This window comes from Streptomyces sp. NPDC004788, from assembly GCF_053601115.1.
In genome coordinates, this window is sequence record NZ_JBSGBF010000054.1 from 1 (window position 1) to 52,435 (window position 52,435).

At 71.7% G+C, this 52,435-nt stretch carries 40 protein-coding genes and 1 pseudogene; 25 read left to right on the top strand and 16 right to left on the bottom strand.

Annotation, left to right across the window (positions count from 1 at the left end; translation table 11 throughout):
* Window positions 1–117: 117 nt before the first annotated feature.
* The 8 genes from ACWEJX_RS22850 to ACWEJX_RS22885 form a co-directional block, all read right to left on the bottom strand.
* Window positions 118–732 carry an antibiotic biosynthesis monooxygenase gene (locus tag ACWEJX_RS22850; protein WP_451609263.1) on the bottom strand — a complete coding sequence of 205 codons (615 nt, stop codon included), beginning with the start codon at window positions 730–732 and terminating at the stop codon, window positions 118–120.
* 210 nt (window positions 733–942) lie between these two features.
* A complete protein-coding gene (locus ACWEJX_RS22855; protein WP_451609264.1) occupies window positions 943–1,560 on the bottom strand; it encodes a biotin transporter BioY in 618 nt (205 codons plus the stop codon).
* Window positions 1,561–1,605: 45 nt separating this feature from the next.
* Window positions 1,606–2,466, bottom strand: a complete 861-nt coding sequence (locus ACWEJX_RS22860) for a 3-hydroxybutyryl-CoA dehydrogenase (RefSeq protein WP_451609265.1) — start codon at window positions 2,464–2,466, stop codon at window positions 1,606–1,608.
* Between the two features lie 8 nt (window positions 2,467–2,474).
* Window positions 2,475–4,457 (bottom strand): acetyl/propionyl/methylcrotonyl-CoA carboxylase subunit alpha, encoded by a 1,983-nt coding sequence (locus ACWEJX_RS22865; RefSeq protein WP_451609266.1) that lies wholly within the window; start codon window positions 4,455–4,457, stop codon window positions 2,475–2,477.
* Window positions 4,458–4,466: 9 nt separating this feature from the next.
* Entirely contained in the window at window positions 4,467–6,071 is a 1,605-nt protein-coding gene (locus ACWEJX_RS22870) for a carboxyl transferase domain-containing protein (RefSeq protein WP_451609267.1), read from the bottom strand.
* A 1-nt stretch (window position 6,072) separates the two neighbouring features.
* Window positions 6,073–7,326, bottom strand: a complete 1,254-nt coding sequence (locus ACWEJX_RS22875; protein WP_451609268.1) for an MFS transporter — start codon at window positions 7,324–7,326, stop codon at window positions 6,073–6,075.
* Between the two features lie 7 nt (window positions 7,327–7,333).
* Window positions 7,334–8,533, bottom strand: a complete 1,200-nt coding sequence (locus tag ACWEJX_RS22880; protein WP_451609269.1) for an 8-amino-7-oxononanoate synthase family protein — start codon at window positions 8,531–8,533, stop codon at window positions 7,334–7,336.
* A 323-nt stretch (window positions 8,534–8,856) separates the two neighbouring features.
* Entirely contained in the window at window positions 8,857–9,663 is an 807-nt protein-coding gene (locus tag ACWEJX_RS22885) for a helix-turn-helix transcriptional regulator (RefSeq protein WP_451609270.1), read from the bottom strand.
* Window positions 9,664–9,974: 311 nt separating this feature from the next.
* Between ACWEJX_RS22885 and ACWEJX_RS22890 the strand changes: the two genes are divergently transcribed.
* Window positions 9,975–10,727, top strand: a complete 753-nt coding sequence (locus ACWEJX_RS22890) for a DUF4232 domain-containing protein (RefSeq protein ID WP_451609271.1) — start codon at window positions 9,975–9,977, stop codon at window positions 10,725–10,727.
* On the opposite strand, the gene ACWEJX_RS22895 is transcribed toward ACWEJX_RS22890, so the two are convergent.
* On the bottom strand, window positions 10,685–11,839 hold the full coding sequence (locus ACWEJX_RS22895; protein WP_451609272.1) for a threonine synthase: 1,155 nt from the start codon (window positions 11,837–11,839) through the stop codon (window positions 10,685–10,687). The genes ACWEJX_RS22890 and ACWEJX_RS22895 overlap by 43 nt on opposite strands.
* Window positions 11,840–12,110: 271 nt before the next feature.
* On the opposite strand from ACWEJX_RS22895, the gene ACWEJX_RS22900 reads away from it, so the two are divergent.
* The gene (locus ACWEJX_RS22900; protein ID WP_451609273.1) at window positions 12,111–13,688 is read left to right on the top strand and encodes a S8 family peptidase; all 1,578 of its coding nucleotides are present in this window, start codon (window positions 12,111–12,113) and stop codon (window positions 13,686–13,688) included.
* Window positions 13,689–13,748: 60 nt separating this feature from the next.
* Here ACWEJX_RS22900 and ACWEJX_RS22905 read toward each other — a convergent pair whose 3' ends face one another.
* Window positions 13,749–14,987 (bottom strand): serpin family protein, encoded by a 1,239-nt coding sequence (locus ACWEJX_RS22905; protein ID WP_451609274.1) that lies wholly within the window; start codon window positions 14,985–14,987, stop codon window positions 13,749–13,751.
* 302 nt (window positions 14,988–15,289) lie between these two features.
* Between ACWEJX_RS22905 and ACWEJX_RS22910 the strand changes: the two genes are divergently transcribed.
* From ACWEJX_RS22910 to ACWEJX_RS22935, 6 genes and pseudogenes are all read left to right on the top strand, one after another.
* Window positions 15,290–16,495: a DUF4190 domain-containing protein gene (locus ACWEJX_RS22910; RefSeq protein WP_451609275.1), complete on the top strand. Its 1,206-nt coding sequence runs from the start codon at window positions 15,290–15,292 to the stop codon at window positions 16,493–16,495.
* A 167-nt stretch (window positions 16,496–16,662) separates the two neighbouring features.
* Window positions 16,663–17,415, top strand: a complete 753-nt coding sequence (locus ACWEJX_RS22915; protein ID WP_451609276.1) for a GntR family transcriptional regulator — start codon at window positions 16,663–16,665, stop codon at window positions 17,413–17,415.
* A gap of 194 nt (window positions 17,416–17,609) precedes the next feature.
* Window positions 17,610–17,786 carry an SPOR domain-containing protein gene (locus ACWEJX_RS22920; protein WP_451609277.1) on the top strand — a complete coding sequence of 59 codons (177 nt, stop codon included), beginning with the start codon at window positions 17,610–17,612 and terminating at the stop codon, window positions 17,784–17,786.
* A gap of 40 nt (window positions 17,787–17,826) precedes the next feature.
* A pseudogene (locus ACWEJX_RS22925) lies at window positions 17,827–18,237 on the top strand ((deoxy)nucleoside triphosphate pyrophosphohydrolase); the annotation flags it as partial.
* A 265-nt stretch (window positions 18,238–18,502) separates the two neighbouring features.
* Entirely contained in the window at window positions 18,503–18,934 is a 432-nt protein-coding gene (locus ACWEJX_RS22930; protein ID WP_451609278.1) for an ATP-binding protein, read from the top strand.
* 177 nt (window positions 18,935–19,111) lie between these two features.
* Window positions 19,112–21,865 carry a SpoIIE family protein phosphatase gene (locus tag ACWEJX_RS22935; protein WP_451609300.1) on the top strand — a complete coding sequence of 918 codons (2,754 nt, stop codon included), beginning with the start codon at window positions 19,112–19,114 and terminating at the stop codon, window positions 21,863–21,865.
* 13 nt (window positions 21,866–21,878) lie between these two features.
* Here the strand turns inward: ACWEJX_RS22935 and ACWEJX_RS22940 are convergent, their stop codons facing one another.
* The 5 genes from ACWEJX_RS22940 to ACWEJX_RS22960 form a co-directional block, all read right to left on the bottom strand.
* The gene (locus ACWEJX_RS22940) at window positions 21,879–23,828 is read right to left on the bottom strand and encodes a TPM domain-containing protein (RefSeq protein WP_451609279.1); all 1,950 of its coding nucleotides are present in this window, start codon (window positions 23,826–23,828) and stop codon (window positions 21,879–21,881) included.
* Window positions 23,829–23,891: 63 nt separating this feature from the next.
* A complete protein-coding gene (locus ACWEJX_RS22945; protein ID WP_451609280.1) occupies window positions 23,892–24,665 on the bottom strand; it encodes a succinate dehydrogenase/fumarate reductase iron-sulfur subunit in 774 nt (257 codons plus the stop codon).
* Window positions 24,662–26,563, bottom strand: a complete 1,902-nt coding sequence (locus tag ACWEJX_RS22950) for a fumarate reductase/succinate dehydrogenase flavoprotein subunit (protein WP_451609281.1) — start codon at window positions 26,561–26,563, stop codon at window positions 24,662–24,664. Before ACWEJX_RS22950 ends, ACWEJX_RS22945 begins: the two co-directional genes overlap by 4 nt.
* A gap of 1 nt (window position 26,564) precedes the next feature.
* Window positions 26,565–27,392, bottom strand: a complete 828-nt coding sequence (locus ACWEJX_RS22955) for a hypothetical protein (protein WP_451609282.1) — start codon at window positions 27,390–27,392, stop codon at window positions 26,565–26,567.
* Window positions 27,393–27,430: 38 nt separating this feature from the next.
* The gene (locus ACWEJX_RS22960) at window positions 27,431–27,658 is read right to left on the bottom strand and encodes a hypothetical protein (RefSeq protein WP_451609283.1); all 228 of its coding nucleotides are present in this window, start codon (window positions 27,656–27,658) and stop codon (window positions 27,431–27,433) included.
* 262 nt (window positions 27,659–27,920) lie between these two features.
* On the opposite strand from ACWEJX_RS22960, the gene ACWEJX_RS22965 reads away from it, so the two are divergent.
* The 13 genes from ACWEJX_RS22965 (at window position 27,921) to ACWEJX_RS23025 (ending at window position 46,000) form a co-directional block, all read left to right on the top strand.
* The gene (locus ACWEJX_RS22965) at window positions 27,921–30,371 is read left to right on the top strand and encodes an ABC transporter family substrate-binding protein (RefSeq protein ID WP_451609284.1); all 2,451 of its coding nucleotides are present in this window, start codon (window positions 27,921–27,923) and stop codon (window positions 30,369–30,371) included.
* 304 nt (window positions 30,372–30,675) lie between these two features.
* Window positions 30,676–32,577 (top strand): translational GTPase TypA, encoded by a 1,902-nt coding sequence (gene typA, locus ACWEJX_RS22970; protein ID WP_451609285.1) that lies wholly within the window; start codon window positions 30,676–30,678, stop codon window positions 32,575–32,577.
* A 428-nt stretch (window positions 32,578–33,005) separates the two neighbouring features.
* Window positions 33,006–34,649 (top strand): peptide ABC transporter substrate-binding protein, encoded by a 1,644-nt coding sequence (locus ACWEJX_RS22975; protein ID WP_451609286.1) that lies wholly within the window; start codon window positions 33,006–33,008, stop codon window positions 34,647–34,649.
* 195 nt (window positions 34,650–34,844) lie between these two features.
* On the top strand, window positions 34,845–35,777 hold the full coding sequence (locus tag ACWEJX_RS22980) for an ABC transporter permease (RefSeq protein WP_451609301.1): 933 nt from the start codon (window positions 34,845–34,847) through the stop codon (window positions 35,775–35,777).
* On the top strand, window positions 35,770–36,723 hold the full coding sequence (locus ACWEJX_RS22985; protein ID WP_451609287.1) for an ABC transporter permease: 954 nt from the start codon (window positions 35,770–35,772) through the stop codon (window positions 36,721–36,723). The genes ACWEJX_RS22980 and ACWEJX_RS22985 overlap by 8 nt, the downstream gene beginning before the upstream one ends.
* Before the next feature lie 13 nt (window positions 36,724–36,736).
* On the top strand, window positions 36,737–37,795 hold the full coding sequence (locus ACWEJX_RS22990) for an ABC transporter ATP-binding protein (protein WP_451609288.1): 1,059 nt from the start codon (window positions 36,737–36,739) through the stop codon (window positions 37,793–37,795).
* On the top strand, window positions 37,788–38,894 hold the full coding sequence (locus ACWEJX_RS22995; protein ID WP_451609289.1) for an ABC transporter ATP-binding protein: 1,107 nt from the start codon (window positions 37,788–37,790) through the stop codon (window positions 38,892–38,894). Before ACWEJX_RS22990 ends, ACWEJX_RS22995 begins: the two co-directional genes overlap by 8 nt.
* Window positions 38,895–39,112: 218 nt before the next feature.
* Entirely contained in the window at window positions 39,113–40,741 is a 1,629-nt protein-coding gene (locus ACWEJX_RS23000; protein ID WP_451609290.1) for a peptide ABC transporter substrate-binding protein, read from the top strand.
* Window positions 40,742–40,852: 111 nt separating this feature from the next.
* A complete protein-coding gene (locus ACWEJX_RS23005; protein ID WP_451609291.1) occupies window positions 40,853–41,776 on the top strand; it encodes an ABC transporter permease in 924 nt (307 codons plus the stop codon).
* A complete protein-coding gene (locus ACWEJX_RS23010; protein WP_451609292.1) occupies window positions 41,769–42,791 on the top strand; it encodes an ABC transporter permease in 1,023 nt (340 codons plus the stop codon). Before ACWEJX_RS23005 ends, ACWEJX_RS23010 begins: the two co-directional genes overlap by 8 nt.
* 6 nt (window positions 42,792–42,797) lie before the next feature.
* The gene (locus tag ACWEJX_RS23015) at window positions 42,798–43,781 is read left to right on the top strand and encodes an ABC transporter ATP-binding protein (RefSeq protein WP_451609293.1); all 984 of its coding nucleotides are present in this window, start codon (window positions 42,798–42,800) and stop codon (window positions 43,779–43,781) included.
* Window positions 43,774–44,817, top strand: a complete 1,044-nt coding sequence (locus ACWEJX_RS23020) for an ABC transporter ATP-binding protein (RefSeq protein ID WP_451609294.1) — start codon at window positions 43,774–43,776, stop codon at window positions 44,815–44,817. Before ACWEJX_RS23015 ends, ACWEJX_RS23020 begins: the two co-directional genes overlap by 8 nt.
* A gap of 202 nt (window positions 44,818–45,019) precedes the next feature.
* Window positions 45,020–46,000 (top strand): hypothetical protein, encoded by a 981-nt coding sequence (locus tag ACWEJX_RS23025; protein ID WP_451609295.1) that lies wholly within the window; start codon window positions 45,020–45,022, stop codon window positions 45,998–46,000.
* 45 nt (window positions 46,001–46,045) lie between these two features.
* Here the strand turns inward: ACWEJX_RS23025 and ACWEJX_RS23030 are convergent, their stop codons facing one another.
* Window positions 46,046–48,220, bottom strand: coding sequence for a prolyl oligopeptidase family serine peptidase (locus ACWEJX_RS23030; protein WP_451609296.1), 2,175 nt, complete (start codon window positions 48,218–48,220; stop codon window positions 46,046–46,048).
* A 168-nt stretch (window positions 48,221–48,388) separates the two neighbouring features.
* Here ACWEJX_RS23030 and ACWEJX_RS23035 point away from each other — a divergent pair, with 168 nt between their 5' ends.
* From ACWEJX_RS23035 to ACWEJX_RS23050, 4 genes are all read left to right on the top strand, one after another.
* Complete coding sequence (locus ACWEJX_RS23035) at window positions 48,389–48,583, top strand: hypothetical protein (protein WP_345485825.1); 195 nt, start codon at window positions 48,389–48,391, stop codon at window positions 48,581–48,583.
* A 41-nt stretch (window positions 48,584–48,624) separates the two neighbouring features.
* Window positions 48,625–49,548: an N-acetyl-1-D-myo-inositol-2-amino-2-deoxy-alpha-D-glucopyranoside deacetylase gene (mshB, locus tag ACWEJX_RS23040; protein WP_451609297.1), complete on the top strand. Its 924-nt coding sequence runs from the start codon at window positions 48,625–48,627 to the stop codon at window positions 49,546–49,548.
* Window positions 49,545–49,916 carry a DUF6113 family protein gene (locus tag ACWEJX_RS23045; RefSeq protein ID WP_451609298.1) on the top strand — a complete coding sequence of 124 codons (372 nt, stop codon included), beginning with the start codon at window positions 49,545–49,547 and terminating at the stop codon, window positions 49,914–49,916. The genes mshB and ACWEJX_RS23045 overlap by 4 nt, the downstream gene beginning before the upstream one ends.
* A gap of 213 nt (window positions 49,917–50,129) precedes the next feature.
* Window positions 50,130–52,328, top strand: coding sequence for a hypothetical protein (locus ACWEJX_RS23050; protein ID WP_451609299.1), 2,199 nt, complete (start codon window positions 50,130–50,132; stop codon window positions 52,326–52,328).
* The last annotated feature ends 107 nt before the right edge of the window (window positions 52,329–52,435 follow it).

The following is a 52,435-nucleotide window of genomic DNA, read 5'->3' on the forward strand; positions in this document are numbered from 1 at the left end:
GGTACTGCAGGGGGGACCCTGTGGGAGAGTAGGACGCCGCCGAACAATCATTGTGGGAAAGCCCCGCACCGTATGGTGCGGGGCTTTTCTGCGTTTACGGGCCGGGTGTCGTACCGGTCAGGTGTGGGGCACCGCCGTCGCGACGAGAACGTCGAACTCCTCCAGGCTGCGCGTGGTGACGCCGGCCTTCGACGTGGCCTCGCCGCGGATTCCCGCGACGGCGGCACGGGAGGACACCAGGGCGCCCTTGTCGGCGTACAGGGCGCCGACCGCGGCCCGGCCGTTGGTGCGGTCGACGAGGAGCGAGACGCCCTTCCAGCCGGGGATCTTCTCGATCTTGGGCAGCGCGGTCTCGCGGAACGTCGTCACCAGCTTGTCGACGGCGGCGGCGTCCACGTCCATCCGGACCAGCCGGAACGTCGCGCCGGGCCCGAGGTCCTCGCTGCGGCGGGCGACGGCGGCCTCCCAGTTGTCGACCGTCATGGTCCCGGCGAAGGGCGCGAACATCTCGGTGCGCCGCTCGCGCAGGGCTTCGAAGCTGGCCTCCCGGGAGGCCTCGTCCTCCCACCACGACCCCACCAGGAGCTTGCCGACCTCCCGGTCGACGAACAGCCCCATGCCGCGGTAGCCCTGCTGCCCCGACAGAAGTTCGCGTCCCTCGGTCCGGACCGACTCGGCGACGTCGTCGAGCTGAGCCGGATCACCCGTCATGTAGATGGTGCGCACGTACATAGCGGCCTTCCTGCCTTCCCGTTCCCTCGGTCCCCCCGGTGTGAGCTCGTTCTTCCCCACCCTCCATACGGGGACCGGGGCGGGCCGGGGGCAACGCGGCAGGGGCGTTCGGGTGAAGCGGGTGATCGAACCTCGTGCCTCCGGTCACGGCGAAGGGCGGCTCCGCCCCTGCGGAACCGCCCTCGGCCGGTCAGGATTCTCCGTGCGCTTCTAGTGGTTCTTCTCGCGCAGGAGCCGCCATGCCAGCGGCAGCACCCCCATCGCCAGGGCCGCCTTCAGGGCGTCGCCCGGCAGGTACGGCACGGCGCCCAGGGCGAGTGCCCGGGACAGCGAGAGGTGCAGGGACAGCGCGAGGTAGGGGACGCCGACGGCGTAGACGCAGAGGGTGCCGAGCGCCATGACTCCTGCCGTGCGCAGCGGACCGCGATCGCCACCACGGCGGGCCAGGGCGCCGGTCACGGCGGCGGCGAGGACGAGACCGACGAGGTAGCCGAAGGTGGGCATGGCCGCGCCGGACGTCCCGCCGGCGAACCACGGCATGCCGCACACGCCCGCACCGGTGTAGAGGGCGAGCGCCAGCGTCCCGCGCCGGGCCCCGAGCGCGGTGCCGGTCAGCAGGGCGGCGAAGGTCTGCCCGGTCACCGGGACGGGCGAGCCGGGCACCGGCAGCGCGAGCTGGGCGGCGATCCCGGTCAGCGCCGCACCGCCGAGGACCAGGGCGGCGTCACGGACGCGGGCGCGGGTGGTGTCCCGTACGGGGATCAGGTCGGCGAGGACCAGTCCCGTGGCTGCGGGGGTCGTGGCGGGGAGCGTGCTGGCAGTGGTCACGTGGTGGGTCCGTTTCTGGTGGGTGTGCGGAGGGGCGCGCGGCGGTTACGGGTACGTGTAGAAGCCGCGGCCCGACTTCCGGCCCAGCAGGCCGCCTTCGACCATGCGGGCCAGGAGCGGCGGAGCCGCGTAGAGGGGCTCCTTGAACTCCTGGTACAGCGCGTCGGCCACGGCCGCCACGACGTCCAGGCCCACCATGTCGGTCAGCCGCAGCGGGCCCATCGGGTGGGAGCAGCCGAGGACCATGCCCTGGTCGACGTCCTCGGCGCCGGCGAAGCCCGTCTCCACCATGCGTACGGCGGAGAGCAGGTACGGCACGAGCAGCGCGTTGACGACGAAGCCGGCCCGGTCCTTGCTGCGGATGGGCGTCTTCCCCAGCGTCCCGGCGACCCATGCCTCGGCCCGGTCCATGGTCGCCTCGGACGTGTGCAGCGAGCCGACGAGTTCCACGAGGGACATGGCGGGTACGGGGTTGAAGAAGTGGGTGCCGATGACCTGGGCCGGGCGATCGGTGGCCCCGGCCAGCTTCATGATGGGGATGGAGGAGGTGTTGGAGGCCAGGATCGCCTCCGGGTCCTCGACCACCTTGTCGAGGGTGGCGAAGAGGTCGAGCTTGAGGGTCTCCTCCTCGCGGACCGCCTCGACGACCAGCTGCCGGTCCGCCAGCTCGCCCAGGTCCATGGTGAACCGGATGCGGGCGACCGCCGCGTCCCGGTCGTCCGCGGTGAGCCGGTCCTTGGCGACGGCGCGGTCGAGGGAGGCGAGCACGCGCTGCCGTCCGGTGGTCAGCGAGGTCTCGCGGGAGACCGCGACCAGCACGTCCAGGCCGGCCAGGGCGCTGACTTCGGCGATTCCGGCACCCATGGCGCCCGAGCCGACCACTCCGACGCGGTGGATGGGGTTCATGTGGTTCTTCACTTCCGTTCGTTCTGCTCTGCATCGATGACGACGAGGACCTGGTCGGCCGAGACGATGTCGGCGAGGGCGCAGCGGACCTCCTCGACGACACCGGACACGGGGGCGAGGACGCGGTTCTCCATCTTCATCGCCTCCACGATCGCCACGGTGTCGCCCTCTTGGACGAAATCGCCGACGACGACCGGGAGTTGGACGACGGTGCCGGGCATGGGCGAGGTGATCGCGTCACCGCCCGCCGTGTCGTCGTCCTCGCCGGTGACGCCGAGCGTCAGGGTCAGCCGGTGGCCGTCCACGACGAGTTCGCAGCCGTCGGCCCTGCGCAGGCCCGTCCACCGCGCCTCGCCGGCCGTGCCGCGCAGCAGCGTGCCGTCCGGCACGCACGTGACGGAGAGCCGCTCACCCGCCACGCTCACCGTGAGCGTGTCCTGCCGCCGGGAGAGCAGGGACGCCTCGAGCGGGCGGCCGCCCACCCGGCAGGCGACGCGGCCCAGCGGGGCGTTCGGGTCGAGCAGCCGTCGGTCGAGGGCACCGGCGGAACCGGTCCACGGCGAGTCGCCGGCGACCCCGGCGGGGCGGGCGGGCAGGCTCATCGCGGCCGCGCAGGCCGCCGCGAGCGGCTCCAGGTCGCGCCGGTGTTCCGCGGCGCGTTCGGTGAACTCGTCCACCAGGTGGGTGTCGACCAGACCGGCGCTCACCCGGGCGTCGCGCAGCAGGTCGGCGAGGAACCCGAGGTTGGTGGTGAGGCCGAGGACGGCGGTGGAGCGTACGGCGTGCAGCAGCCGGGCGAGGGCCGCGGGCCGGGCGGGGCCGTGGGCGACGAGCTTGGCGATCATCGGGTCGTAGAAGACCGGCACGTCGCCCGCGTCGTCGAAGGCCGCGTCGACCCGTACGCCGGTGGGCCAGACGGCGGCCAGCGCGCGGCCGGGTGCCGGGCGGAAGTCCGCGTTCGGGTCCTCGGCGTACACGCGGACCTCGACGGCGTGCCCGGACGCGGTGATCTCGGGCTGTGCGAGCGGGAGGCGTTCCCCGGCGGCGACCCGCAGCTGCCATTCGACCAGGTCGAGGCCGGTGACGGCCTCGGTGACCGGGTGCTCGACCTGGAGGCGGGTGTTGACCTCCAGGAAGAAGAACTCGCCCGTCGCGTCGAGGATGAACTCGAAGGTGCCCGCGTTGACGTAGCCGATGGCCCGCGCGCCGCGGACGGCCGACGCGAGGAGCGCCTCCCGGACCTGCGCCGGAAGGTTGGCGGCCGGCGCCTCCTCCACGATCTTCTGGTGCCGGCGCTGCAGCGAGCACTCGCGCTCGAAGAGGTGCACCACGTCGCCGTGGGCGTCGCCAAAGACCTGGACCTCGATGTGCCGGGGGCGGCGCAGGTACCGCTCGATCAGCAGGCGTCCGTCGCCGAAGTTCGCGCGGGCGAGCCGGACGGCGGCCTCGACGGCGGGGGCGAGGTCGGCCTCGCGTTCGATGACCTGCATGCCCTTGCCGCCGCCGCCGGCGACCGGCTTGAGGATCACCGGGTAGCCGATGCGGTCGGCGTGCGCCCGGATCTCGTCCACCGACTCGGTGGCGTCCGCGGAGCCCGGCAGCACCGGCACCCCGGCTTCGGCCATCAGCCGCTTGGCGGTGGCCTTGTCGCCCATGGCCGCGATCGTCCGCGCGTCGGGCCCGACGAAGACCAGGCCCGCGTCGGTCACGGCGGCGGCGAACTCCGCGTTCTCGGAGAGGAACCCGTAGCCGGGGTGGACGGCGTCGCAGCCGGTGCGCAGGGCCGCGTCGACCAGCGCCTCGGCGCGCAGATAGCTGTCGGCCGCCGGGGCGGGCCCGATCAGGACGTGCTCGAAGGCGCCTTCCAGGTGCGCCGCGGCGCCGTCGGCCTCCGAGTGGACAGCGACGTACTCGATGCCCAGGCGCCGGCAGGTGCGGGCGATGCGGCGGGCGATCTCGCCCCGGTTGGCGATCAGGAGTCGTTTCACCATGACGGACCTTCACATCCTGAACACGCCGAAGCGTGTCTCTCGTTGCGGTGCTGCCGCGGCCAGGGCGAGGCTCAGCGTCAGCCATTCACGGGTGTCGGTGGGGTCGACCAGCGCGTCCACCCACAGCCGGGCGGCGACGTAGAGGGGGTGGCCCTCGCGGTCGTAGTTGTCCCGGATCGGCTTCTTGAAGGCCTCTTCCTCTTCCGGGCTCATCGACCGGCCCTGTCTGGCCAGCTGTTCGTTCTTCATCAGGGCCATGACGGTCGCGGCCTGTTCGCCGCCGACCACGGAGGTACGGGCGTTGGGCCACATGGCCATCAGCTGCGGGCCGATGGAGCGGCCGCACATGGCGAGGTTGCCGGCGCCGTAGCTGCCGCCGATCAGCACGCTGAACTTCGGGACGGCGGCGCAGGAGGCGGCGTTCACCATCTTGGCGCCGTGCTTGGCGATGCCGCCGGCCTCGTACTCGGCGCCGACCATGAAGCCGTTGATGTTGTGCAGGAACAGCAGCGGGATGCCGCGCTGCGAGCACAGCTCGATGAAGTTCGCGGCCTTCTGGGCGCTCTCCGAGAAGAGCACGCCGTCGTTGATGAGGACGCCCACCGGGTAGCCGCCGATGCGGCCGGTGCCGCACACGATCGTCGGCCCGAAGCGGGCCCGGTACTCGGTGAACTCGCTGCCGTCCAGCAGGCGGGCGAGGATCTCCCGGGCCGGGATCGGCTCCCGCGGGTTGGCGCTGATGACGCCCGCGAGTTCGGCGGGGTCGTACAGCGGTGGCACCGGGGTCTCGGGCGGCGCGGCGGGCAGGGTCCTGCCGTGGCGGGCGGCGATCTCGCGGACCAGGGTGAGCGCGTGCTCGTCGTTCAGGGCGAGGTGGTCGGCGACGCCGCTGGTCGTGGTGTGCAGGTCGGCGCCGCCCAGGGTCTCGGTGTCGACGATCACGCCGGTCGCCGCCCGTACCAGCTGCGGACCGCCCAGGAAGATCGATCCGGTGCCCTTGACGATGACCGTCTCGTCGCACATCGCCGGGATGTACGCGCCGCCGGCGGTGCACGAGCCCATCACGGCCGCGATCTGCGGCAGGCCCATCGCGGACATCTCCGCGATGTTGCGGAAGATCCGGCCGAAGTGGTTCTCGTCCGGGAAGATGTCCTCCTGCATCGGCAGGAAGACGCCGCCGGAGTCGACCAGGTAGACGCAGGGCAGGCCGTTCTCGCGGGCGACCTGCTGGGCCCGGAGGTGCTTGCGCACCGTCAGCGGGTAGTACGTGCCGCCCTTCACCGTCGCGTCGTTGGCGAAGACGACCGTGGGCCGGCCCTCCACCATGCCGACGCCGGTGATGAGGCCCGCCGACGGCACCGCCTGCTCGTACACCTCGTGCGCGGCGAGCTGGCCGATCTCCAGGAACGGGGTCCCCGGGTCGAGCAGCCGGGTCACCCGCTCCCGTGCGGAGAGCTTGCCGCGCGCGGCGTGCCGGGCCTGTGCCTCGGCGCCGCCGCCGGCCGTGGCCGTGGCGCGCGCCGCGGCGATCTGCTCGCGCAGGCCGGCGTAGGCCTCGCGGTTGCGGCGGAACACCTCGCCGGCCGGGTTGATGTGGGAACGCAGAACCGCCATGTCACTTCCCTTCCGAAGGGACGGCCGAAGGAACTGCCGAAGGGGCTGCCGGAGGAGCGTCGGTGGGCACTGCCGCACGGACGGCGATACGGGTCATGAGCCAGGCCGCGGCGCCGAGACCGGCGGCGACCGTGGCCCAGGCGAGGTCGGCCTGCAGCAGCGCGGCCGTGGCCGCGGCCAGGCCCGCCATCGACTGCTGGAGGAAGCCGCACAGGGAGACGGCGTAGGCGCCGTGGCTCTGCTGGCTGCTCACGGCGGTGGCCATGCTGTTGGGGAACAGGACCGACTGCCCGAACGTGGTCACGCAGTACAGCGCGACGAAGGCCACCAGGGCGCCGCCGTCCGGCAGGCCGGGCACCGACCACAGCACGATCATCAGGACACCGGACGCGGTCATCACGATCGACCCGGCGGTCATCAGGCGGCCCGAACCGGCCTTCGCCACCAGGCGGTTGACGGTCATCGCGCCGGCGAAGTAGGCCGCGCCGAGGAGCAGCCCGAGGCTTCCGTACTGCTCGGTGGCGAGCCCGAAGTGCTGCTGGAAGACGAACGGGCTGACCTCCTGGAGCAGCACGATCGTCGCGAACCCCGCGCCGCCGGCGAGGGCCGGCAGCAGGAAGCGCGGCTGCCTGCTGATGTCGAGGCAGATCCGCAGCACCTCCGACGGCGGCTGCACCGCGCGGCTCGACGCGAACGGGACGGTGAAGGTCAGCGCGGTGGCGACCGCGCCGACCACGGCGAGGACGACGAAGCCCGTCTCCCAGTGGGAGTACCTGCCGATCAGGCCGCCGATGAACTGACCGCCGCCCATCGCCGTGATGAACGCGATCGACAGCACCGAGAGCCGCCGGGCCAGCTCGTCCCCGCTCCAGCGGTCCCGCACCAGGATCCGGGCGATGATCGCGGCGCCGCCGGCGCCGATGCCCTGCAGCGCGCGCAGCACGAGCAGAGCCTCGGGGGACCGGAACAGCGCGATCAGCGCGCTGCTCACCACGAACAGCGCCAGCGAGGCCAGCAGCGGGCCCCGGCGGCCGTACCGGTCCGCCGCCACTCCCCACAGCACCACCGGAGCCGCGGCGCCGATCACGAACACGGAAATGGAAAGGGCCGCGTAATGACGCGACATTCCGAAGTCGTGCGCCACGATCGGGAGCGAGGGCAGATAAATGGTGGTCGCCATCTGTGCCATGAAGACCAACAGACAGGACAGCGTCATCGTGCGCCGGCTCACGGCCTTTTCGCGTGCGTCCGTCATGCGTGACTCAGTCATTCTGGCTCCGCAGGTCATTGACCAGACGGCCGAAGTGCTCGATGTCCGTCCTCGTCATGTCGGCGCGGAGCATGATGCGCAGCCCCGCCTTTCCGCGGGCGATGACGGGAAAGAAGAGTGCGGAGGTGTAGTAGCCCTCGGAAAGCAGTGTCCGGCCGATGTGGACGGTCTTCTCCTCCGAGCCGATGTCGATGAATCGGATGGGCAGTCCGTCGCCCTTGTTCGCGGTCGGCACGATCGCGTCGAAGAGGTCGATGTTCTCCTGCAGCCGCTGCTGGAGCGTCCCCAGTTCCGGCGAGCGGTGCAGCTCGGCGGAGGCAACGATCGCCCCGAGGCCGGCCGTGTTGATCCGCTGCGACCAGGTCAGCGGGCCGCCGTAGCGCAGGGCGAGGTCACGGCGCTGCCGCGAGCCGCGCGGGCCGAGGAAGATCGCACCGCCGGAGGCGCCGAAGCCCTTGTTCAGGGACGTGATGATCAGGGTGCGGTCGTTGATCTCGCCCATGGTATCGAGGACCAGACCGCGGCCCTGCTCGCCGCAGGTGGACACGCCGTGCGCCTCGTCGAAGAACAGGAAGAGGCCGTACTTCTCCTGCAGGCGCAGCAGTTCCCGTACCGGCGCCTGGCCGCCCGTGCTGTACACGCCGTCGGCCACGTAGGCCACGTTGGGGTGGGTGCGGCACAGCTCTTCGAGGGCCTCGACGTCGTTGTGCGCGATGGTCCTGACCTCGGCCTCGTCGGCGACGCTCGGCTTCATCGCGTTCAGGCAGAAGTGCGCGTGCTTGTCGAACACCATGAGCGGCGGCACGCCGTCGGTGAAGGCCCCGGAGGCCACCAGGGGCAGCGCGGACCAGGCGGCCGCCGCGCACGAGGCGAGGGTGACCGCCTCCACCCGGAAGAGGTCCGAGAGCGCGTCCTCGGCCTCCTTCAGGATCCCGAAGTGCACGCGCATCCGGGACACCGAGGTGTTCAGCGAGGCGTTGCCGGTGACGGCGTCGGCCGCGGCGCGTATCAGCGCCGGGTGGGAGTCGAGACCGAGGTACGAGTACGACGACATGTTCAGGAACTCGTGGCCGTCGGCGAGGGTGGTGTAGCGCCCCGAGCCGAGGTTTCCGGCGACGATTCCGGCCATTCCGGAGTCGGCGGTCACGTTCCAGAAGTCGTTGCTGATCCCTATCGTCTTCTTGATGTTCATAAAGGCGTGCAAGGCCGCTCCCGCGAGTTCTTCCGGTCGAGTTCCGAGCCTGGAATCGAACCTGAGCGGGGCAGAGATGTGCCGCCAGTAAGGGTCCCGACGAGCCCGGTGTGCACCGAGATTCGCAACTGCGTGTAGCGAATGTCAACGGATGCGACCGGCAATGTTCTGCCGGTCGCAGGGCGGGCCGGGAAGCGCCGGTGAGTACCTGGGAAAGAGCGCCGGAAAACCGGACCGGCAAAAATCTGCCGGTTTTCGGACCGGAAAATCTTTGCCGGTCGGCGGCCGTTGAAAGGGCCGCGGACATCGGCGAGACTGAGGACTCAGCCGTCCTGCAGGCTGATGAAGGTGAGGCGCAGGCCGGGGTACCCGACGGGGTGCAGGACGTGGGTGACCACGTCGACGGCGCGGGGGGCGAAGCGGGGGATCGTCAGCCGGTAGGCGTGCCCGTCCCGGTTGGCGATGATGACCGGGCCGTCGTCCCAGATCTGCCGGACCTCCGGATCGGTGAGGGCCGTCCGGAGGATCCCGGCCAGTTCGGGGTGCCCCGGATACTGCGCCATGGCGTAGCGCAGCATCGCGAGGTACGCCCGCGCGTGCCGCGGCCAGTCGGCCAGCTGCGCCCTGGCCTCGGGGTCGGTCAGGCCCCAGCGGATCAGGTTCGCGCCGGGGCGCCGCACCCAGGGGAACCACTCGGCCATGGCCTCGTTGTGCGCGAGGACGTCCCACGTGTTGTCGGTGAGATACGCGGGCTGGCTGGGCTGCAGGTCGAGCAGGCGGTGCAGCGGGGCCAGGTCGATGCCGTCGACGGACGACACGGCGGGGTAGGGCTCGCCGCCGGCGGCGTACAGGAAGAGGGTGGCGCGTTCGTCCGCGCACAGGCGCAGCGCGTCGGCCAGCGCGGTCAGCGTCCGGGAGTCCAGCTTGGGCAGGGCCCCGCGTTCGAGGTCCCGGTACCAGCGCTCGCTCATGCCGACCGCGGCGGCGACCTCCACCTGCGGAAGCGCCTTGCCCAGGCCCAGAGTGCGGCCCGCCCGGGCCCGCCACGCCCGCAGCAGCACCGCGAGCCCCACCTCGTCCTCCGGCCGCTGCCCCTGGCCGGTACGGGCTGTGGAGTTGTCGCGCTGCATGTGGGGGCCTTTGCTCTGACTGCTTCCTTGTGCCGCGGCTCGACGCGGGAGCGGCCGGCATGGGGTTCCGCGCGACGGTGGCGCCCGCGTCTTCCGAAACGATCACCGACAGTCAGATCCCCGGACAAAAGAATAACGTGGCGTCGCCGGGGCGCCCGAGTTCGACGGCGGTGCCGGAGGGCGGCGCTCGGGGGACGGCAAGGCCGCGTTAGCGGTACGCAAGCCGGACGGCAAGGGCGGGCGGGAGAGTGGTCGTGGCGCCGACAGGGAGTGGCGCCGACCGACCGTCCAGTCATCGGGGGAGTACCACCATGCGTACCAAGCACAAGAACACCGTCCTCGCCGTCGCGGCCGTCGCCGTGCTGTCGCTCGGGATGACCGCCTGCGGGGGCGGCGACGACAACGGCAGCCGGGACGAGGGCGCCGCGTCGGCCGGCTCGTCCGCCGCGTCGGGCGGCGCGAGCGGGCAGGGCGGGCAGACCGCCGCCGAGGCCGCGGGCGCGACGACCGCCACCGGCGGCAGCGGCACCGGCGGCTCGACGGCCGGTGGCTCGGCCGGCGGCTCCACGACGGGCGGCGGCAAGTCCGCGGCCAAGACCGGCGCCAAGACCGGCGCCAAGACGTCCGGCACCGCCCCGGCCTGCACCTACAAGGACGTGAAGATCACGGCCGCAAAGGCCGACGAGACGCCCACCGAGCACATCGTGCTCACCGCGACCAACACCTCCGGCCGCACCTGCCGCCTCTACGGCTACCCGCTGATCGCGTTCGGCGAGATCCAGACCGCCAAGGACGTCCCGGCCGTCGCCAAGAGCAAGCCGGGGATCCCGGTGATCCTGCAGGCCGGCGCCCCGGCGTACGCCAACGTGCGGGTCGTGGACGGCGGCGTCCACGAGAACAACAAGGTCGTCGCGTCCTTCAACGTGAACCTCTTCGCCGCCGACGCCCCCGCCGAGGGCAGCGTCGTCGTCAAGGCCCCGGCCGGCGGCCTGGCCGTCGACGAGGCCGTGGCGAAGACCGGCTACTGGACTCCGGAACTCCGCAACGGCGCCGACGAGTTCTGAGCGGGCGCGGACAACGGGAGGAGGCCCGTCTTCGTGCCCGCGCCGCACAGCGGTACGACCGTGGTGCCCGGGCGCTCCGGGGCCGCGCGGACCGCGGCCCAGCAGACGGCGGCGGTCGGCTCGACGTACAGCCCGCGGCGGGCGAGGTCGAGCTGGGCGGTGCGTACCTGGTCGTCGGTGACGGTGCGGAAGGTGCCGCCGCTCGCCCGGACGGCACGCAGGATCTGGGCGGCGCGGGGCGGGTTGGGGATGGCGATGCCCTCGGCGAGGGTGGGGCGGGTCTCCGCCGGAGCCGACAGCTCGTCCTCGCCCGCGTGGAAGGCCGCGGCGAGCGGCGAGACGGCCTCCGCCTGGACCGCGACCAGCACCGGGCGGCGGTCGACGAGGCCGTGCCCGTACAGCTCCTCGACCGCGAGGGCCGCGCCGAGGAGCAGTGTGCCGTTGCCGACGGGCAGGACGAGGGTGTCGGGGAGCCGGCCGCCCAGGTCCTCCCAGAGTTCGTAGACGTACGTCTTGGTGCCGTGCAGGAAGTGCGGGTTGTACGCGTGCGAGGCGTACAGCACGTCCGGCTCGTCCGCCGCCTCGCGCGCCGCCCGCGCCGTCGCCTCCCGGTCGCCCGCCACGACCACCACCCGGGCACCGTGCGCGCGGATCTGCTCCAGCTTCTTCGGGGACGTCCCCTCGGGCACGTACACGGCGCAGTCGAGCCCGGCCCGGGCGCCGTACGCGGCGATCGCCGTGCCCGCGTTGCCGCTGCTGTCGGCGATCACCGTGCGCGGGCCGAGCCGGCGCGCGAGCTCGGCGAGCATCACCGCGCCGCGGTCCTTGAAGGACGACGTCGGCATGAGGAAGTCGAGTTTGGCCGAAATCCGGTCGGTCAGGGAGACGAGGGGCGTGCGGCCCTCGCCGAGGGTCACATGGGGGATCTCGGTGGCGAGCGGCAGCGCCTCCGCGTAACGCCACAGCGAATTCACGCGTGACGCGAGGGACGTGAGGGAAACCGGCGCGCTGGTGAAGTCGAGGTCCCAGGGGCAGTGGCACTGCGGACAACGCCAGGTGAGGGCGGCCGCGGGGGCCCGGACGTGGCAGCGGGGGCATACGTAGGCCGTCATATGCGCCAGGATGTCAGCCCTGTGGCGGGCGCGTGTCATGACGCGAGGGACTCTTGTGCGATTGCCAAGGTTCGGTCAACCTTTCGGTCGGCACCCGGATATGACGACCCGTCCGAACTCGGGACGGCTGTTTGTCATGTCCATGAAATTCGCACGGAACCGTGGCACCCCCGTGTACGCCCGTGTACGCCCGTGGACGCCCACGTACACCCGCGCACGACCGGTGTCGCACCCCCACAGCAGCGCACCACCAATGAGGAGGACCCCTCACATGTCCGTGATGCGTGACTCGCGGCGCAGGCTCGCCGCGGCCGGCGCCATCGCCGTCGCAGCCCTGGCGCTCGGCTCCCTCTCCACCGCCCCGGCCACGGCCGCCGGGAGCGGCGCCGAAGGCGTGATCCTCAACGCCGGCGCCGAAGGGACCGTCGCCGACAGCTACATCGTGACCCTCCGCGACTCCGCCGCCCGCGCGGACACGGCGCAGGGCCGGGCGGTCGCCACGAAGTTCGGCGCCAAGATCAGGCGGACGTACCACGCGGCGCTCAACGGCTACTCCGTCGAACTCTCCGAGGCGCAGGCCAAGCGGCTCGCCGCCGACCCGGCGGTGCGCTCCGTCAGCCAGAACCGCGTCTTCCACATCGACGGCACGCAGACCTCCCCGCCGTCCTGGGGCCTCGACCGGATCGACCAGCGGGCCCTGCCGCTGAACCAGAGCTACACCTACCCGGACAGCGCCGGCCAGGGCGTCACGGCCTACATCATCGACACCGGCGTCCGCATCACGCACACCGACTTCGGCGGCCGCGCCTCCTACGGCTACGACGCCATCGACAACGACAACACCGCCCAGGACGGCCACGGCCACGGCACCCATGTCGCCGGTACGGTCGCGGGCTCCTCGTACGGCGTGGCGAAGAAGGCGAAGATCGTCGGCGTCCGCGTCCTCGACAACTCCGGCTCCGGCACCACCGAGCAGGTCGTCGCCGGCATCGACTGGGTGACCCAGAACGCCGTCAAGCCGGCCGTCGCCAACATGAGCCTCGGCGGTGGCGTCGACAGCGTCCTCGACGACGCCGTGCGCCGCTCGATCGCCTCCGGCGTCACGTACGCGGTCGCCGCCGGCAACGAGACCGACAACGCCGCCAACCACTCCCCGGCCCGCGTCGCCGAGGCCATCACGGTCGGCGCGACGACGTCCGGCGACGCCAAGGCCAGCTACTCCAACTACGGCAGCGGCCTCGACCTCTTCGCCCCGGGCTCCTCGATCACCTCGTCCTGGAACACCGGCGACACGGCCACCAACACCATCTCCGGTACGTCGATGGCCACCCCGCACGTCACCGGCGCCGCCGCCCTCTACCTGGCCGACCACCCGACGGCCACCCCGGCCGACGTCTCCTCGGCCCTGACCGGCGCCGCCACCCCGAACGTGGTGACCAGCCCCGGCACCGGCTCCCCGAACAAGCTCCTCTACGTCGGCGGCGGCACCACCCCGCCGCCCACCGGCCCGCGCTTCGAGAACACCGCGAACTACACGATCAACGACAACGCGACCGTCGAGTCCCCGGTCACCGTCAGCGGTGTCTCCGGCAACGCCCCGGCCACGCTCCAGGTGCCGGTGAACATCGTCCACACCTACATCGGTGACCTCCAGGTCCAGCTGATCGCCCCCGACGGCTCGGCGTACACGCTGAAGGCGTTCGGCTCCGGCGGCAGCGCGGACAACATCAACACCACCTACACCGTCAACGCCTCCTCCGAGGTCGCGAACGGCACGTGGAAGCTCCGGGTCACGGACAACGCGGCCTTGGACACCGGGTACATCGACTCCTGGGCGCTGCAGTTCTGACGCCACGCCTCACGGGTGCGTACGGGGCGGTCGCCGATCTCACGGCGGCCGCCCCTCCCGTCAGTCGTCCTCGTCCTCGTCCTCGTCCGCGTCCTCGTCGAACTCCTCGTCCTCGAAGACGTACGGGACGGGCTCCTGCACCCAGCCCGCCGTCAGGACAAGCCGTGAGGTGCGGTGGACGCAGAGGAAGCCGAACGGGCGGTCGAAGTCCAGGTCGATCCGGCGCACCACGTACGGGTAGCGCACCACGGCGCTCCCGCCGGCCGCGCCGAACGCCGTCACCGCCGCCGCCTCGAAGCCCTCCGCGGTGAAGCGGGCCATCGCCGCCTGGCGGGCCTGCTGGACGTAGAGCGGCGGCTCGTCGGCGACCCCCGGGAAGTGGCCGCGGGTGTGGTCCCTCGCCGTCGTCAGGCCGAACACCTCGTGCAGCCCGGTCAGATCGTGCTGGGCGGTGAGCGAGAAGGGGGAGGTGGAGACCGAGAGGTACGGGTCCGGCCGGGTGCTGCGTACGTTGCGTATGTTCAGGCCCGGGCCCGCCTCGCCCAGCGGCAGCAGGTCGCCCGGAACGGCCCGGAAGGCGCCGGCCAGCACGTCGAGGCCGGCCCGGAGCACCGTGCCGGGGGCGGCGTCCTCCGGGCCGAGCAGCAGGTGCACGTCGACGCCGGTGTCGCCGAGGACCTTCAGCACCGTCAGCGGGCCCGCGGCCGTCTCGGCCAACCCGACCCGGTCGAGCAGCCCGGTCGTGCGGTGCAGCCCGACCAGCTCGCGCCCGGCCCACGGCCCGTACTCGGGGTACATGCCGCCCTCCTGGAAGGGGCGCAGCCAGCTCGTGCGCACCGCCTGCGCGGCGGCCAGGACCAGCTCCGTCTCCTCGTCCACGCCGACCGGCATCGCCGGTACCAGACCGCCGGTGCGCTCCGCCGCCCACGCGTCCAGGAGCCGCTTGTTCTCCGCGTCGTCGGCGACGAGCCGGCCCAGCGTCGCGTCGGGCAGGCCCGCGGCCCAGGCGTCGTTCAGTGCCACGCGCGGGCGGGTCCACAGGCCGACCGCCGAGCCGACGCCCCGCATCCGGCCGAGCCCCGCCAGGAGTTCGCGCGCCGCCTGTGCCGCCGGGCCCGCCTCCATGCCCAGGGCGTCCTGGAGTTCGCCGCGGGCCGGGCCGTCGGCGCCGTCCGCGAGGAAGGCGAGCAGCGGCCAGACGCCGGTCGCGGACAGCACGGTGTCCCGGCCGTCGGTGGGCAGGGCACCGGCCCACCGCGCCGTCAGCCGGTTGACCGCACGCACCGTCGAGACCCGCATACCGCCCCCCTCCCCGGACCACGTACGATGCGCGCGCCCGTTCGATTCTCTGAATCGGTGCCGAGAACCCGTGCCGATTCTCCGAATCCGTGCCGAATCCCGCCCCAAACAGGAGCACCGTACTCGTGGACCCCTCCTCGTCGCCCCAGGATTTCCCGGCCCCGCAGCAGCCCCCGCAGCCGCCGCGCCAGGAAGGGCCCGCGCCTGGTCAGGGACCCGGAGAGGGCTTCGGCCAGGGGGCGGGCCCGGGGGCAGGGCAGGGGGCAGGTCAGGGGTTCGGCCCGGGGCCGGGGCAGGGACCCGTGCCCGGACCGTACGCCGCCCCCGGACCGTACGCCGCCCCCGGCCCGTACACCTCGCCGCTGCCCGGACCGTACGGCCCCGGGGGCGTGCCCGGTGGTCCCGGCGGCCTCGGCCCCTACGGGCCGCCGCAGCCCGGCACGAACGGGCTCGCGGTCGCGTCGCTCGTCTCCGGCATCGTGTGCTGTCTGCCGCCGCTCGGCCTCGTCCTCGGTCTGTTCGCGCTGCCGCAGATCAAGAAGAAGCAGCAGAAGGGCAAGGGCCTGGCCGTGGCCGGCATCGTGCTCTCCTCCCTCGCCTGCCTCCTGATGGCCCTCGGCATCGCGAGCGGCGGTTTCGCCGACGCCTGGCGGGACTTCAAGAAGGGCATGGACGAGGCCGCAGCCCAGCAGTCGCCGTTCGACCTGCGGAAGGGCGACTGCTTCAAGGTCGACGGCAAGCTGGAGGCGTACACGACCGACGTGAAGACCGTCGCCTGCACCAAGCCGCACCAGGGCGAGGTCAGTGGCGCCTTCAAGGTCACCGGCTTCACCAAGTGGCCCGGCGAGGATGCGATCGACAAGATCGCCGAGACCCGCTGCGAGCGGATCAACAACGCGTACGCGATGGACACCTGGGCCGTCCCCGAGGCGGCGGTGACCTACTACTACCTGCCCAGCAAGCAGAGTTGGCGGATCGGCGACCGCACGGTGACCTGCGCGCTCGCCACCGAGGAGGAGCCCTTCACCGCCTCCCTGCGCAGCGACGCCGGCACGCTCGACCCGCACCAGCTGCACTTCCTCAAGACCATGAACCCGGTCGACGACGCCGTCTACGAGGAGCCGGAGGAGGACGCGGACGACGACCTGGAGGCCAACAAGGCCTGGGCGCGGAAGGTGCACCAGGCCGTCATCACGGCCGGTGACGGTCTGCGCGGCCACGCCTGGCCGGCCGCGTCCGCCAAGCCCGTCGGAGAGCTGGCGGACAAGCTGGACGCGGCCGCGCGCAAGTGGCAGAAGCTCGCGACGGCGAAGGACGCGGACGCCTTCTGGGAGGTCTACGACGAGGCGTACGACGCGCTCTCGACGGACCTGGACAAGGACTCCCGCTCGGCGCTCGGTCTCACGCCCGTCCCGCAGGGCAGCGACAGCAGCAGCGGCAGCGACGGCGGCTCCGGCAGCGACGGCGGCTCCGGCGGTGACAGCGACAGCGGCAGCAAGAAGGTCTGAGCGAGAGTCAACGGCGAGGATTCCGACGGGCGTTCGGTGGCTATACCTGCGGGAAGGGCCTACGTAAAGGCAAATCATCACTTCGGGTGAAACTCTGGCCCATGCTTGCGGGTGCGCACCCTCGGTTGCGACGCTGTAGCTCACAGTCAAGCTGAGGGGAGTGTCCCGTGACGTTCGGTGAGCAGCCGGCCTATCTGCGTGTGGCGAGCGACCTTCGCGAGAAGATCGCCAACGGCTCGCTTCCCCCGCACACCCGCCTCCCCTCGCAGGCGCGCATCCGCGAGGAGTACGGGGTGTCGGACACCGTCGCACTGGAGGCGCGCAAGGTCCTCATGGCCGAGGGCCTGGTCGAGGGGCGCTCCGGCTCCGGGACCTATGTGCGCGAGCGGCCCGTGCCGCGCCGGATCGCCCGTTCCGGCTACCGGCCGGTGTCCGGTGCCAGCCCCTTCCGCCAGGAGCAGGCCGCCGAAGGGGCGCGCGGGGCCTGGGAGTCGAGCAGTGAGCAGGAGACGGCCGGCGCCGAGGTCGCGGACCGGCTCGGCATCCCGGCGGGGGAGCGGGTGATGCGCACGCGGTACGTGTACCGGGAGGGCGGCGAGCCGATGATGCTCTCCACCTCCTGGGAGCCGCTCGCGGTCACGGGCCGCACGCCGGTGATGCTGCCCGAGGAGGGACCGCTGGGCGGCTGCGGTGTCGTCGAGCGGATGGCCGCCATCGACGTCGTCGTGGACAACGTGGTGGAGGAGGTCACCGCCCGGCCCGGGCTCGCCGAGGAGCTGCTGACGCTCGGCGGCGTCCCCGGCCATGTGGTGATGGTGATCGAGCGGACCTTCTACGCCTCGGGGCGCGCGGTCGAGACCGCGGACGTGGTCATCCCGGCCGACCGCTACAAGATCGCGTACCACCTGCCGGTGCGCTGACGGCCCGTTCTTCCGTGCTCGGGGCCGGTGTTCGGCCGTCTCGCCGCTTGTTACTGGCCAGATACATACCTCTTCGTGAAAACCCGTATCCACTGTGTAAAGGTCGGGCGTAAGCTCGGGCATATGCGCATTGCGATTTCCGGGAGATCGTTAGACACGGTCGGACCGGCGGAGGGGGAAGTCCGATGAGTCCGATGAGCGACAACGCCGACCTGGCCTGGCTGGTCATGAGGCAGGACGACAACGGCAACCGCTACCGCGTCGGCCGGTACGCGACCGAGGACGAGGCCCAGCGGATCGCCGACAGCCTCGACGACCGCGGGCACAAGCAGATCTACTGGGTCGAGCGCATCGGGCAGCCCGCGCTCTGACCGTGCGGGCCCGGACCGGCGCCGCGTTACGCTCCGGCCCATGACGCCTGATCACCGCACCGACCCCGTCGTGGTCGTCGCCGGGGCCCTCTACGACCAGGGCCGGCTGCTCGCCGCGCGCCGCAGCGCGCCCGTCGAGCTGGCCGGCCGCTGGGAGCTGCCCGGCGGCAAGGTGGAGCCGGGAGAGAGCCCGGAGGAGGCCCTGGTCCGGGAGTTGCGCGAGGAGCTCGGCGTCGAGACCGAGACCGGCGCGCGCATCCCCGGCGAGTGGCCGCTGAAGCCCGGCTACGTCCTGTGGGTCTGGACCGCCCGCCTCCGTGCCGGCGAGCCTGGGCCCGAGCCCCTTGAGGACCACGACGAGCTGCGCTGGCTGGCCCGCCACGAGCTCGACTCCGTCGACTGGATCGACGCCGACCGCCCCGCCGTCGCCGAGGCCGCCCGCCTGCTGCCCGCGACCCCCGAGGCTCCCGCGCAACCGGCCGCGCCCGAGACCCCGGTGCCGCCCGCCGGGTCCGAGGTTCCTGTGTCTCCCGGCGACCCCGAGTCCCGCACGGGGCCCGCCGCGTCCGAGGGGCCCGGTGCCGCTCCGGCGTCCGGCGACGGCGCCCGCGGCTGACCCGTACGCCGTTCGTGCCACCGTGCGCCGATGGGCTCAACCGGCGCGATATCCCACTCCGAATATCGGGTATGTCGTGATTAACCCCCCGAAATAGGACGTGGGCTCCGTGATCGACACCGAAGGCGACCGCGCCGAGTGGCATTTCCCGGCGGAGGCCAACGCCGTGCGCACGGCCCGTCACGCGGTACGGGACACCTTGCGGGCCTGGCAGCTCGACGCGGTGATCGGGGACGTCACCGTGCTCCTGGTCAGCGAGCTGGTCACGAACTCGCTGCGGTACGCCTCCGGGCCCATCGGCGTGCGCCTCGTGCGCCACGGGCCGGCCGAAGACGGTGCCGGGCGCGGCCCCGCGCTCCTCGTGGAGGTATCCGATCCGCTTCCGGACGAGCCCACCGAGCGCCCCGCCGGACCCGACGACGAAGGCGGCCGCGGACTCCAGCTCGTGGCCTGTTCCGCGCGCCGCTGGGGCACCCGCGCGGGCAGGGCGGGGAAAACCGTGTGGTTCGAGCTCGCCCTCCCTGGTGAGTAAACAGGGTGGGACGACGATCAGCGGGCCTCGGCCGGAAGCGAACGAGACCACCCTGTGATCGTGAACGTCGTGCCGACCAGGGCCTTGGTGCTGAATACTGCGCACATGGCCGGTCCGGTGCGGTGAGCTGGAGGGGACGGTCGCGTGAGCGAGATACCTGAGACGGCGAGCGGTGTCGTGTGGCAGAGCAGCCCGCCCGGGTCGATCTATGACTTCATCCGGGTCGCCTCCTTCTCGATCGGTCCCGACGGGCTGGTCGACCAGTGGAGCAGGCGCGCCGTCGAACTCTTCGGGGTGACCGCCGAGGAGGCCAGGGGCAAGGATCCCGTCGACGCCTTCATGCCGCCCGACCTGCGCGAGCGGGGCCATCGCAAGGTCCGCGAGATCCTCGACGGCAAGGAGTGGACGGGCCTCGTCCCGTTCCGGATGCCGGGCGAACCGGCCGGGCCCGGCGGGCCGGGCGAGGGCAGACCCCACGGCATCGCCGAGATGTACGTGATGCCGAGCGAGACGCAGAGCGGCGAGCGGGCCGCGCTGTGCATCGTCGTCGACGTCCGCGCGCTGCGCCGGATCGAGACCGACCTCGCCGCCTCGCAGGCCATTTTCGGTCAATCCCCGTTCGGCTTCCTCCTCTTCGGCACCGACCTCACGGTGAAGCGCGCCAACCGGCGCTTCGCCACCGTCTTCGGCGGCTCCGCCGACGACCACCGCGGCCGGACCGTGGACGACTACCTGCCCCGTCCCGAGGCCGAGCGGCTGAACACCGCGCTCCGCAAGGTCCTGGACACCGGCGAGTCCGTCACCGACCTGGAGATCGTCGGAGCCGCGCCCGGCGCCAAGGACCGCCGCCACTGGTCCATCAACCTCTACCGGGTGCACAGCGGCACCGGCCGCCCGATCGGCGTCGCCGGCCTGGGCATCGACGTCACCCGCCGCTACAACGCGGCCCGCGAGGCCGCCAGCGCCCGCCGCAACCTCGCCCTGCTCAACGAGGCCGGCGCGCGCATAGGGAACACCCTCGACCTGGAGGCCACCGCCCGCGCACTCCTCGACGTCGCCGTCCCCGGCTTCTGCGACCTCGCCGCCGTCGACCTCTACCAGGGGCTGCTCACCGGCGACGAGGCCCCGCCGGGCCGCTGGGGCAGCTCCCACGACGTCGGCTACGGAGCCGGCAGCGCCGAGCTCCGCCGGGTGGCCGTCGCCAGCGCGATCGCCGACGCCCCGGCCGTACGCGTCGGAAGGCCGCGTACGGAGCAGGGCGCCGAGCATCGCGTCGAGCCGCAGGCAGGGCGCGGCGTCGAGCAGCGCACCGAGCCGCACGCCGGGGAGCCGCAGGTCACCGGTCCGGGTGCCGGCACCGGCGGCACCACCGGCCGCGTCCCCGGCCCCGCCGTCGATCCGGCCACCGGCTCGGGCGCGGCGGCCGCGCCGCTCCTCGGGGACGTGTGCTGCGACACCGGCCCCGTCGAGGTCGGCTCCGTGCACCGCTTCGCCTTCAACTCGCCCTGCGCCGGCGCCCTGCGCACCGGCCAGGTCCGCACCGTGCCGGGGCCGGAGGGCAGTCTCGTCCAGTCCACCCTGGTCGTGCCGATGGTCGCCCACGACACCGTCGTGGGACTCGTCCAGTTCTCCCGCGCCAAGGGCAGCGAACCCTTCGGCGAACGCGACCGCGCGCTCGCCGTCGAGCTCGCCGCCCGCGCCGCCGTCTGCATCGACAACGCGCGCCTCTACCGGCGCGAGCACGAGCGGGCCCTGATCCTGCAGCGCAGCCTGCTGCCGCCCGGCGACCCCGAGGCCGCCGGTCTCGACATCGCCTGCCGCTACCTCCCCGGCACCGTCGGCTCCGAGGTCGGCGGCGACTGGTTCGACGTCATCGAACTCCCCGGCCACCGCACCGCGCTCGTCATCGGCGACGTCATGGGCCGCGGCCTGCGCGCCGCCGTCGCCATGGGCGAACTGCGCACCGCCGTCCGCACCCTCGCCCAGCTCGACCTCGAACCCGCCGAGGTCCTCTCCCACCTCGACGAGATCGCCCGCGGCCTCGGCGCCCCCGCCGGCGCCCAGCAGTCCGCCCGGGCGCACCACAAGGCGCGCGGCCCGGAGCTCTCCGAGGTCTATCTCGCCACCTGCGTGTACGCGGTCTACGACCCGGTCACCCGGCGATGTACGTTCGCCAACGCGGGTCACCTCCCGCCCGTGCTCGTCGAACCCGGCCAGGAGGCCCGGTTCCTCGACGTACCGCCCGGGATGCCGCTCGGCGTCGGCGGCGAGCCCTTCGAGGAGGTCACCGTCGAACTCCCCGAGGGCGCGCTGCTCGCGCTCTACACCGACGGGCTCGTCGAGTCCCGCGATCATCCGCTCGACGAGGGTCTGAGCGCCTTCCGCAACGCCCTCGCCAAGCCCAACCGGCCCCTTGAGGACGTCTGCGACCACGTCCTGACCACCCTCGACACCCGGCACGGCGAGGACGACATCGCCCTGCTCATGGCGCGGATCCAGGGCCTGCCCAGCGAGGCCGTCGGCGACTGGCGGCTGCCCCGCGAGCCGCGCTCGGTCGGCCGCGCCCGCGAACTGGCGCGCGCGCAGCTCACCGCGTGGGAGCTGGAACCGCTCGTCGACACCGTCGAACTCCTCGTCAGCGAGCTCGTCACCAACGCCCTGCGGTACGGCGAGGGCGAGATCCGGCTGCGGCTGCTGCGCGACCGCACCCTGGTCTGCGAGGTCTGGGACGCGGGCCTGGTCCAGCCCCGGCGGCGCCGGGCCAAGGACACCGACGAAGGCGGCCGCGGACTCCAGCTGGTCGGCCTGCTCAGCGCGGCCTGGGGTTCGCGGCGCACCCCGCACGGCAAGACGGTGTGGTTCGAGCTGGCGCTCCCGGACGGGGACGGGGCCGCCGAACCGACGGTCGACCAGCTGCTCAGCATGTTCTGAGCGGCGAGGGGCGTCAGAGCCGGCCGCGGGTCGCCGGGCCGCCGAACGCGGCGGGACCGGCGTCGAGGACGATGCCGCCGAGCACCGCGCCGCCGGGCCGGTCGGCGCCGGAGCCCGCGGCGCCGTCGGGGTTGCCGTACCGCCGTACGTCCTGTTCGGCGAGGTCCTGCGCGCGCCGCGCCAGGGCGTCGGAGCGCTGGGCCTCGGCGAGGGCGGACGCCGGGTCGTCGTCGGCGCGGGCGACCGCCCGGTCCAGGCGGCGCCGGGCCTCGGCCAGACGGGTGCGGGCCTCGGCGCCGACCGCGCCGCGGCGGGTGGTGACGTAGGTGTCGGCGGCGCCGGTGGCCGACCGGGCGGTCAGCAGGGCCCGGTCCAGGAGCGCGCGGGCGCGCCCGGCGCCCGCCAGGGCCTGGTCGAGCGCGGTGTCGGCCTCCTCGACCCGGCGCAGCGCGTCCAGCGGGTCGTAACGGCCGGAGTCCACGGCGGCCCGGAGACCCATGAGCACGGACTCGGCCCGACCGATCCGGCTCCGAAGCTCCGCGACCCGGGGGTCCGTGGCCGGCAGGTCCCTGGACGGCACGTCCTGCCCGGTGTCCGGGAGCAACAGCCCCCGGGCGACGGCGGTGTGGGCGAGGTCGGCGTCGGCGCCCGTGGTCCGGCCTTCGGTGTCTTCGAGCGGCTTGCGGGCGTCCGTGGTCCGTCCTCCGGTGCCGGTGAGCGGCCTTCCGGCGTCCGTGGTCCGGCCGTCGGCGTCGCCGAGCGGCTTGCGGGCGTCCGTCGCCCTTCCTCCGGTGCCGGTGAGCGACCCGCCGGCGTCCGCAGCCCGGCCTACGGCGTCGCCGAGCGGTTCGCCGGGGTCCGGGACCCGGTCGTCGGCGTCGGCGTGCGGCACGTCTGTGTCCGCGAGCAGCGCGCGGGCCCCGGCGAGGTCGGCCTCGGTGTCGGCGAGGGCCGCGGTCAGTTTGCCGACCGCCTCGGCGAGCTCCTGGGCCCGCCGGTCGACCGCCCGGGTGAGCCGGGCGGACTGGTCGACGGCGCTTTCGGCGGCCCGGATCCGCGCGGCGGCGGCGGAGCGGTCGCCCTGGTGGAGCTCCTGGTGGGCCCGGTCGACGTGGGTGGCGGCGAAGGCGAGCCGGTCCTTGGCCTGTTCGACGTTGCCGGAGACCGGGGCCGCCGCCGACTCGGCGTACCGCTCGCGCATCGCCGTCAGGGCCGCCTCCGCCGTGGTGACCGCGCCCGTCTGCTCACGGAGCAGGGTCTCGACGGCGGCCAGCGCCTCGGGGGCGGTGCGTTCGAGGGCGCGCAGCCGGTCGAAGGCGGCGGCCTCGGCGTCGAGCCGGGCGTCCGCGTCGCCGCACCGCCGCAGGATCTCCTCCAGCATGGCCCGCCGGGTCGCGTCGTCCTCGGGCTCGGCGTCGTCGAGCTGCTGCCGCAGCCGGAACGCGGCCGTGAGCTCGTCCCGCGCGTGCGCCACGGCCTCGGTGAACGGCTTCGCCGGGCCGTCGCCGGACCGGGCCGTCGCGAAGCCCAGTTCCACCTCGCTGGTGCGTACGGCGTCGTCCGTGGCGACGAGCGCCCGCCGCGTCCGCCGGTCGAGCGCGATCAGGGGCGTCGCCGGCGGCCCGTGCGGCGTGCCCCAGCCGGCGCCTCCGGCCGCGGCCCCGCCCCAGCGCCCGCCGCCCGGCGTGGTCCGCGTCGCGGTCCTGCGCCGCCGCCGGACGTACGCGTACCCGGCGAACAGGGCCGCGCCGGCGAGGAGGGCCACCGGCAGGATCAGATACGTGCCGCTGGTGGCGTCCGGAACGGCGCCGCCGACGGACAGCTCCACCGGCGGATTCACGGCCGGGCCCGCGGCCGGGCCCGCAGCCCGTCCCGCGGCGTGGGCGCCGTGCGTGCTCGGCACGGTCAGCCACCACGCCGCCACGAGGATCGACAGCAGCGCCCGGGTGGCTCTTCGCGTCACAGAAGGGAGGTTATGTCCGGGATTGCGGGCCCGCGACCGGGGGGCGGGAGGCCGGCGGGGCCGCTACGAGCTCTTCCTCCGGCGGATACGGTCGCCCAGCCACACCACCGGGTCGTACTTGCGGTCCACCACCCGCTCCTTCATCGGGATCAGCGCGTTGTCGGTGATGCGGATGTCCTCCGGGCACACCTCGGTGCAGCACTTGGTGATGTTGCAGTAGCCGAGGCCGTGCTCGTCCTGGGCGGTGCGGCGGCGGTCGAGGCCGGAGTCGGCCGCCGCGTCGAGGGGGTGCATGTCGAGTTCGGCGATGCGCATGAGGAAGCGGGGGCCGGCGAAGACCGCCTTGTTCTCCTCGTGGTCGCGGACCACGTGGCAGGTGTTCTGGCAGAGGAAGCACTCGATGCACTTGCGGAACTCCTGCGAGCGGTCGACGTCCTCCTGCCGCATCCGGTACTCGCCGGGCGCGAGGCCCGCGGGCGGGACGAAGGCCGGGATCTCGCGGGCCTTCGCGTAGTTGAAGGACACGTCCGTGACCAGGTCGCGGACGACCGGGAAGGCGCGCATCGGGGTGATGGTGACGGTCTCGTCGCGGGCGAAGACCGACATGCGGGTCATGCACATCAGCCGGGGCCGCCCGTTGATCTCGGCCGAGCAGGAGCCGCACTTGCCGGCCTTGCAGTTCCAGCGGACGGCCAGGTCGGGGGCCTGGGTGGCCTGGAGGCGGTGGACGATGTCGAGGACGACCTCGCCGTCGTGGACCTCGACCGCGTAGTCGGTCAGGCCGCCGCCGTCGGCGTCGCCCCGCCAGATCCGGAACCGTGCCTCGTACGTACTCATGACTCCAGCTCCTCCTCGGCGAGGTACTTGGCCAGCTCCTCCTTCTCGAAGAGCGCGAGCAGGTCCGCGCGGATCGGCTCCGTCCGCACCCGCTCCAGGTCGATCCCGTGCTCGCCGGCCCGGCACAGCAGGTTCACCGGGCGCCAGGCGCGGTCCATCGACGGGTGGTCCTCGCGGGTGTGGCCGCCGCGGGACTCGGTGCGTTCCAGGGCGGCGCGGGCCACGCACTCGCTCACCAGGAGCATGTTGCGCAGGTCGAGGGCGAGGTGCCAGCCGGGGTTGAACTGGCGGTGGCCCTCGACGGCGACCCGGCCCGTCCGCTCGCGCAGCGCGGCGATGCGTTCCAGGGCCTCGGCCATCTCGCCCTCCCGCCGGATGATCCCGACGAGGTCGTTCATCGTCTGCTGGAGCTCCTGGTGGAGGGCGTACGGGTTCTCGGCGGCGTCCCCGAAGGCGCCGCCGTCGAACGGAGCGAGCGCCTCCGTGCGCGCCGCGGCCACCCCCTCCTCGCTCACCCCGACCTCGTCCACGGCCGCGGCCCTTGCCGCCGCCGCGTACTCCGCCGCGTGCAGCCCGGCCCGGCGCCCGAACACCAGCAGGTCCGACAGGGAGTTCCCGCCCAGCCGGTTCGAGCCGTGCATGCCGCCGGCGACCTCACCCGCCGCGAAGAGCCCGGGGACGCCGACCGCGGCCGCAGTCTCCGAGTCGACGGCGACGCCGCCCATCACGTAGTGGCAGGTCGGCCCGACCTCCATCGCCTCGGCCGTGATGTCGACGTCCGCCAGCTCCTTGAACTGGTGGTACATCGACGGCAGCCGGCGCCGGATCACCTCCGCCGGCATCCGCGTCGACACGTCGAGGAACACCCCGCCGTGCGGGGATCCGCGGCCCGCCTTCACCTCGGCGTTGATCGCCCGGGCCACCTCGTCGCGCGGCAGCAGCTCGGGCGGGCGCCGGTTGTGGTCCGGGTCCTCGTACCAGCGGTCGCCCTCGTCCTCCGACTGCGCGTACTTCTCCTTGAAGACGTTGGGGACGTAGTCGAACATGAACCGCTTGCCCTCGGAGTTGCGCAGCACCCCGCCGTCGCCGCGCACCGACTCGGTGACCAGGATCCCCTTCACCGACGGCGGCCAGACCATCCCGGTCGGATGGAACTGCACGAACTCCATGTTCACGAGCGGCGCCCCGGCGAGCAGCGCGAGGGCGTGCCCGTCGCCCGTGTACTCCCAGGAGTTCGACGTCACCTTGAACGACTTGCCGATGCCGCCGGTGGCCAGGACGACCGCGGGCGCTTCGAGCACGAAGAAGCGGCCTGACTCCCGCTCGTAGCAGAAGACCCCCGTGACCCGCCCCGCTTCGTCCTGGAGGACGCGGGTGACCGTGCACTCCTGGAAGACCTTCAGGCCGCTCTCGTACTCGCCGGTCGCCCGGTGGTCCTCCTGCTGGAGCGAGACGATCTTCTGCTGGAGGGTGCGGATCAGCTCCAGGCCGGTGCGGTCGCCGACGTGCGCGAGCCGCGGGTACTCGTGGCCGCCGAAGTTGCGCTGCGAGATGCGCCCGTCCGGCGTGCGGTCGAAGAGCGCGCCCCAGGTCTCCAGCTCCCACACCCGCTCGGGTGCCTCCTGGGCGTGCAGCTCGGCCATCCGCCACTGGTTGAGGAACTTGCCGCCGCGCATGGTGTCGCGGAAGTGGGTCTGCCAGGTGTCGTGCGGGTTGGCGTTGGCCATGGAGGCGGCGATGCCGCCCTCGGCCATCACCGTGTGCGCCTTGCCGAAGAGGGACTTGCAGATGACGGCGGTACGGGCGCCCCGGCGCCGTGCCTCGATCGCCGCGCGCAGCCCGGCGCCGCCGGCGCCGACCACGATCACGTCCCACGGCTGCCGTTCCACAGAAGTCATGTCAGAAGAACCTCGGGTCGTCGAACGCGCCGGTGGCGAGCAGGTACACGTACAGGTCGCAGACCGCGACGCTGATCAGGGAGGACCAGGCGAGGAGCATGTGGCGGTGGTTCAGCCGGCCCGCCCAGGTCCACAGCCGGTAGCGGACGGGATGCTTCGAGAAGTGCCGCAGCCGGCCGCCGACGATGTGCCGGCAGGAGTGGCAGGAGAGCGTGTACGCCCAGATCAGCACGATGTTGACGAGGAAGACGAGCGTCCCGAGACCGGCGTGCCCCCAGGCGTAGTGCTCGTCCCGGAAGGTCAGCACGGTGTCGTAGGTGAGGACGCCGGCGACCGGCAGCGCCAGGTAGAAGAAGTAGCGGTGGACGTTCTGCAGGATCAGCGGGAAGCGGGTCTCGCCGCTGTACGCGCGGTGCGGTTCGGCGACCGCGCAGGCCGGGGGAGAGGCCCAGAAGCCCCGGTAGTACGCCTTCCGGTAGTAGTAGCAGGTCAGCCGGAAGCCGAGCGGGAAGATCAGGATCAGCAGGGCGGGGGAGAGGCCCCACCAGCTGCCGAAGAGCGCCCAGTTGGGTCCGCCGCGCATCGGGACGCAGTCGTCCGCGAGGCACGGCGAGTAGAACGGCGAGACGTAGGGCGCGTGGTAGTAGTGCGCGTTCGCGAAGGCCCGCCAGGTCGAGTAGGCGACGAAGGCGAGCAGTCCGGCGGCGGTGGCGGCCGGCGCCAGCCACCAGCGGTCGGTGCGCAGATGGCGAGCGGCGAGGGAGGCGCGCCCCGGAGAGCGCACCCCCGTCGCCGTTCCGGTTCCTGGGGGTTCGGTACCTGTGGCCAACAGGGCCTCCTGGGGTCCGGCCGGTCGGTGACCTACTGCTACGGCGCGTGGCGGTCGGGGGCGCCCAGGCCCTCGTCGTCGGTGCCGGTCCACTTCTCGAAGTCGTACGGGGCGTCAGGGATCGTCACCATGCTCTCGGCGCGGCCCCCGGACGGTGGCCGGGGCGCGGCCCGTTCCGTCCCGACGCGGTGTTCCAGCTCCTCGACCGTGCGCTCCAGGTCCTGCAGACGGCGCTTGACGGCCGCCAGGTCGTCCTGAACGGACATGGTTGCCCTCACTTCCGCGAGCGACTCCGCCAGGGCGGGACTCACGCGAGTGTCGCGCGTCACATCCCGCTTGTGAAGCCGTGTGCACGTGATTCCACTCGTCCGGAGCGCCCCGGCGGTCGGGCGATTGGGCCGCACGAGTGGGCTTGGCCGGCCGTGCCGCCGTGTCGCCGTCACCGGATCCGCTCCGTCCTTTTCAGTGTATGAGCAATAGGTGTGATCATCTCCAAATGGCATGAAACAGGACGAAGGGGTACAAGTCATGGCCCAGGTCGGCGCCCCTCGCGGGAGGACGAGCTTCCGCAGCCCCCGCTCCCGCACCCTCCGCTCCGCCGCCACCCTCGGCAGCGCGGTGCTCGCCCTCGCCGTGCTGGCCGGATGCAGCTCGGGCGACAGCGGCGACGAGCCGCCGGCCGCCGCCCAGGACGACGCCCCGGCGACCCGCGACAAGGTCGCCGACGGAGGAACCCTGCGGTGGGCCGTCGACGCGCTGCCCACCACACTCAACACCTTCCAGGCCGACGCCGACGGCGCCACCGCCCGCGTCGCCGGCGCCGTGCTGCCCGCCCTGCACACCCTCGACGAGCGCGGCCGCCCCCGGCTCAACCCGGACTACCTGGAGTCCGCGCAGGTCATCGAGACCGAGCCCAAGCAGGTCGTGCTCTACAAGCTCAACCAGCAGGCGGTGTGGAGCAACGGACGCGAGATCGGCGCCCCCGACTTCGTCGCCCAGTGGCGGGCGCTCAGCGGCCGCGACTCCGCCTACTGGACGGCCCGCAACGCCGGCTACGAGCGGATCGAGAAGATCGAGCGCGGCAAGGACGACCTGGAGGTCCGGGTCACCTTCGGCAAGCCGTACGCCGACTGGCGCGCCCTCTTCTCCCCGCTCTACCCCAAGGAGGTGACGGGCTCCCCGAACACCTTCAACGACGGCGCCCGCACCGCCCTCGCCGCCACCGCAGGACCGTTCCTGCTGAAGGGCATCGACCGCACGGCCGGAGCCGTCACCCTCGTCCGCAACCCGCGCTGGTGGGGCCAGACCGCCAAGCTCGACTCCCTCGTCCTGTCCGCCGTGCCACGCGCCGAGCGGGCCACCGCGCTCGCCGCCGGCAAGCTCGACCTCGCCGACATCGACCGCTCCGCCGCCGACCGGATCGCGCTCGCGGTACGCGACGCCCGGGCCGGCCGCAGCGGTGCGCAGGCCCTCACCCACGGGCCCGGCTCCGCGATCACGCCCGCCGCCGCCCTGAAGTCCTGGGCGCTCGCCAACGGCTCCGACGAGGAGAAGGCCGCCGAGGTGCGGGCCGCCCGGGAGAAGAACCAGCAGGCCATCGCGCGGTACGCGGCGGAGCAGGGCGGCCTCGCGAAGTTCGTGGTCCGCAAGTCCCTGGAACCCGCCTACACCCAGCTCTCGCTCAACGGGGAGTCCGGTCCGCTCGCCGACGAGCGGGTGCGCCGCGCGGTCGCCCGCGCGATCAACCGCCAGGAGCTGGCCGACACCGTCCTCAAGCCGCTCGGCCTGCCGGCCAGGCCCCCGGGCAGCCACCTGGCGCTGCTCGGCCAGCCCGCCTACGCCGACAGCAGCGACGCGCTCGGCGAGCAGGACACCAAGGAGGCGCGGGCGCTGCTCGCCGACGCCGGCTGGGTGCCGGGCGGCGCGCTGAAGAAGCCGGCCGCCGGTACGAAGGCGGGCAGCGAGGCCGCCAAGAAGGGCGCCAAGGGAGCCACGGCCGAGGAGAAGAAGGCCGAGGAGAAGAAGGCCGACGACAAGAACGACAACCCCTCCGACGAGGGCCTCTACATCGTCGGTGACGACAAGCCCGGTGACGGCAAGCCCGGCGACCGCCCGGCCGCCGCCCCGCAGCTCGGCGCCACCGGCCCCGAGAGCGGCACGAACATCCTGGCCCCCGCCCCGTCCGCCGCCCTCCAGAGCGCCGCCCTGCTCCGCCAGGCCGAGGCCCTCGACACCGGCGTCGGCTCCCGGGGCAGGACGGAGAGCAAGGCCGAGAGCAAGCCCCAGGGCAGGACCGAGGCCCAGTCCCAGGTCGAGGCGCACCCGGCCAAGCCGGTCGCCGGCGCCTACGCCCCGCGCGGCAGCGCCGCCCCGGCCGCCCCCGCCGCCGTGGACGCCGCCGCGCAGGCGCTCGGCAAGGACGGCAAGGCGCTCAGCCTGCGCTTCGTGCTGCCGTCCGGGCCCGGCTCGGAGGCGCTGCGGGCGGTCGGCGACCGGATCGTGCGGATGCTGGACGCCGTCGGGATCCGTACCGAAGTGACCAAGGTCTCGGACGACAGCTTCTTCAAGGACCACATCGCCTCCGGCGACTACGACCTGGCCCTCTTCTCCTGGCCCGCGACCGCCTTCCCGGCCACCGACGCCCGGCCCATCTACGCCAAGCCCGAACCGGCCTCCGACGGCTCGCTGCTCGTCGAGCAGAACTACGCCCGCGTCGGCACCGACCGCATCGACCAGCTCTTCGACCAGGCCGCGGCCACCCTCGACGAGGCGGAGGCCCGCGACCTGGTCCGCCAGGCCGACGCCCGGATCTGGGCCGCGGCCGGCTCCATCCCGCTCTACCAGCGCCCCCAGCTGGTCGCCGCCAAGTCCGACGTGGTGAACGCCGGCGCCTTCGGCTTCGCCGCCCCGCGCTATCAGGACATCGGCTTCAAGAAGCCCGGGTCGGCGCAGGGCGCGGAACGGAACGCGCGGAAGTAGCGCATTACTCGAAAGTAGCCGAAAGTCAAAATCGCAAGCTCAGAAGCAGCTCAATTTCCTTGCCCGCCGGTGCCGCCGGCGGGCAGGATCTTGTTCGCCCCTTGACCCGGCAGCAGGACCCCGCTGTTCCCTCCCCACCCCCGCGCTCGCGCGCAAACCCCCTAGTAGACCCTCTCGGATCCCTCCGGGGAAGCCCCTTGCACGGCGGCCCCGTACCATGGGACATAGCCGTGGCGCGTCCGCCCGGCGGGCGTAAGAGGAACTGACGCCGATTCCCACGATCCGAGAGAAGCGCAAGCCACCCATGCCCACGCGCCACGACATCCGTAACGTCGCCATCGTCGCCCACGTCGACCACGGCAAGACGACCATCGTCGACGCCATGCTCAAGCAGGCCGGTGCCTTCGCCGCCCACCAGCAGCTCGACGACCGCATGATGGACTCGAACGACCTGGAGCGTGAGAAGGGCATCACGATCCTCGCCAAGAACACGGCGGTGAAGTACCACCCCAAGGACGGCGGGGCCCCGATCACGATCAACATCATCGACACCCCCGGCCACGCCGACTTCGGTGGCGAGGTCGAGCGCGGTCTGTCGATGGTCGACGCCGTCGTCCTGCTGGTGGACGCCTCCGAGGGTCCGCTGCCGCAGACCCGTTTCGTGCTGCGCAAGGCCCTCCAGCAGCGCAAGCCCGTCATCCTCTGCATCAACAAGACGGACCGCCCCGACTCCCGGATCGACGAGGTCGTCAACGAGACCTACGACCTGTTCCTGGACCTGGACGCCGACGAGGACCAGATCGAGTTCCCGATCGTCTACGCCTGCGGCCGCGACGGCATCGCCTCGCTGACCAAGCCGGAGGACGGCACGGTCCCGGCCGACTCCACCAACCTGGAGCCGTTCTTCTCCACGATCCTGGAGCACGTCCCGGCCCCGTCGTACGAGGAGGGCGCGCCGCTCCAGGCCCACGTCACCAACCTCGACGCCGACAACTTCCTCGGCCGCATCGCGCTGCTCCGCGTCGAGCAGGGCGAGCTGCGCAAGGGCCAGACGGTCGCGTGGATCAAGCGCGACGGCTCGATCCAGAACGTCCGCATCACCGAGCTGATGATGACCGAGGCGCTCACCCGCAAGCCGGCCGAGGTCGCCGGCCCCGGTGACATCTGCGCCGTCGCCGGTATCCCGGACATCATGATCGGCGAGACCCTGGCCGACACCGAGAACCCGGTCGCGCTGCCGCTGATCACGGTGGACGAGCCGGCCATCTCCATGGTCATCGGCACCAACACCTCCCCGCTGGTCGGCCGTGGCGGCACGGGCAAGGGCGCGGACGCCAAGGCCGCGGTCAAGGACCGCAAGGTCACCGCCCGCCAGGTGAAGGACCGCCTGGACCGCGAGCTCATCGGTAACGTCTCGCTGCGCGTCCTCGACACCGAGCGCCCGGACGCCTGGGAGGTGCAGGGCCGCGGTGAGCTGGCGCTGGCCATCCTGGTCGAGCAGATGCGCCGCGAGGGCTTCGAGCTGACCATCGGCAAGCCGCAGGTCGTCACCCGCGAGGTCGACGGCAAGGTCCACGAGCCGGTCGAGCGCATGACGATCGACGTGCCCGAGGAGCACATGGGCGCCGTCACCCAGCTCATGGGTGTCCGCAAGGGCCGCATGGACAACATGTCGAACCACGGCTCCGGCTGGGTCCGCATGGAGTTCGTCGTTCCGTCCCGTGGCCTCATCGGCTTCCGTACGGAGTTCCTGACCCAGACCCGCGGCACGGGCATCGCCCACTCGATCCACGAGGGCCACGAGCCCTGGTTCGGCCCGCTGCAGACGCGTAACAACGGCTCCCTGGTCGCCGACCGCGCCGGTGCGGTCACCGCGTTCGCGATGACCAACCTCCAGGAGCGCGGCGTCCTCTTCGTGGACCCGGGCACCGAGGTGTACGAGGGCATGATCGTCGGTGAGAACTCGCGCTCCGACGACATGGACGTGAACATCACCAAGGAGAAGAAGCTCACCAACATGCGCTCCTCCTCCGCCGACTCCTTCGAGGCGATCGTCCCGCCGCGCAAGCTCTCGCTGGAGCAGTCGCTGGAGTTCTGCCGCGACGACGAGTGCGTCGAGGTCACCCCGGAGGCCGTCCGCATCCGCAAGGTGAACCTGGACCAGCGCGAGCGCGCCCGCGCCGCGTCGCGCGCCAAGAACGGCTGATGAACGGCTGACAGAGCGGAAGCTCACATTCAAGGGCTCGGCCCCCGCACCGTGTGCGGGGGCCGAGCCCTTTTCAACTTTTCGTCAAGTTGGTTTGAGCGGGCGGACGTCCGGATATCGGTCGTCGCTCTCCGGAACGTGTGTTAACGGTCCGTTTCGTCGCTGTCTGTCTGTGCTCGCTTTGTCCGGATTTCGGTCTTCGGTGGCTTGGCGATGTTGTCAAAACGAGACCACTTAAGTGTGGTTTACAGCCCGGACGTACTTAATAGTTGGCTCCATTGAGCTCGGGTCAATGGGTCACGCACTGTGGGGAGTGCCGACTCACGAGCACACTCGAGGCACTTGGGTGCAACGCCGTCAGGGGTGTCGGCAGCGCACATGGAGTGCCTCTCTTGTAGTGACAAAAGTGGACTCATGAGGAGGAACCCATGCGCGGTGCCAAGAGCGCCAAGTGGGTAGCGGGCGCGATCGTCGTCGCCCTGGCAGCGACCGCCTGTGGCGGGGGTAAGGGTGGCGAGGGCGGCTCCGACGCCAAGGCCAAGGTCGACCCGAACGGGATCTTCTCGATCGAGCTCGGTGAGCCGGAGAAGCCGCTGTACACCGGTGACACGATGGAGTCGAACGGCTCCGCGGTCATGAAGGGCCTGTTCGCGAACCTGGTCGACTACAAGGCCGACGGTTCGCTCCAGATGATCAACGCCGAGTCGGTCACCACGACGGACTCGAAGACGTGGACCGTCAAGCTCAAGCCGGGCTGGACCTTCCACGACGGCACCCCGGTCACGGCCCAGTCCTACGTCAAGGCGTGGAACTGGAACGCCAACGTCAAGAACGCCATGGGCCTCGCGTCCTGGTTCGCCGACGTCAAGGGCTTCGAGAAGGTCCACCCCGAGGACGAGAAGGCCAAGCCGACCGCCGACACGCTGGACGGTCTGAAGGTCGTCGACGACAACACCTTCACCATCGAGCTGTCGAAGCCGGTTCCGTACTTCGCGCACAAGCTCGCCTACATCGTCTTCGCGCCGCTGCCGGAGTCCTTCTACAAGGACCCGAAGGCCGCGGGCCAGCACCCGATCGGCAACGGCCCCTACAAGTTCAAGAGCTGGGACCACAAGAAGCAGATCGAGGTCACCCGCTTCGACGGCTACAAGGGCCCGAACAAGGCGAAGAACGGCGGTGTGGTCTTCAAGAACTACACCACCCTCGAGGCCGCCTACGAGGACCTGAAGTCGGGCAACGTCGACGTCCTGCGTCAGCTCGCCCCGAAGGACCTGCCGGTCTACCGCCAGGACCTCGGCGACCGCGCCGTGGACCAGCCGTACTCGGCCATCCAGACCATCGCCGTCGCCTTCTACGCCGACCAGTGGAAGAAGCCGAAGCAGGTCGACCCGCGCGTCATCCAGGGTCTGTCCATGGCGATCGACCGCGCCACCATCACCAAGACGGTGCTCAACGGCACCCGCGAGCCCGCCACCGGCTGGGTCGCCAAGGGTGTCCTGGGCTTCCAGGAGAACGCGGCCGGCGACGTCACCAAGTTCGACCCCGCCAAGGCCAAGGAGCTCATCAAGGCCGGCGGTGGCGTCCCGAACAACAAGATCTCCATCCAGTACAACGCGGATGGTGGTCACAAGGAGTGGGTGGAGGCCGTCTGCAACTCCATCCAGCAGGCGACCGGCGTCCAGTGCGTCGGTGACGGCAAGCCGGACTTCCAGGCCGACCTGACGGCCCGTAAGACCAAGCAGGTCAAGTCCCTGTACCGCTCCGGCTGGGTGCTCGACTACCCGGTGAACGCCAACTTCATCTCGGACCTGTTCCGTACGGGTGCGGGCGGCAACCAGGGCGACTTCTCCAACAAGGAGCTGGACGCCAAGATCGCGGCCGCCGACGGGGCCAAGACCCTCGACGAGTCGGTCAAGGCGTACCAGGCCATCGAGAAGGACCTGGTCAACTACATGCCGTCGATCCCGCTCTGGTACTACAAGGTCAACGCGGGCTACTCGGAGAAGGTGACCGGCGTGGCGTACGGCCAGGACGGCGACCCGATCCTGACCGGCGTCGAGGTCAAGAAGTAATCACCCAAGCGTAGTCCGCTCGCCGAAACGCGGAGTTGACGGCTCGTCACCCACCCGGTCACGAACGTCACTCCGCGTCCCGGCGCCTTACGCAGTGGCTGGGGGGCCCTTCCACGACATCGGCATGCCCGGAAACGGGCATGCTGTCGAGGGAGGGCCCGTCGGCTGCGGCCGTCACATCTCAACGGAGGCATGATGGGGCGCTATGTCGCACGACGACTGCTCCAGATGATCCCGGTCTTCCTCGGGACAACCCTGCTGATCTTCCTCATGGTGCACAGCCTGCCCGGTGATCCCGTGCTGGCGATGTTCGGTGACAAGGGCGCGGATCCCGCGACCCTCGCCGCCAAGCGTCATGAGCTGGGTCTCGACAAGTCGCTGCCGGAGCAGTACTTCGTCTATATGCGGGACATGATCCTGCACCTGGACTTCGGCAACCAGATCCGCAACGGTCGCCCGGTCACCGAGGTCCTTGGAGACGCGTTCCCCGTCACGCTCCAACTGGCCTGCCTGGCCTTCGCGTTCGAGCTCATCTTCGGCATCGGCCTCGGCGTCATCGGTGGCCTGAAGGCCGGCAAGCTCGCCGACAACGCGATCCTGATCTTCACCCTGCTGATCATCTCGATCCCGGTCTTCGTGCTCGGCTTCATCATCAAGATGGTGTTCGCCTTCAACCTGGAGTGGATCGCCCCGAACGTCAGCAACGACGTGCAGTGGTCCGAGCTGATCGCCCCGGCGATCGTCCTCGGCGGTCTCTCCCTCGCGTACGTGACCCGACTGACCCGCACCACGATGGCGGAGAACCTGCGCGCCGACTACATGCGCACGGCCATCGCCAAGGGTCTGCCGAAGCGCCGCATCATCGGTGTCCACCTGATGCGCAACTCGATGATCCCGGTCATCACCTTCCTCGGCACCGACATCGGCGCGCTCATGGGCGGCGCGGTCGTCACCGAGAAGATCTTCAACATCAAGGGCGTCGGTGGCCTGATCGCCGAGTCGATCTCCCGCCGCGAGGGCACGACCCTGGTCGGCCTCGTCACCATCCTGGTGATCGTCTACCTCGTCACCAGCCTGCTCATCGACCTGCTGTACGCGGTCCTGGACCCGAGGATCCGGTATGCCTGACGTGACCAAGACCGCCTCCGCCGTCGAGGACGCCGTCGCCGCTCCGGCACCGTCCGAGACCGCGGCCCCGGCGAAGCAGGAGAAGGCCCGTTCCCTGTGGGGCGACGCCTGGCGCGACCTGCGCCGCAACCCGTACTTCATCGTCTCGTCGGTGCTGATCCTCTTCCTGCTGACGGTCGCCGCCTTCCCGAGCGTCTTCACCAGCGCCTCGCCGACCGCCGGTGACCTGGTGAAGCACTACCTGGGCCAGCCGGACCTCGGCAACGTCGGCCAGCCCGACTGGCTCGGCTACGACGGCCAGGGCCGCTCCGTGTACGCCCGCATGATCCACGGCACCCGTGCCTCGATCATCGTCGGCGTCTGCGTCACCCTGATCGTCACCGTCGTCGGCGGCCTCATGGGCATGCTCGCCGGCTACTTCGGTGGCATCTGGGACGCGATCCTCTCCCGCATCACCGACATCTTCTTCGGCATCCCGTTCCTGCTCGGCGCCATGGTCGTCCTGCAGTCCTTCGAGGACCGCACCGTGATGGTCGTCGTCGGCGCGCTGGCCTTCCTCGGCTGGACGCAGATGGCCCGCGTCATGCGCGGTGCCGTGATCACCGTGAAGCAGTCCGACTACGTGCACGCCGCCAAGGCGCTCGGTGCCGGCACCGGCCGGATCCTGTTCAAGCACATCCTGCCGAACGCCATGGCGCCGGTGATCGTCGTCGCGACCATCTCGCTCGGCGGCTACATCTCCGCCGAGGCGACCCTGTCCTACCTGGGTCTCGGCTTCGCCTCGCCGACCGTCTCGTGGGGTGTCGACATCTCCACCGCCGTCGACCAGATCCGCGTTGCCCCGCACATCCTGCTGTGGCCGTCGATCATGCTGAGCATCACCGTCCTGGCGTTCATCATGCTCGGCGAAGCCGTCCGCAACGCCCTCGACCCCAAGATGCGCTGAGGAGGGCGTACACGTGAGCACCATCGACAAGACCGCGGCCGTACCCGCGCCGCGCGACGGCGCCGACCACACCGGTCCGCTCCTCGAAGTCCGTGACCTGCACGTCGAGTTCCACACCCGCGACGGTGTGGCCAAGGCGGTCAACGGCGTCAACTACTCCGTCGACGCCGGCGAGACGCTCGCCGTGCTCGGCGAGTCCGGCTCCGGCAAGTCCGTGACCGCGCAGGCGATCATGGGCATCCTCGACATGCCGCCCGGCAAGATCCCGCAGGGCGAGATCCTGTTCCGCGGCCAGGACATGCTCAAGATGTCCTACGAGGAGCGCCGGAAGATCCGCGGCCGCAAGATCGCGATGATCTTCCAGGACGCACTGTCCTCCCTGAACCCGGTCCTCAGCGTCGGCTACCAGCTCGGCGAGATGTTCCGGGTGCACCACGGCCTGTCCAAGAAGGACGCCACGGCCAAGGCCGTCGAGCTGATGGACAAGGTCAAGATCCCCGCCGCCAAGGCCCGGGTCAGCGACTACCCGCACCAGTTCTCCGGCGGTATGCGCCAGCGCATCATGATCGCCATGGCGCTCGCCCTTGAGCCGGACCTGATCATCGCGGACGAGCCCACCACGGCGCTCGACGTGACGGTCCAGGCCCAGGTCATGGACCTGCTCGCGGAGCTGCAGCGCGAGTACAACATGGGCCTCATCCTGATCACCCACGACCTCGGCGTCGTCGCCGACGTCGCGGACAAGATCGCCGTGATGTACGCGGGCCGGATCGTCGAGCAGGCGCCGGTGCACGAGCTCTACAAGCGCCCGGCGCACCCGTACACCCGCGGTCTGCTCGACTCGATCCCGCGCCTGGACCAGAAGGGCCAGGAGCTCTACGCGATCAAGGGCCTGCCGCCCAACCTGCTGAAGATCCCGTCGGGCTGCGCCTTCAACCCGCGCTGCCCCAAGGCCACGGACATCTGCCACACGGAGATCCCGGCCCTGGTGCCGGTCACCGAGCAGGACGGCGGCGAGCTGCCGGGCCGCAAGAGCGCCTGCCACTTCTGGAAGGAGACGATCCATGGCTGAGACCACCAAGAACGACAAGGCCGAGGGCGCCTCCGAGGAGGCGGCCGTGGCCGCGATCGAGGCCCCGGCCAAGCGCGGGGAGCCGATCCTCCAGGTCCGCGACCTGAAGAAGCACTTCCCGCTGACCCAGGGCATCCTCTTCAAGAAGCAGGTCGGTGCGGTCAAGGCCGTGGACGGGGTCTCCTTCGACCTCTACCAGGGCGAGACCCTCGGCATCGTGGGCGAGTCCGGCTGTGGCAAGTCCACGGTCGCCAAGCTCCTGATGAACCTGGAGCGGGCCACCGCGGGCGAGGTCTTCTACAAGGGCCAGGACATCACCAAGCTGTCCGGCCGCGCCCTCAAGGCCGTGCGCCGGAACATCCAGATGGTGTTCCAGGACCCGTACACCTCGCTGAACCCGCGCATGACGGTCGGCGACATCATCGGCGAGACCTTCGACATCCACCCCGAGGTGGCCCCGAGGGGCGACCGGCGCCGCAAGGTGCAGGAGCTGCTCGACGTCGTCGGTCTGAACCCCGAGTACATCAACCGCTACCCGCACCAGTTCTCCGGCGGTCAGCGCCAGCGCATCGGCATCGCCCGCGGTCTCGCGCTCAACCCGGAGATCATCATCTGCGACGAGCCGGTCTCGGCCCTGGACGTCTCCGTCCAGGCGCAGGTCATCAACCTGATGGAGAAGCTGCAGGACGAGTTCAACCTCTCCTACATCTTCATCGCGCACGACCTGTCGATCGTCCGGCACATCTCGGACCGCGTCGGCGTCATGTACCTCGGCAAGATCGCCGAGATCGGTACGGACACCGAGATCTACGACCACCCGACGCACCCGTACACCCAGGCACTGCTCTCCGCGGTGCCGGTGCCGGACCCGGACGCCCGCGAGAACCGCGAGCGGATCATCCTCACCGGTGACGTGCCCTCGCCGGCCAACCCGCCGTCGGGCTGCCGCTTCCGCACCCGCTGCTGGAAGGCGCAGGACATCTGCTCCACCGAGGTCCCGCTGCTGGCCGTCCCGGAGCGCTTCCGGGGTCAGGACACCCCGGCCGCGCACGAGTCCGCGTGCCACTTCGCCGAGGAGAAGACGGTTCTGCCCGTCTGATCCACCGGTGCCCCACAGGGCCCCGGCACCCCCACGGAGGGTGCCGGGGCCCTGTGCGTTCGGCGGCCGGTTCGGTGGTCGGTTCGACGGCCGGTTCGGTGGTCGGTTCGGCGGCCGGTTCGGCGGCCGGTTCATCCGGACGCCGTAAAAGTGCACTCCCGTCAATATCAGGTGATATTGGGGCCTAAGTCAGCATCAGGACATTCGGGAGGCACTCCATGCGCGGAGCCACGCACGCCAAGTGGGCCGCTCTGGCCACCGCCGTCGCCCTCGCGGCGACCGCCTGCGGCGGCGGCGACAGCGGTGGCGGCGGCGGGGGCGCGAACGGCGTCGTGACCTCCTCGTGGGGCGACCCGCAGAACCCGCTGGAACCGGCGAACACCAACGAGGTCCAGGGCGGCAAGGTCCTCGACATGATCTTCCGCGGGCTCAAGCGTTACAACCCGAAGACCGGCGCTGCCGAGAACGCGGTCGCCGACAAGATCACGACCACCGACTCGGTCAACTTCACCATCACCCTCAAGGACGGCTGGACCTTCTCCAACGGCGAGAAGGTCACCGCCAAGTCCTTCGTCGACGCCTGGAACTACGGCGCCGGCCTGAAGAACAACCAGAAGAACGCCTACTTCTTCGGCTACATCGAGGGCTACGACAAGGTCCACCCCGACAAGGGCTCGCCGACCGCCACCACCCTGTCCGGCCTGAAGGTCGTCAACGACACGACCTTCACCGTCAAGCTGACGCAGAAGTTCTCGACCTTCCCCGACACCCTCGGCTACGCGGCCTTCTCGCCGCTGCCCCAGGCCTTCTACGACGACCACGCCGGCTGGCTCGCCAAGCCCATCGGCAACGGCCCCTACACCGTGGACTCCTACTCCCGGGGCTCCCAGATGGTCCTCAAGAAGTGGGACGGCTACCCCGGCGACGACAAGGCCCAGAACGGCGGCATCACCCTCAAGGTCTACACCGACAACAACACCGCCTACACCGACCTGACGGCCGGCAACCTCGACCTCGTCGACGACATCCCCGCCTCGCAGCTCAAGAACGTCTCGGCCGACCTCGGCGACCGCTACATCAACACCCCGGCCGGCATCATCCAGACCATCGCCTTCCCGTTCTACGACCCCGCGTGGAACAAGCCCAACCAGAACAAGCTGCGCCAGGGCCTGTCCATGGCCATCGACCGCACGCAGATCACCGACACGATCTTCAACAAGACCCGCACCCCCGCCAAGGACTGGACCTCGCCCGTCCTCGGCGAGAAGGGCGGCTACAAGGACGTCTGCGGCGACTTCTGTTCGTACAACCCCACCGAGGCCAAGAAGCTCGTCGCCGAGGGCGGCGGCATCCCCGGCGGCACGATGAAGATCTCGTACAACGCCGACACCGGCTCCCACAAGGAGTGGGTGGACGCCGTCTGCAACTCCATCAACCGTTCCCTCGGCAACAACAAGGCGTGCGTCGGCAACCCCGTCGGCACCTTCGCCGACTTCCGCAACCAGGTCACCCAGTCCAAGCTCAACGGGCCCTTCCGGGCCGGCTGGCAGATGGACTACCCGCTGATCCAGAACTTCCTGCAGCCGCTGTACTACACGGGCGCCTCGTCCAACGACGGCAAGTACTCCAACCCGCAGTTCGACAAGCTCGTCAACCAGGCCAACGCCGAGTCCGACATCGCCAAGGCCGTCGGACTCTTCCAGCAGGCCGAGGGCGTCCTCAAGAACGACATGGGCGCCATCCCGCTCTGGTACCAGAACGGCAGCGCCGGCTACTCGGACCGGGTCGAGAACGTGGCTCTGAACCCCTTCAGCGTCCCGGTCTACAACGAGATCAAGGTCAAGTGACGCCGTAGCAGGCCGACGGCGTACGGCCCGGCCCGCGGCCCTCCGCCCGCGCCGGGCCGTGCTCCTTCCTCCCGCCCGCCCGTCCCGGATTCCCCACCTTTGGAGGCCCCCGTGGGTCGATACGTGATCCGGCGGCTGCTGCAGATGATCCCGGTCTTCATCGGCGCCACCCTGCTGATCTTCCTGATGGTGAACGTGATGGGCGACCCCATCGCGGGCCTGTGCGGCGAGCGCCAGTGCGATCCGGCGACCGCCGCCCAGCTGAAGAAGGAGTTCGGCCTCGACAAGCCCGTCTGGCAGCAATACCTGACCTACATGGGCAACGTCTTCACCGGCGACTTCGGCACCGCCTTCAACGGCCAGCCGGTCACCGAGCTGATGGCCGACGCCTTCCCCGTCACCATCCGGCTGACCGTCGTCGCCATCCTCTTCGAGATCGTCATCGGCATCACCCTCGGCGTCGTCACCGGCCTCAAGCGCGGCCGCCCCGTCGACACCACCGTCCTGCTGCTGACCCTGGTGGTCCTCTCCGTGCCCACCTTCGTCACCGGTCTGCTCATCCAGTACCTGCTCGGCGTGGAGTGGGGCTGGATCAAACCGGCGGTCTCGCCCGAGGCGCCGTTCAGCGAACTCATCGTCCCTGGACTCGTCCTCGCCTCCGTCTCGCTCGCGTACGTCACCCGGCTCACCCGGACCTCGATCGCCGAGAACAAGCGCGCCGACTACGTCCGTACGGCCGTCGCCAAGGGCCTGCCGCGCCGCCGGGTCATCACCCGTCACCTGCTGCGCAACAGCCTCATCCCCGTGGTGACCTTCATCGGCGCCGACATCGGCGCGCTCATGGGCGGCGCCATCGTCACCGAACGGATCTTCAACATCCACGGCGTGGGCTACCAGCTGTACCAGGGCATCGTCCGCCAGAACACCCAGACCGTCGTCGGCTTCGTGACCGTCCTCGTCCTGGTGTTCCTCCTGGCCAACCTGCTGGTCGACCTCCTGTACGCCGTACTCGACCCGAGGATTCGCTATGCCTGAGCCCTTTGAGCCGCTGGAGTCGTACGGCGAGGAAGGACGTGCCGTGGCCTCGACCGGTGCCGGAGGCGCGTCCGACTTCGGTACCGCCGACGCGGAGACCCTGGAACAGAGTCCATCAGCCGCCTCCGGCGGACGGGCTCTGGACGGCCCCGAGGGCGGCCCCGACAAGAAGCCGCGCTCGCTGTGGTCCGACGCCTGGCACGACCTGCGCCGCAACCCCGTCTTCATCATCTCGGCGCTGGTCATCCTCTTCCTGGTCGTCATCTCCATCTGGCCCTCGCTCATCGCCTCCGGAGACCCCCTCGACTGCGACCTCTCCAAGGCCCAGGAGGGCTCCCAGCCCGGCCACCCCTTCGGCTTCAACGGCCAGGGCTGCGACGTCTACACCCGGGTCGTCTACGGCGCCCGCACCTCCGTCACCGTCGGCGTCCTCGCCACCCTCGGCGTCGCGCTGCTCGGCAGCGTCCTCGGCGGGCTCGCCGGCTTCTTCGGCGGCGCCTGGGACGGCATCCTCTCCCGGCTCACCGACGTCTTCTTCGCCATCCCCGTCGTCCTCGGCGGCCTCGTCCTGCTGTCCGTGGTGACCAGCTCCACCGTCTGGCCCGTCATCGGCTTCATGGTGCTGCTCGGCTGGCCGCAGGTCTCCCGCATCGCCCGCGGCTCCGTCATCACCGCCAAACAGAACGACTACGTCCAGGCCGCCCGGGCCCTCGGCGCCTCCAACTCCCGGATGATGCTGCGGCACATCACGCCCAACGCGGTCGCCCCCGTGATCGTCGTCGCGACCATCGCGCTCGGCACCTACATCGCCCTGGAGGCGACCCTGTCGTACCTCGGCGTCGGCCTGAAGCCGCCGACCGTCTCCTGGGGCATCGACATCTCCTCGGCGAGCCAGTACGTCCGCAACGCGCCGCACATGCTGCTCTGGCCGGCCGGCGCGCTCGCCATCACGGTGCTCGCCTTCATCATGCTCGGCGACGCGGTGCGCGACGCCCTCGACCCCAAGCTGAGGTAGCCGACCATGCTGCTCGAAGTGCGCGATCTGCACGTGGAGTTCCACACCCGGGAAGGGGTGGCCAAGGCGGTCAACGGCGTCAACTACTCCGTCGACGCCGGCGAGACGCTCGCCGTGCTCGGCGAGTCCGGCTCCGGCAAGTCCGTGACCGCGCAGGCGATCATGGGCATCCTCGACACGCCCCCCGGGAAGATCAGCGGGGGCGAGATCCTGTTCCAGGACCAGGACCTGCTGAAGCTCAAGGAGGACGACCGGCGGAAGATCCGCGGCGCCAGGATGGCGATGATCTTCCAGGACGCCCTGTCCTCCCTCAACCCGGTGCTCAGCGTCGGCGAACAGCTCGGCGAGATGTTCCGGGTCCACCAGGGGATGTCGAAGAAGGACGCCCGCGCCAAGGCCGTCGAGCTGATGGACCGGGTGCGCATCCCCGCCGCCAAGGAGCGCGTCGGGCAGTATCCGCACCAGTTCTCCGGCGGCATGCGCCAGCGCATCATGATCGCGATGGCGCTCGCCCTCGAGCCGGACCTGATCATCGCGGACGAGCCCACCACGGCGCTCGACGTCACCGTCCAGGCCCAGGTCATGGACCTGCTCGCGGAGCTGCAGCGCGAGTACAACATGGGCCTCATCCTCATCACCCACGACCTCGGCGTCGTCGCCGACGTCGCGGACAAGATCGCCGTGATGTACGCGGGCCGGATCGTCGAACAGGCACCCGTCCACGAGATCTACAAGGCCCCCGCCCACCCCTACACCAGGGGCCTGCTCGAGTCGATCCCGCGGCTCGACCAGAAGGGCCAGGAGCTCTACGCGATCAAGGGCCTGCCGCCCAACCTGCTGAAGATCCCGCCGGGCTGCGCCTTCCACCCGCGCTGCCCGCTCGCCCAGGACGTGTGCCGCACCGACGTCCCGCCGCTGTACGACGTCACCGAATCGCCCGTACCCCGTTCCAGCGCCTGCCACTTCTGGAAGGAGTGCCTCCATGGCTGAGGCGATTCTCCAGGTCCGCGACCTGGTCAAGCACTATCCGCTGACCCAGGGCATCCTCTTCAAGAAGCAGGTCGGCGCGGTCCGCGCGGTCGACGGCGTCGACTTCGACCTCGCCACCGGCGAGACCCTCGGCATCGTCGGCGAGTCCGGCTGCGGCAAGTCGACGGTCGCGAAGATGCTGGTCAACCTGGAGACGCCGACCTCCGGCTCCATCTCGTACAAGGGCGAGGACATCACCAAGCTGTCGCCGCGGGCGCTGAAGGCCGTGCGCCGCAACATCCAGATGGTGTTCCAGGACCCGTACACCTCCCTGAACCCGCGCATGACGGTCGGCGACATCATCGGCGAGCCGTACGAGATCCACCCGGAGGTCGCGCCCAAGGGCTCGCGCCGCCGCAAGGTGCAGGACCTGCTCGACGTCGTGGGCCTCAACCCCGAGTACATCAACCGCTATCCGCACCAGTTCTCCGGCGGCCAGCGCCAGCGCATCGGCATCGCGCGGGGACTGGCGCTGCAGCCCGAGATCATCGTCGCGGACGAGCCGGTGTCGGCGCTCGACGTCTCCGTGCAGGCGCAGGTCGTCAACCTCCTGGCGCGGCTGCAGGACGAGTTCAAGCTGTCTTACGTCTTCATCGCGCACGACCTGTCCATCGTGCGGCACATCTCCGACCGGGTCGGGGTCATGTATCTGGGCCGGATCGTGGAGATCGGATCCGATGCGGAGATCTACGAGCACCCGACGCATCCCTACACCCAGGCGTTGCTGTCGGCGGTCCCGGTGCCCGACCCGGAGGCGCGCGAGCACCGCGAGCGCATCCTCCTGGCCGGCGACGTCCCCTCACCGGCCAACATCCCGTCCGGCTGCCGCTTCCGTACGAGGTGCTGGAAGGCGCGGGAGCGGTGCGCACTGGAGGTCCCGCTGCTCGCGGTCCCCGCGGAGTTCCGGCTGACGGACAGCCCGGCGAAGCACGACTCGGCGTGCCACTTCGCGGAGGAGAAGACGGTGGTGCCGCCGGAGGAACCCGAAGCGCCTTAACGCGGAGGCAACTTGATGGAATCGGATCCGATATACGGACTCCGGATCCTGTATCCAGTACGGCCGTGCGGGTGCCGTTCGGTCAACCGGGGCGCACGATGTCGCCCCGGTTGACCACCCCGCCCGCATCGACGTGACGCATATGCCCCCGGCTATGCGGAACTCCTTGTTTCGGTCGTCGGCAACCGTGAGTATCGGCTCCGTGACTGTGACACGTACGGCACGTCTCACCGGCGCCGCCCTGTGCGGCGCGCTCGCGCTCGTCCTCGTAGTCTGGCTGCTGCGCGACCTCGCGACCTTCGGCCCGACCCCCGAACTCCTCCGCTACTGGGCGGGCGACCCCACCGTCCGGGTGCACGGCACCACGGCGACCTCGTTCGTCGACCCGCTCCTGCTCGTCGCGTACGCCGTCACCGCCGTCACCGCCCTGCGCTCCCCGCTCGCCGGACCCGCGCTCGCCGTCACCGGAGTCACCACGCTCGCGCTGCGCCTGCCCGGCCTGTGGGCCTCCGGAGTGGAGGCGCTCGTCACCACACTGCTGAGCCTCGGGCTCGCCACCGGACTCGCCGTCACCGCGGCCGCCGGCCGGGAGGGCGCGGGCCGAGAGGGCACGGGCCGGGAGGGCACGGGCCGGAACGGTGCGAGCGGCGACGGGGCTGACCGGGCGCCCGCCCGGCCCCGTACCGGACCCGCCGTCGCCGCCGGGATCCTGTGCGCGGGCGGCGGACTGATGTGGGCGGCCTGGGAGGCGCGTTGGGCCGCGCTCCTGCCGCCCGAGTACACGATCAGCCGCTTCACCGGCGCGCCCGCCCTGCTCCTGCCCTCCCTCGCCGTACCGCCCGGCTGGCTCGACGCCGTCCTCGTCCTGCTCCTCCTCGCCGCCGCCGGCAGCGCCTTCGCGCGGGCCCGGCACACCCGGCCGCTCGGCCTGATCGGCGGACTGCTCCTGGCCGGCGCCGGAGCCGGCGGGGTCGCCACGGCGCTGCGGTCCGGCCGGCCACCGCTCGTGCCGGAACCGGACCTCTACGCCCGCCTGTACGACCTCGCCGCCGGCTACGCGCTGCTCGCCGGGCTCGCGGTGCTCGTGCTCCTCGGCCGTTCCTGGCAGCCCCGCCGGGTCCCCTACCGCCCCGTCGCCGCCCTCCCGCCGGCCCCGCCCGCCCACCGCCCGCCCGGCTGGTGACCCCTCCCCCTGGGGCCTGTCCGGCGGATCAGGGCCGGACACCCTCTAGCCGAGACCCAGCGCCCGCTTGAGGAAGTCCACCTGGAGCAGCAGCAGGTTCTCCGCCACCTGCTCCTGCGGCGTCATGTGCGTGACGCCCGACAGCGGCAGCACCTCGTGCGGCCGGCCGGCCGCGAGCAGCGCGGAGGAGAGGCGCAGGGTGTGCGCGGCCACCACGTTGTCGTCGGCGAGGCCGTGCACGATCATCATCGGCCGGGCCGGCTCCCGCGCGTCCACTAGGCCGGCGTCCGTGACCAGGGAGTTCGCCGCGTAGACGGACTCCTGCTCGTCCGGCAGGCCCAGATAGCGCTCGGTGTAGTGGGTGTCGTACAGCCGCCAGTCCGTCACCGGCGCGCCCACCACGGCCGCGTGGAACACGTCCGGCCGCCGCAGCGCCGCGAGCCCCGCGAGATAGCCGCCGAAGGACCAGCCGCGGATCGCCACCCGCCCCAGGTCCAGCGGGAAGTCGGCGGCGAGCGCCTCAAGGGCGGCCACCTGGTCGTCGAGCGCCAGCGTGAGCCGGTCGCGGACCGCCTTCTCCCAGGCGGGGGAGCGGCCCGGCACGCCGCGCCCGTCCGCCACCACCACCGCGAAGCCCTGCTCGGCGAACCACTGCGAGGTCAGATGCGCGTTGTGCGCGGCGAGCACCCGCTGCCCGTGCGGACCGCCGTACGGATCCATGAGCACCGGCAGCGGCCCGTCGCCCGCCGACCACCACGAGGGCAGCAGCACCGCGCACGGGATCCGCCGCTCGCCCGCCTCGACCAGCCGCGCCCGCGCCGAGAGCACCGGCCGCTGCGCGTACGAGACGACCTCGGCCAGCTGCTTGCCGTCCCGCAGCACCCGCGCCACGCTCCCCGGCGCGTCCGGCCGGGCCGAGGACAGCACCATGACCGCGCCGGACCGCGCGGCCGCGTGCACGCCGGGCGCCTCGGAGACCCGCTCCACGCCCCGTTCGCTCACCCGGTACACATGGATCTCACCGGTCCCCGAAGGTCCGTCCGACCCGGCCGACCCGTCCGGCCCGTCCGACCCGGCCGCCTCTCCCGCCGACGCCGAGATCAGGACATCCTCCGCACCGACGTCGAGCACCGCCCGTACGTGCAGCCGGGCGTCCGTCAGCACCCGGTCGCCGACCGCGAGCGCGCGCACCCCGTCCTCGTCCGTGATCCGCACGAGCCGCCCGTCCGCCGTCCAGGCCGGCACCCCGGCGAAGAGTTCCAGCCATGCCGGGTCCTCGTCCACGCGCACCGTCGTCGTCGCCCCCGACTCCGGGTCGACCGCCAGATACGCCTGCGTCCGCTGGTCCCGCGCCTGCACGAGCAGCAGCGGAGCGCCCTCCGACGACCAGTGGACCCGGCCCAGATACGGGAAGGTGCCCCGGTCCCACAAGACCTCGGTGCGGTTTCCGGACAGATCCACGACGAAGAGCCGGACTTCCGCGTTCGCCGTCCCCGCCGCCGGGTAGGCGACCCGCTGCGGCTCCCGTCCGGGATGCGCCGGATCCGCGATCCACCAGCGCTTCACCGGCCGCTCGTCCACCCGCGCGACCAGGAGCCGGTCCGAGTCCGGCCCCCACCAGAAGCCCCGGGTACGGGCCATCTCCTCCGAGGCCGCGAACTCCGCGAGCCCGTACGTGACGCCGTCCGCCTCCGTCGCCGGATCCGGCTCCGCGAGCGCCCGGTCACCCGTCCCGTCCGCCCCGGTCACCCGCAGCGCCCCGCCCGCCGCGTACGCCACGAAACGCCCGTCCGGCGACGGCCGCGGGTCGATCACCGGGCCCGGCACCGGCAGTTCGCGGGCCGTGCCCGCCCGCAGCTCCGCCGCGAAGAGCCGGCCCGACAGCGCGAACGCCGCCAACTCCACGGCCCCGTCCACCGCGTAGCCCACGACCCCCGCGGAGCCCTCCCTGACGCGCTCCCGGCGCGCCCGCTCCTCCGGCGACAACTCCTCGGCCGCGCCCGCGAGCAGCGCCTCCGGGTCCGCCGCGAGCCGCTCCACGCCCTCCCTCAGGTCGAGCACCCACAGCCCGTGCGTCCGGTCCGTCCCCGAACCGGAGCGCACGAACACCACCCGCTCACCGTCCGGCGACACGCTGAACGCACGCGGTGCGCCCAGAGTGAACCGCTGTGTCCTGGCGTACTGGCGAGGAAACGAGATCTGTTCGTGAGACGAAGTCATGTGACCGAAACTAGCGTCCGTGCGCCCCCTCATGCCCCCGTACACCGATCGATGCGATGGCACGGATAGTTATGATCCGTAGCGCTAGGTGGGTAAGCATCCATCGGGCACATGCCAATCGAACGGCCAACCGAACGTCCGACCGAAGAAGTGTGGAGGTGAACCGCCGTGGCACTCTCGATCTCGGTGGTGGTGCTGCTGGCGATCGTCGTCTTCCTGCTGATCCGGAAATCCGGGCTCAAGGCCGGGCACGCCGCGGTCTGCGCGCTCCTGGGCTTCTACCTGGCCAGCTCCTCCATCGCCCCCTCGATCAGCACGCTCACGACGAACGTGGCGAGCATGATCGGCGGCCTCAAGTTCTGACCTGTGGGCTTCCGCGTGGTCCCGCCTCGTAGGGTGGGGCCATGACGGATCTCCCAGCCCGTCGTCTGCTCCTCGTGCACGCGCACCCGGACGACGAGTCGATCAACAACGGCGCCACCATGGCCAGGTACGCGGCCGAGGGCGCCCTCGTGACCCTGGTGACCTGCACCCTGGGCGAGGAGGGCGAGGTCATCCCGCCCGAGCTCGCCCACCTCGCGCCCGACCGGGAGGACCGGCTCGGCGAGTACCGCGCCGGCGAACTCGCCGCCGCCATGAAGGAGCTGGGCGTCACCGACCACCGCTTCCTCGGCGGCCCCGGACGCTTCCGCGACTCCGGGATGATGGGCGCGGAGCAGAACCACCGCCCGGGCGCCTTCTGGAACACCGACGTCGACGCGGCCGCCCCGTACCTCGTCGAGATCGTCCGCGAGACCCGCCCTCAGGTCCTCGTCACCTACGACCCCGACGGCGGCTACGGCCACCCCGACCACATCCAGGCCCACCGGGTCGCCATGCGCGCCGCCGAGCTCGCCGCCGACCCCGCGTACCGCCCGGACCTCGGCCCCGCCCACACCATCGCCAAGATCTACTGGAACCGGATCCCGCGCCCGGTCGCCGAGGCCGGCTTCGCGCGGCTGAGCGCCGAGGGCTCCGTCTTCCCGGCCGCGGCCGAGATCGACGACCTGCCCGGCGTCGTCGACCCGTCCCGGATCACCACGGAGATCGCCGGCGGGACCGCGCACGCGGCCCGCAAGACGGCCGCCATGGCCGTCCACGCCACCCAGATCGCCGTCGACGGGCCCTTCTTCGCCCTCTCCAACAACCTGGGCCAGCCCATCCAGACCACCGAGTACTACGAGCTGGTGCGGGGCGAGTCGGGCGCGCCCGCGGGCGAACGCGAGACCGACCTGTTCGCCGGGCTCGCCGGGGCCGACGGGGCCATCGGGACCGGAGCGGGCGAATGAGCGGCGTCAGCGGCGGCATCAGCGCGGGCGCCCGATATGCCTGGTACGCGGGGCTGTTCGTCGTCGGCGCCCTCGTCGGCGCCGCCGGCTCGCTCGTCCAAGCCGCCTGGTTCCCCGCCGGTTTGCTCCTCGCCCTGCTCGCCACGGCCGCCGTCTTCTACGCCGGCCGGCGCGCCACCGGCAACCAGCTCGGCGTCGCCGCGGCGGGCGCCGGCTGGCTGGTCGCCATCGTGCTGCTCAGCTTCGGACGCCCGGAAGGCGACGGCCTGTTCGGAGGCGGGCTCGGCGAGATGGTGTTCCTGCTCGGCGGCATGGCCGTCGCTGTGATGTGCGCCACCATGAGTCGGCTGGCCCCGCCGACCGTGTGAGCGACCCCGCGACCACCCCTGCGAAAAGGCCGAGTTGGTCGTGGCCGAAATGACGGGGGAGTGTCTTGACTTCGGCCGGATTGCCCATGGCGGATCCACGCCGGGTCGGGTGCGGATCGGCGGCGGCCAGTATGGTGGTGCGCGCCGCCGACCGCCCGGATCACCACGAGCGTCAGCAAGAGCGGGCGGCGGAGTCAACCGGGAGATCCTGCTTTGAGTCGTGAAACTGGTCGAGAGACAGACCGTTCGTCCTCCGGTGCCCAGGGGCGCGGCGGGGCCGCGTACCCCTCGGGCACTCCGCCGTACGGGTTCCGCCCCGGCCAGGAGGGCGCCGAGGACGCCGCCGGCGCGCTGCCGGAGGAGCCCAAGACGGAAACCACGCTGACCACCCGGATCCGGATCAACATCCCGGGTTCGCGGCCGATCCCGCCCGTCGTCGTCCGCAAGCCGGTCGGCGAGGGCGGCACCCCCGTCGACGACCGGGCCGTCGCCGCCGCGCGCGCCGCCGACGTCGAGCGCATCGCCTCCGGCGTACGGCCCGAGCCCGAGCCCGTCCGTCCGGAGCCGGCCGCCGAGCCGGAGCCGGCCGCGGTGGAGGAGAAGCCGGCCAGCGACTGGTTCGCCCCGCGCAAGTCCTCCCCGGCAGCGCCCGCGCCCGCCGCTCCCGCGCCGAAGCCCGCGCCCGCCCCGGCGGCCCCCGCGGGCCCCCGCGCCCTCGGCGCGGGCCCCTCGGCGTCCACCGGCGCCCCCGGCTTCACCGGCTCCGCCTCCGACGGCGTCCCGTCCGGCGCCGGCACCACCCAGAGCATGCCGATCGTCACCCTGCCGACCGGTGGCCCCCAGCAGACGCCCGCGCACGGCAGCCCCGTCATCGACCCGACGGCCGCCGCGCCCGCCAACCCGCTGTACGACGACGGCCCCGGCCACACGCCGGCCGCCGGCACGCCCGTCCTCGGCGGCCCCGCGGCCCCCGCCGGCCCCACCACCGGCCCCGTCACGGGCGGCAGCAGCATGGTCGCGGCCCCGGGCCGGCCGCGCGGCGGCGCGCCCCGTGGCGGTCAGCCGCAGGGCGGACGGCCGGGTGGCCCGCGGGGCGGTCAGCCTCAGGGCCCCCAGGGCGGTCAGACGGGCGCGGGCCGGCTCGGTGCGGGCCAGCCCGGCGCGGGCCAGCCCGGTGCCGGTCCGGTGTACGCGGACGGCGCGCCTCGCCTGTCCGACGACACCGCGGTCCTCACCCCGCAGCCCCCGGCGCCCGTCCCGGGCCCGGTCACCGGACCGCTGACCGGTGGCGGCGGCAACGTCTCCGGCGCCACCCTGAACAGCGGCGTGCCCTTCGGCCGGCCCGACGGCCCGGACCTGACGCCGCGTCTCCCCGAGCGCGACGAGGCCCCGACCCCGGCCCCGGCCCCGGCCCCCGCCCCGGCCGCCCCGCGCCCGACCCCGGCGTCCACGGCCAAGCCCGTGAAGAAGCGCTCCAAGCTCGTCCTGGCCTGCGTCGGCGTCGTCGGCCTCGCCGGCGTGGCCTACGGCGCGGGACTGCTCCTCAACCACTCCGACGTCCCCAAGGGCACCACCGTGCTCGGCGTCGACGTCGGCGGCGGCACGAAGGAGGAGGCCGTCGCGAAGCTCGACGCGGCGCTCGGCAAGCGCGCCGACGCCCCGCTCCAGCTCAGCGTCGGCGGCAAGAAGGTCGAACTCGCCCCGGACAAGGCCGGCCTCGCCCTGGACACCCAGGAGACCGTGCGCGCCGCCTCCGGCAGCGACTACAACCCGGTCTCCGTCATCGGCTCCCTGTTCGGCGGCGAGCGCGTCGCCCAGCCGGTCTTCCCGATCGACGAGGAGAAGCTGGCCGTCGCCCTCACCGACCTCTCCGGCAGCTCCGGCTCGGTCACCGAGGGCACCATCCTCTTCTCCCCGGGCAAGGCCACCCCGGTCGAGGGCAAGCCCGGCAAGGGCATCGACGTCCAGCGCGCCATGATCTCGGTCAAGGACGCCTACCGGGCCCAGGTCCAGACCGGTCTCACCAAGACCGTCGAGCTCCCCGTCGTCACCCGCCAGCCGACCATCACCAAGGCCGAGCTGGACCGGGCCATGGAGGAGTTCGCCCGGCCCGCCATGTCCGGCATCATCACCATCGAGGCCGGCGGCAAGAAGATCGACTTCGGCCCGAACCGATCGCTGCCGAAGATCCTCTCCATGAAGGCCGTCGACGGGCGCCTGGTCGAGGTCTACGACAAGAAGGCGATCGACGAGCTCCTCGACGGCGTCTTCGACGGCGTCATGATCACCAAGGGCGACGGCACCAAGCACCAGGTCTCCGCCGACGACGTCGCCTTCGTCATGCGCGACGCGCTGCGCGGCAAGACCAAGGCCGAGCGCACGAAGTCGATCGACCTCTCGGGCAACGGCTGACGGCCACCCGCCCCCACGCGTGGAGCCCCCACCCGCCCGGGTAGGGGCTCCACGCGGCACCCGGCCGGCCCGCCGTCACCCCAACCCGCCGATCCCCCCCGAACACG

Coding starts and splice junctions, on each gene's coding strand:
- ACWEJX_RS22890 (WP_451609271.1), top strand. CDS start 9,975: ATGCGTACCAAGCACAAGAACACCGTCCTCGCCGTCGCGGCCGTCGCC.
- ACWEJX_RS22985 (WP_451609287.1), top strand. CDS start 35,770: ATGCCTGACGTGACCAAGACCGCCTCCGCCGTCGAGGACGCCGTCGCC.
- ACWEJX_RS22900 (WP_451609273.1), top strand. CDS start 12,111: ATGTCCGTGATGCGTGACTCGCGGCGCAGGCTCGCCGCGGCCGGCGCC.
- ACWEJX_RS22960 (WP_451609283.1), bottom strand. CDS start 27,658: ATGTCCGTTCAGGACGACCTGGCGGCCGTCAAGCGCCGTCTGCAGGAC.
- ACWEJX_RS23030 (WP_451609296.1), bottom strand. CDS start 48,220: ATGACTTCGTCTCACGAACAGATCTCGTTTCCTCGCCAGTACGCCAGG.
- ACWEJX_RS23010 (WP_451609292.1), top strand. CDS start 41,769: ATGCCTGAGCCCTTTGAGCCGCTGGAGTCGTACGGCGAGGAAGGACGT.
- ACWEJX_RS22880 (WP_451609269.1), bottom strand. CDS start 8,533: ATGAACATCAAGAAGACGATAGGGATCAGCAACGACTTCTGGAACGTG.
- ACWEJX_RS22975 (WP_451609286.1), top strand. CDS start 33,006: ATGCGCGGTGCCAAGAGCGCCAAGTGGGTAGCGGGCGCGATCGTCGTC.
- ACWEJX_RS22850 (WP_451609263.1), bottom strand. CDS start 732: ATGTACGTGCGCACCATCTACATGACGGGTGATCCGGCTCAGCTCGAC.
- ACWEJX_RS22860 (WP_451609265.1), bottom strand. CDS start 2,466: ATGAACCCCATCCACCGCGTCGGAGTGGTCGGCTCGGGCGCCATGGGT.
- typA (WP_451609285.1), top strand. CDS start 30,676: ATGCCCACGCGCCACGACATCCGTAACGTCGCCATCGTCGCCCACGTC.
- ACWEJX_RS22995 (WP_451609289.1), top strand. CDS start 37,788: ATGGCTGAGACCACCAAGAACGACAAGGCCGAGGGCGCCTCCGAGGAG.
- mshB (WP_451609297.1), top strand. CDS start 48,625: ATGACGGATCTCCCAGCCCGTCGTCTGCTCCTCGTGCACGCGCACCCG.
- ACWEJX_RS22965 (WP_451609284.1), top strand. CDS start 27,921: ATGGCCCAGGTCGGCGCCCCTCGCGGGAGGACGAGCTTCCGCAGCCCC.
- ACWEJX_RS22980 (WP_451609301.1), top strand. CDS start 34,845: ATGGGGCGCTATGTCGCACGACGACTGCTCCAGATGATCCCGGTCTTC.
- ACWEJX_RS22950 (WP_451609281.1), bottom strand. CDS start 26,563: ATGACTTCTGTGGAACGGCAGCCGTGGGACGTGATCGTGGTCGGCGCC.
- ACWEJX_RS23015 (WP_451609293.1), top strand. CDS start 42,798: ATGCTGCTCGAAGTGCGCGATCTGCACGTGGAGTTCCACACCCGGGAA.
- ACWEJX_RS22905 (WP_451609274.1), bottom strand. CDS start 14,987: ATGCGGGTCTCGACGGTGCGTGCGGTCAACCGGCTGACGGCGCGGTGG.
- ACWEJX_RS22875 (WP_451609268.1), bottom strand. CDS start 7,326: ATGACGGACGCACGCGAAAAGGCCGTGAGCCGGCGCACGATGACGCTG.
- ACWEJX_RS22865 (WP_451609266.1), bottom strand. CDS start 4,457: ATGGTGAAACGACTCCTGATCGCCAACCGGGGCGAGATCGCCCGCCGC.
- ACWEJX_RS22895 (WP_451609272.1), bottom strand. CDS start 11,839: ATGACGGCCTACGTATGCCCCCGCTGCCACGTCCGGGCCCCCGCGGCC.
- ACWEJX_RS23045 (WP_451609298.1), top strand. CDS start 49,545: ATGAGCGGCGTCAGCGGCGGCATCAGCGCGGGCGCCCGATATGCCTGG.
- ACWEJX_RS22870 (WP_451609267.1), bottom strand. CDS start 6,071: ATGGCGGTTCTGCGTTCCCACATCAACCCGGCCGGCGAGGTGTTCCGC.
- ACWEJX_RS22920 (WP_451609277.1), top strand. CDS start 17,610: ATGAGCGACAACGCCGACCTGGCCTGGCTGGTCATGAGGCAGGACGAC.
- ACWEJX_RS22885 (WP_451609270.1), bottom strand. CDS start 9,663: ATGCAGCGCGACAACTCCACAGCCCGTACCGGCCAGGGGCAGCGGCCG.
- ACWEJX_RS23000 (WP_451609290.1), top strand. CDS start 39,113: ATGCGCGGAGCCACGCACGCCAAGTGGGCCGCTCTGGCCACCGCCGTC.
- ACWEJX_RS22945 (WP_451609280.1), bottom strand. CDS start 24,665: ATGAGTACGTACGAGGCACGGTTCCGGATCTGGCGGGGCGACGCCGAC.
- ACWEJX_RS23020 (WP_451609294.1), top strand. CDS start 43,774: ATGGCTGAGGCGATTCTCCAGGTCCGCGACCTGGTCAAGCACTATCCG.